This is a genomic window from Pseudaeromonas sp. HNCC25DJ180, from assembly GCF_055413345.1.
Genome location: NZ_JBVAYF010000012.1, coordinates 114,895 through 169,971 on the forward strand (window position 1 = coordinate 114,895; position 55,077 = coordinate 169,971).

Here is a 55,077-nt window from a genome sequence, read left to right on the forward strand (position 1 = left end):
TGCCAAGAAAATGCACATCCTGCAGCTTGGCCAACAGTGCCTCATCATCCAGAGCACCCTTCTGATACTCCACTTCGCTGTAACCTGCAGCCTGGAATATCTCCACGGCACTGGGGTGTACCCCCTCCAGCAGCAGGACCTTGATCTTGGCTTTATCCAAAGAGTAACGGCTCATTCTGACTTCCTTTGATTAACTTATTGAGGGCAAACAACCCGCAATCACTCCCAAAACTGTTGTAAAGTTACAAACAATTAACATAGATCACCGGCCAACCATTGAGTTCCATGACTGGGGTCACTTGTCTGCACCAATACCCTGCAGAATGGGCCATATCACGCTGCAACCATCATAGCCGCCAGATACCTAGTAAAATAAACAGATTATTTAGCTAAAGGTAAGCAGTTTTTTCGATAAGGCGCGCTATTTTCTACCTACGTGCTATGCCAACCCTTGAGTTGGCATCCATGTTTTTGGTGAAAAATTTCATCAAAACACCCTCAGCAAACCACGCAATCGGTAAGCTGCTGTTGCGTGGCCAATCCCTCTGGCAGGGAGCGGTCAGTAAACAGCGTGTCGACCTCGGCTAGCTGCGCCAGATGCACCATGCCACTGGGCATGAACTGCCAATGTTCAATGAGTACAAAGACTCGTCGAGCCAGCTCTAGCATGCTACGACTGATTTGGCGTTCCTGCAGATCCGCAAGCAATAACCCACCCTGTTCATCCATTCCCGACACACCCAAGATGGCAAAATCCATACGAAATTGCCGGATATGCGCGTGGCTGGTCTCCCCCAGGATGGCGCCATCACGATTGCGGATTTCCCCACTCGCTATGCTCACCATGAAGTCATCTCGGGCCGTCAGCAGGCTCGCCACATTCAGGTTATTGGTGACAATGCGCAGATCGCGGTGATCCAACAGGGCCCGAGCTACAGCTTCCGGTGCTGCGCCTATGCCGATAAAGAGCGAGGCACCATCCGGGATCCGGCTCGCCACCACTTTGGCAATACGCTGCTTCTCTTCCCAATGGGAGTCGCGCCCACCGCTATAGGCTTGGCTCATCCCGGCACTGGGCAGCGAAGCCCCACCGTGATGGCGTTGGATCTTGTTCTGCTCTGCCAGCTCGTTCAGGTCACGACGTATCGTCTGAGGACTGATATCAAAGTGCGCCACTAGCTCCTCGGTCGAGGCAAAACCACACTGGCTGAGTAGCTCAATGATTTCCTGATGCCGTTGGGCTTGTTTCATCACACACTCCTGAACTACGCGCTTTGGGATTTGAACGCTTGGTCGATGGCGTTTTGGCCAAGCCGAACCTGACTAATCCGGTAATTCTCCGCTTATCTATGTCGCGAGAAAAGCCCACGTCTGCAATTGGGTCACGATCAAAAACGTCTTTCCCTCCCCCATGGAAGATAGCTACCATATTACTAGGAACAATCAGTAGACGACTGGTCTAGTTGTAATATAGAGTTATCGCCATGAAGAGTGAATTTAGCGACACCCGGCTTCACCTGCTGGAAACCGGCACCCGACTTATTTTGGGTAGAGGCTTTTCCGCCGTTGGGTTGGCCGAAATATTACAAACCGCTGGCGTGCCCAAGGGCTCGTTTTACCACTATTTTCGTTCAAAAGAGCAGTTTGGTATTGAGCTGGTAGAGCACTATTTTGCTCTCTATCTGGCTCGACTAGAGACACTATTCACCGATGAGAGCGTGAGTTACACCAACCGCATCATGGGGTATTGGAGCCAGTGGCATCAGCTTTATCGTGATGGTTGTTGTGAAGAGCAGTGCCTAGTGGTCAAACTCAGTGCCGAAGTTGCTGATTTGTCCGAACCTCTGCGCCAAGCACTGTTAAGTGGAACAGAGCGCATTACCAAGGCGTTGACTTGCATACTGGATCAGGCCCAAAGAGCCAAACAGTTACAGCTAGCCATTTCCGCAGAGGCGATGGCTCAGGAGCTCTATCAACTCTGGTTGGGGGCTAGCCTGCTGACCAAGCTCAGGCGTGATGATACCGCCTTGCAGGCCGCGTTAAAGAGCACTCAGCGCTTACTCGGTATTGGGCTTTAACTGAAAAATTGCGTTAGTAATAAGCGATGCCTTGCGTCGCTCTTTTTGCAACAAGAGCGTAGAGGACCAGTCTATTGAGTGACTCTTGCGAGGGGTTCTCGTGTTGCCATTTGTATACTCACATCTAGCCGAGTGGTGTGTGGCTGACGGGGAAAAACGGTGTCAGCGGGTGGTCGCAATCTAAGCAGACAAATAGCGAGGGCCGCACAGTGCGGCCCTCGGACGTTCAACCCGTTAGCTTAACCGCGACGGGCGGTAACCGCATCGGCCAACTGGCGCAATAGCTGTTCAGTGTCACCCCAGCCAATACAAGCATCGGTGATGCTCTGACCATAGTTCAGCTCACAAGCCCGGCCTTCAACCAGATCCTGACGCCCTTCAACCAGATGGCTCTCGACCATGACGCCAAATACTGTCTTGCTACCACCAGCAACCTGGTTGCAAACATCGGTACACACTTCCATCTGCTTCTGGTACTGCTTGGAGCTGTTGGCATGACTAAAGTCCACCATCACCTTGGCAGACAGGCCGGCCTTTTGCAGCTCCTGGGCGACCGCAGCCACATGGGCGGCACTGTAGTTAGGCTCTTTACCACCACGCAGTATGATATGGCAATCCGGGTTACCACCCGTCTGTACTATGGCCGAGTGACCAAACTTGGTAACGGAGAGGAAACAGTGAGGCGCACTAGCCGCATTGATGGCATCAATGGCCACCTTGGTGGTGCCGTCCGTGCCGTTTTTGAAACCGACTGGGCAAGAGAGGCCGGATGCCAGCTCACGGTGTACCTGGGATTCGGTGGTACGAGCGCCGATAGCCCCCCAACTCATCAAATCCGCCACATACTGGGGAGAGATCATATCCAGGAACTCACTGGCAGTCGGCATACCCAGCTCGTTTAAGTCCAGCAGCAACTTGCGACCAATACGCAGACCATCGTTGATGCGGAAGCTGCCATCCATGAAGGGATCATTGATAAGCCCCTTCCAACCCACTGTGGTACGCGGCTTCTCGAAGTACACGCGCATGACGATTTCCAGGCGATCTTTGAGTTCATCACGCAAGGCCAGCAATTTCTGACCATATTCAATCCCGGCCTTGGGATCATGGATGGAGCAGGGGCCAATGACCACCAGTAGGCGATCATCGGTCTCGGTCAGGATGCGATGAATGGCATCACGGGCTTCAAATACGGTTGCCGATGCCGTTTCGGTTGCCGGATACTTCTCCAGTATCGCGACCGGCGGCAACAGTTCCTTGATCTCTTTGATACGAACGTCATCGGTTTGATAGTGCATTTTATATTCCCATATATTGAATGCCGCGTAGAGCCAGACTTAAGGCGGACGTATGTATTAGGTGTGAGAGAAAGCTGGGGAACCGCATGATCGTAGCAAAACACGATGGTAAAACGGAAAAACCCGGGCACAGCCAACACCCACAAGCCCGACACCTCCAGTTCGAGGCCCTGCTCCCTGGCGACAGTATGAACAGACCCGACAATCTAGAAGTTTTGCCAAGCCCCTGTCAACGTCATTAGCCGCCATAAGCCGCTTCCTGAGCAGCAAAAAGCAAGAAATGTCGCGGCAAACGAGGGCTTGACGTAGAATAGCGCCATGAGTGCTGGCCGCTTACCCCTACATCTGGCTAGCCATTTTCTTTTTTGTAGTTGTTCCCAGGCCTAAGGCCGTATATCTGGAGCGTTATCTTGCGTTTTGACGAGCTGTCACTGAATAAGCGCCTGTTGCAGGCCATTGAACATCTGGGCTTTACCCATATGACTGAAATCCAGCAACGAGCCATTCCCCAGATCCTGGCCAGCTACGATCTGGCCGCCTCCTCCAAAACCGGCTCAGGGAAGACACTCGCCTTTTTGCTACCCATGGTACAACGCCTGTTGACCAGTAAAGTTCTGGGCAAGCGCGGCCCTCGCGCCCTGATCCTCGCCCCCACGCGCGAATTGGCCAAGCAAGTATATGGCCAACTGCGTCTGCTACTGGCAGGCACCAACCTCAAGGGCGCGTTGATCCTGGGTGGCGAAAACTTCAACGATCAGGCCAAACAGCTGCAACGGCTACCCCAGGTACTTATCGGCACCCCAGGCCGCATCGCCAACCACTTGGCCGAGCGCACCCTGTTCCTGGATGGCTTAGAAATACTGATACTCGATGAGGCCGATCGGATGCTGGATTTGGGCTTTGCCAATGAGCTCAAACAGATCCACGAAATTGCCAGCCATAGATTGCGCCAGACGCTGATGTTCTCCGCCACCCTGGCCCACACCGAATTTGAAGAGCTAGCCACAGTGCTGCTGGATGCACCACGGCGTATCACGGTCGGCCAGGAGTTGGCCCCCCATGAAGATATCGAGCAGCGCTTCCTCCTGTGTGACCACCTGGATCACAAACAGGCGCTGCTGGAACATCTGCTGAGCCACGAGTCCTATCAGCAAGCCATCATCTTTACCGCAACTCGGGCCGATACCGAACGCTTGGCTCAACGCTTCAATGAGAAGGGGATGAATGCGGCCGCCCTGTCGGGTGATTTAAAGCAAAATGCACGTAACACCATCATGGATGGCTTCAGCCGAGGTCACTTCAAGCTATTATTTACCACCGACATCGCCTCACGCGGGTTGGATCTGGTCAATGTCTCCCTGGTCATTAACTTCGACATGCCCAAGGCCCCCGAGGAGTTTATCCACCGGATTGGCCGTACCGGCCGGGCTGGCGCCAAGGGGCTCGCCATTTCGTTGGTCAGTGCCAAAGATTGGGCTAGCTATCAGGCGGTCAAGAACCTACTCAGCCTGGAGATCCCCTTTAGCGAAGTCGAAGGGTTGACCGGGAAATTCAAGGGTGTGATGGGCAGGAAGCGTAGTACCAACCCAGCCGTGCATCCGCTGCTGGTGGCCAAAGAGCCGAAGGTGTCAGGCAAACCGGCCCCCCACAAGGCACGCCCGGCCAACAACAAAGATCGCCCTCATAAGCAGCAACCGCGACAAGATATGAATCGCGATGGCTTTGCTCCCCTGCGTAAACGCAAGGTTACCACGGACGAATAATCACGATGCACATCGCCCATCGATGCAAAGCGGCTCAGGCCGCTTTTTCTTTTGCACCATTCACCGAGGAGGAAAATCACATCTTTATCAATAAGCAACGCAGCAAAGAGTAGAGTCTCAATTACACTTAAAGAGCCCACCCTTGGTTGGAGACGCTCGTGCTGAGTTACTTGCAGGTAAAAGGCCGTACCTTCGTCATGGGCGATCTACACGGCTGCTATGAATGCATGCAGCAGACGCTGCAAGCGCTGGCGTTCACGCCAGAGCAAGGCGATGTGGTGCTAGCCTTGGGGGATTTGACCGATAGAGGGCCGGATAGCCTCTCCTGCCTGCGTCTGCTACATCAGCCCTGGTTTCACACCATTCGGGGTAACCATGAGCAACTGATGCTGACGGCCCTATTAGGTCAGAGTGCGCAAGCTCGTAAACTGTGGTTTATGAATGGTGGCTCCTGGTATGAAACCCTGGATGCGACGACGCAAGAGGAAGTCATGACCTTGTGCCATGACAAGATAGCCACCCTCCCCTATGCCATGGAGATCACCACCCGCGCCCAGCACAGAGTCGGTCTGGTCCATGCTGATCCGGTGTTCAGTCACTGGCAACTGCTGGTCAATACCCTGCGTGCCCCAGCCCCGGATCCCGAACTGCTGGAAAAACTCCTCTGGCGCCGTGAACGGTTGCACCATCTGCGGCAAGCCCACGCCATCCACACCCCCGAGCATCCTGCCCCCCCCAAGGATGATCATATAGCCGGCATCGATCTGATCTGCTTAGGGCACACCCCGATACCGGGTGAGGCACCCTGGGCCTCCGGCAACTTACTGTGGCTGGACAACGGCTGTTTCTGCTTCAACGAGCTGCCATTGGTGATACTCGATATTGACGAATGGCTTGAGCAGCACCCGCCACAGCATCACTCACACCACCTTTGAGCTGGCTCAGGTGAAAACACATAAACAAAAGGCCAGTCGATGGACTGGCCTTTTCATCACACGAGTATGGCTTACTTATCGGGTGACCAATACTGTTGATTGGTCCGGATCATCCCCTGAATTTTCTTCACATAGCGATCGCCCTGTGTCGAATAGCGGCGGAAGCCTTTAGCCAACGCCACGGCATCCAAGGGTTTCACCTCGGCACGCATGTCTGCACGCATCTTCCGCACCTGGTTATAGGCGGGATGAGTGTTGACATTACGCATGTAGGCCTGAATAGCCAAGGTCGGTGACTCAAATGCTTTCACCTCCCCTGAGCCTTTGCGTCGATATGGGCTGACACCGCAACCCTTTTCGAAGCAATAGTGGCCGAAAAAATTGTTCAACTGCCGCGCCATCTTGGAGGTTCCCCAACCTGACTCGGTAGCCGCCTGACTAAATACCAACTCTGAGGGCAGGATATCCACCCGTACCAGAAGTTGGTCAATCCCACTAGAGTCAGCCACCATACCCTGGATACGGTATTGGCGACCCAACTCCTCGAGCCAATCAAGCTGTTCAGCCGAAAGCTCAATGCCCTGGGACAGCTGCCGTTGCAGCTTTTCCAGCTTATTACGCTGGGTCAGGATATTCGCAGCCACTATCTCGTAGGACGGACGTAGATAGTCAACGAATGCCTGTTTACGCTCATTGACATCCTTGATGGCTTTAAAATCGGGAGCCTCAGCCGCTATATCTACCGCTGCCATACTCTGTGCAACGGCGGCTATTTCAGCCTGAGATCCCGGGTTGCCAACTACTGCGGCGGGTACCGCAGCGCTGAGCAATAACAACGTCCATAGTCTGGTCAACTTCATGCAACAAAGCTCCCCTTGTCGTGAGTTGCAGCCTCCGTCTGCTGAATATTGACTGACAGACGAACACCGCACACTTCGCGGTAGATAAGACCATTCATAATCAAATAGAACGGCATCATCCAGATGAGCCCCAAGCCGAGTGGCAACATGGCCAGGACAAATAAGGCAACCAGCACAGCGTAGATCAACACTAGCTGTGGCCAGCCCTTAATAAAGAGACGAAAGGAGGTCAGCATGGCTCGCGCCGGCGACAACCCTCGCTCCAACACCAATGGTATGGTGTACAACATGGTCATGCTGAAACAGGCGATGGGAATCATCAGCCAGGTTTCAGACACGCCCATATGCATGACCAGACTCTCAATCAACCCTTTGATACCGTTGATGAGCAGGCTGGTCTGGGCCAATACAACAAAATGGCCCCAATAATCGAAAATCATGCTGGGTTTGACTCGCCCCCCCAAGGCCCGACGCAGACCCAACATATCCAGGCTACTGCTGATGGGCGAGAGCAAAGCCGCTATCACCAAGGTGACTAGCATATCCTGAGCGAAAGCGTGGCCATCAAGCAAACCGCTGAACGCCACCAAACGAAAACTGAGCAAGGTGAGACCAATCACCGCCAGAATGGCAAAAAAAAGCGCCAATCGGCTACTCAACGTCAACCGCCAAGCCTCTTTGAACAAGCGCGGCAAGTCGAGTTGATACCCCTCGCGCAGTGAGCGATCCAAGTCTCCGCCTAGGGTGATCCGCTCCTTTAATTCATCACGCATCGATACTATTTGCACCAGCAAAGCGGTGATTATAACAAAAAATCGCCAAATCACACATTTTTAGCCAACCAGGAGTCATTAGCAGATGACAATCTACTGCCGACGCCGACTTAAATAGGCAGGCACTCATAGCGCTGATTAAAAGAAATAGCCTTAATTTTCAACTTATTGCACTGGTAAGCTGCACTTTAAAGGGTCAGACACCGCGTGCCATTCACACTGGGCTGGAACCCGACTGTTTATGCAGGCTCTGTCACACCATTGACATACTCAGGTGGCATCATCTGCCACTATCTGAAGTGATCGGGTGCATGAGTATTGTCTGGTTGTAACTCGACAGCAGTTAATAAGAGCATAGTTCAGCAACGAGCCTATCTTAACTCCTCATGCTGGCTCTTGGCCTGCGTACTATTTCAACTGATGCTGCTCTGGCATGCAGCCCATGAGCACACTCTCCTCGCTCCCGACGACTGTGCCCAATGCCAGCAAGTACACCAATATCAGACCACCCTACTGAGTCATGTTGCCCCCCCTCCTATTCAGCGTCAGCCCATCCGGCTTACCCGAGTCCTGCCCCCCCTGATCGGTTTTGCCCTCTTTGTAGGCATTCACGCGATTCGGGCACCACCCAACTCGGCTCTTTTTCCACAGTAGTTCTCATCTGACTATTTTCGCCTTAACATTGAGAATCCATAGAATGAAACTTTTTCCCCTACTGATGGCCAGCACCCTGTGTTCGGTTAGCGGCTACGCCGCTCTGGCCAGTGCGCAAGAATCGAGCCAGCATCCACATGAGCATGCCGCCCATGTCCACGGCCATGCCAAACTGGAGCTAACCCTAGACGAGCAGACATTGCTCATCCAACTCCATGCTCCAGCGGCCGACCTGTTAGGTTTTGAACATGCCCCCATCACAGATGCCGAGAAAACACAGTACCAAAGAGTGCAAGTACTGCTGGGCCAAAGCTCTACCCTCTTCACCCTGAGCGATGAGGCAGGTTGCCAAAGTAGTTCAGTCACCCTCAAGGGCATGGATAACGATCACCCGTCCATACCTGCAGGGGAACACGCCGAGCATATGGATATAGATGCCAGCTATCTATTTCATTGCCAACAACCCCAAACACTACATCGAGTTCAATTGGCACTGTTTCATCATTTCCCTAGCCTGCAAGAGGTGGCCTATCAAACCATTTCCTCCGCGGGCCAAAGTGCAGGAGAGCTAACACCAGAGCAGCCGCAACTGCAGTTGGAGGAGAAACCGTGAGCGCGGCCATTTATCTGCACCAGTTGCGCTTTGCCTGGCCGGGTCACAGCAACATCCTCAACATTCCTCAGTTACAGATCCAACCCGGTGAACGGGTATTTATTCAAGGGGCCAGCGGCAGTGGCAAGTCAACCCTGCTGGGCATACTGGCTGGCATTCAGCTAGCCTCCGCTGGCAGCGTCACGGTACTGGGCCAGGATCTGGCCCAGCTTTCCGCCAGCCGCCGGGATCGCTTTCGCGCCGACCATATGGGCTATATTTTTCAGCAGTTCAATCTGCTGCCCTTCTTGTCAGTGCTCGAGAACGTCACCGCTGCCCTGACCTTTTCTCCCCATAAGCGCAGCCGGCTCAAAGCGGCCCCTCAAATCGAGGCTGCTCGTCTACTGGCAGAGTTGCAACTACCAACCCACATCTTGGCCAAACCGGTCCACCAGCTCAGCATAGGGCAACAGCAGCGCGTAGCCGCCGCCAGGGCGCTAATTGGCTCACCAGCACTCGTGATTGCCGATGAGCCCACCTCGGCATTGGACAGCGATAATAGGGAGGCCTTCATCCGCCTATTGTTTACCGAATGTGAGCGTGTCGGTAGCACCCTGTTGTTCGTCAGCCATGACAGAGGGCTCCAGCCACTCTTTCCTCGCTGCATAGACCTTCCCACGCTTAATCATCAGGAGGCGACCTTATGTTAGTCCTCGCCCTGAAGAGTCTGTGGTCCCGTCGCCTGACGGCGGGACTGACCCTGCTAGCCATCGCCATCAGTGTCTGCCTGCTGCTGGGGGTCGCCACGGTAAAAAATCAAGCCAAGGAGAGCTTTGCCCGTACTATCTCGGGCACGGATCTGATCGTAGGGGCTCGCTCTGGCTCCTTGAATCTCTTGCTCTACTCCATCTTTCACCTAGGCGATGCGACCAATAACATCGGCTGGGAGAGCTACTCGGCACTCAAGAAAAAACCGGGGGTAGCCTGGACTATCCCTTTGGCGTTGGGAGACTCCCACCACGGCTACCGCGTGGTAGGTACGTCAGCCGCCCTCTTTGAGCACTACCAATATGGCGATCATCACCCCCTAGCATTCACTCAAGGCCGCCCTTTCCAGCAGCCTTTTGATGCGGTACTCGGTGCTGAGGTAGCCCAAAAACTGGGTTATCAGCTCCATGCCCCGGTGGTGATAGCACATGGCTCAGGCAAGCGCTCCTTTACCAAACACGACAACCTACCATTCCAGGTGTCGGGGATTTTAGCCGCCACCGGTACACCTATTGATCGCAGCGTGCTCATTCCCTTGGCCGGGATAGAGGCTATCCATCTGGGATGGGATACAGGGCGCCAAGACAAACAGGTAACCGCCACCGAGGCCCTGACTCGGGATCTGACACCAAAGAGCATCACAGCCGCCCTGGTGGGGCTAAAGAGCAAGATCCTCACTTTCGCCCTGCAGCGTGAAATCAATACCTATCCGGATGAACCCCTGCAGGCGATTTTGCCTGGCGTCGCCTTGCGGGAACTCTGGAGCCTGATGTCGATGGCGGAACAGGCTCTGAGCCTAGTCTCCGGCTTCGTGGTCCTGGCCGGTTTGGTCGGGATGTTGACCACCCTGCTGGCCGGGCTCAACGAACGCCGCCGTGAACTGGCTATTTTGCGGTCGCTGGGCGCCGGGCCACGGCAACTATTCCTGCTGCTGGCACTGGAGGCTCTGCTGCTGGTCACACTGGGAATAGTAGCCGGTCTCACTCTGCTCTATATGAGCCTGCTCTTGGTTGCACCCTGGTTACAGAGCCAATATGGCCTGACCCTACAGTTACGTGGGCTAGGCGCCGAAGAGTTCATCTTGTTGGCCTCGGTCTGGATCGCCGGTCTGCTATTGGGCTTGCTGCCTGCCTGGCGCGCCTTCCGCTATTCCCTACACGACGGCATGACGCCAAGGAGTTAATCGACATGGGTTACTGGTTTTACTTATTCTTGGTGCTCATCTGCCAGCCCCTCCTGGCTGCCCCCCAATATCGCACTTTACAGTGGGAAGATCTGATCCCGCCGGCAGCACACCAGCACGCAGCCACACCAAGCAGTGCGCAAGCTGATCATAATGGCGGAGCCGCCCCACAGGCTACCGGAGCCATAGTGCCAGAGCTAAACGAGCAAACCGTGCGGATCCCGGGCTATGTGGTACCCGTCGAGGGTGATGAGAAGAGTGTGAAGAGCTTCTTACTGGTTCCGTTCTTTGGTGCCTGCATTCATGTACCGCCACCACCCACCAACCAGATCGTCTTCGTGACGCTGGAGCAACCTGCCCCCATGGATGATCTATGGGATGCCGTCTGGGTCTATGGCACCTTGAAAACCACAGCAACCCAACATGAGCTTGCCGCGGCCGGTTACACCATGGCCGGAGTCCAAATTAAAGCCTATGACTAGCCAACACGATTAACGCGCCCTCACAAGAAGAGCAGACATGAGTAAACACCGACACAGAGTGTCGGTGTTTACTCTTTTAGCAGAAAGGAGTTTTCAACAAACAAACCGGGTCCTGACGATGGCCCGCCAGGATCACGCAGGTGTGGCAAACGCCTGTAGGCTACTACGCCACTCGGTTGAGTTCAGCATGGCGTCAACCCAGGCCGGAACCGTGCGGGAAGCCAGGCCATACTCCGCCAGGGCAAAGTGGCTCTGCTGCGCAGAGGGCTCCAAGTTCAGCTCTAGCGTGAGCGCCCCATAGTGTTTGGCTTCCGCCACAAAGCCCGCCGCAGGGTAGACATTGCCTGAGGTGCCAATCGCCACAAAGAGATCGGCCTGAGCCAGCGCGGCATAGATAGCCTCCATCTCCAGTGGCATCTCGCCAAACCAGACAATATGGGGTCGCAACATCTGCCCAGGCTGACAGCAGGGACATCTATCCGCCGCGGTAACTGGCTCATACCATTTATAAACTCGGCCTGAGCGCACACAGCGCACCTTGAGCAGTTCACCATGCATGTGTAACACCTGAGAACTACCGGCTCGTTCATGGAGATCATCCACGTTTTGGGTTACCAACAGAATGCGCTCGCCCCATGCCTGTTGTAATTTAGCTAACGCCTGATGTGCCAGATTAGGTGCCACACTTTGCAGTGCCGCACGTCGCTCATTGTAAAAAGTCTGAACCAAGGAGGGATCCCGGATAAACCCTTCCGGCGTCGCCACATCCTCAATCCTGTGTTGCTCCCACAGACCATCGGCGGCGCGAAACGTCGCGATACCCGATTCTGCAGAAATCCCAGCCCCTGTCAAAATGACTACGCGAGGTTGATGAAGCATGCCAGGCTCCTGGATTAAGAGGGAAGAGAAAGAGTTGCAGCGAGTGCTCACCCTTAAAAGCAACAAGCCAGGCTAGGCCTGGCTTGTTAAGAGTACAACTTCACTCGTCATCATCATCGATGGCGTCAATCTCACTGGGACTGGCGTGTTCGACTCGAGCCTTCAACTTCTGGCCAGGACGAAAAGTCACCACACGGCGGGCGCTGATGGGAATATCCTCCCCCGTCTTCGGATTACGTCCCGGTCGCTCACTCTTGGTGCGCAACTCAAAGTTACCGAAGCCCGAGATCTTGACCTGCTCGCCATCTTGTAGAGCCTGGCGGATCTCCTCGAAAAACGCCTCCACCATATCCTTGGCGTCGCGTTTGCTAAGGCCCAGTTGGGTGAAGAGGTATTCTGCGATATCGGCTTTGGTAAGCGCCATAGATCAATCCCTCAAGGATGCATTGAACTCAGTGCGGAGGCCTTCCACCACCTTAGCGATGGTGTCAGCGATCTCCTTATCCTCCAAGGTTCGCTGGGTATCTTGCAGCACGAGACTGATCGCCAGACTCTTCTTGCCTTCAGGAACACCCTGCCCCTGGTATATGTCAAACAAGTTTATGCCAACTATCTGATTTCCGCCAATTTTTTTGGCAGTTTGCAGAATATCAGCCGCTGCGACCTGTTGATCTATGACTAAGGCCAAATCGCGGCGGTTAGCCGGGAAACGGGAAATCTCCCCTGCCCGTGGAATTCGGGCCTGCAACAGGCCATCAAGTGCCAGCTCGAACAGTACCACCTTGCTCTTGAGACCCAGTTTCTTCTCCAGATTCGGGTGTATCACCCCAATCCAACCCACAGGAAGCCCATCACGCAGGATCTGTGCAGACTGACCTGGATGCAGCGCTGAGTGAGAGCCACGAACAAAGCTGAAACGATGCGCTTCGCCCGTCAACTCCAGCAGGGCTTCTACATCGCCCTTCAGATCAAAGAAATCGGCACCGCGCGACGGAATACTCCAGTGTTCATCAGCCAGATTGCCACTGATCACGCCCGCCAGCAATGGCTCCTGACGAATACCGTTTTCTGCATCTGCATCTTTGATGAAGCGCAAGCCGTTCTCAAACAGACGCACCCGACCTTGCTGGCGATTCTGGTTATAGACCACGGCACTGATAAGGCCCGGCCAGAGGGAGACGCGCATGGCCGACATATCAGCCGAAATGGGGAATGGCAGTATGATGGGATCACACTCAGGGAAGAGCAAGGACATGGCCTTGGGCTCAACGAAGCTGTAAGTGATCGCCTCTTGGAAGCCTCGATCGACCAGCAGATGACGCGCCCGCTTAAGCGGCAGATCCGCCTCTTTCTGCTCGTTCATGACCAAATGGGCCATGGGTGGCAGATTAGGGATGTTGTTGTAGCCGTAGATACGCGCCACTTCTTCAATCAGATCTTCTTCAATGGCGATATCGAAACGCCAGCTAGGCGCCTTGGCTTGCCAACCATCGGCCGTCACGGTAACAGCCAATCCGAGGCGAGTCAGGATCTCGGTGACCACTGCATCGTCAAAGCTAATGCCGACCACGCGGGTCAGTTTTTCCCGACGCAGGGTAATCATCTCGGCCTTGGGCAGATATGCCTCGGCAACCACAGCCACTACAGGGCCTGCTTCACCACCGCAGATCGCCAGCAGCAGAGACGTTGCCCGCTCCATGGCCAGCGCCTGCAATTGCGCATCTACGCCCCGCTCGAAGCGGTGTGCAGAATCCGTGGAGAGACCGTAGCTGCGAGCACGCCCCTTGATTGCCAACGGGCTGAAGAAGGCACACTCCAGCAGAATATCTTGTGTCTCAGCACTCACACCAGAATCACGGCCACCGAAGACCCCAGCCAGCGCCAGCGGCCCTTGCTCGTCGGCGATCACTAGGGTGTCTGGCCGCAGAGTTACTTCGGACTCATCCAGCAGAGTTAGCTTCTCATCCTGCTTGGCCATCCGCACCTGCAAGCCACCCTTGAGCTTGGCGAGATCAAAGGCGTGCATAGGCTGTCCCAGCTCCAGCAGCACAAAATTGGTCACATCGACAATGGGATCAATGGAGCGCATGCCACAGCGGCGCAGCTTTTCCTGCATCCACAACGGAGTAGCCGCTTTGACATTCAGCCCTTTGAGCACGCGGCCCAGATAGCGCGGGCAGGCTTCACTGGCCTCAACGCAGATGGGGAAGCTGGCATCGCTGGTTACCGCCACCGCGCTCCATGCAGGCGCTGCGACATCACAACGATTCAACACGCCGATCTCGCGAGCCAGACCGGCAATACTCAGACAGTCGGCGCGATTAGGGGTCAGATCTACTTCAATGGAGACGTCATTCAACTGCAGGTAGTCGCGCAGATCCACACCGATTGGTGCATCCAAAGGCAGCTCTATGATGCCATCGGCCTCAACCGGGATGCCCAACTCACTGTAAGAGCAGAGCATGCCATGAGAAGGCTGACCGCGCAGCTTGGCTTTCTTGATCTCAAAATCGCCCGGCAGCACGGCTCCCACCTTGGCGACGGCCACGCGCAGCCCCAGACGGCAATTGGGCGCGCCACAGACGATATCGACCAGCTCGGCTTCACCCACATTGACTTTGGTTACGCGCAGCTTGTCCGCATCGGGGTGTGGTGCACACTCGACCACCTCCCCCACGACCACGTTGGAGAATTGACCAGCGACGGGCTCGATACCGTCTACTTCCAGACCAGCCATGGTAATTTGTTCAGCCAGCTCATTGGCACTCAAAGAGGCCTGGATCCACTCATCTACCCAGGATTTACTGAATTTCATCGTTTGCCCCTATCCTTACTTGAACTGCTTGAGGAAGCGCAGGTCGTTCTCGAAGAACGAACGCAGATCGTTAACGCCATAGCGCAGCATGGTCAGTCGCTCTACACCCATGCCAAAAGCAAAGCCTGAATACTTTTCTGGGTCTATGCCTACAGAGCGCAAAACCGAAGGATGCACCATGCCGCAGCCCAGCACTTCCAACCAACGACCATTCTTGCCCATCACATCCACTTCAGCACTCGGCTCGGTGAAGGGAAAGTAGGAGGGACGGAAGCGGATGGTCAAATCCTCTTCAAAGAAGTTACGCAAGAAGTCGTGCAGTATGCCTTTGAGCTCGGTGAAACTGGCTTTCTCATCGACCAGCAACCCTTCCACCTGGTGAAACATGGGGGTGTGGGTCATGTCGTAGTCATTACGATAGACTCGACCCGGAGCTATGATGCGGATAGGCGGCTGCTGTTGCTCCATGGTACGGATCTGGACACCCGAGGTGTGGGTACGCAACATCAAGCTCGGATTGAAGAAGAAGGTGTCGTGATCCGTACGCGCCGGGTGGTGATCGGGAATATTCAAGGCATCGAAGTTGTGAAAATCATCTTCGATTTCCGGGCCTGTGGCCACGGCAAAACCCAACTCACCAAATAGACGCTCAATACGCTCTATGGTGCGAGTCACAGGGTGCAAACCACCATTTTCCAGACGACGGCCCGGCAATGAAATGTCCAGGGTCTCGGCGGCCAATTTCTGGTTAAGTTCGGCAATCTGGAAGGCATCACGCTTGGCATTCAAGGCGTTTTGCACCTGCTCTTTAGCCTGGTTGATCAGTGCACCAGCCGCCGGACGCTCCTCATTAGAGAGACGTCCCAGGGTCTTCATCTGTTCGGTAAAGAAACCCTTTTTGCCCAGATACTGAACTCGCAGCTCATCCAGTGCGGCTGCGTCCGTGACACACTCAATTTCGGCCTGTGCCTTGGCAATTACTTCATCTAACTGTTGCATGTCTTCCTCAATTTCCCACACCCCGAGGTGGGGCGGTATCCAATTTAGCAGGGAAAGGGCGCGATGTTAGCCAAAAGCGCATACGCTGGCTACCCTCTCCCACCCAGACGCTTATTCAGGGAGCGGCTCCGACAACAGAGTCGGTTTATGAATGGCAAAGCCTTGCAGATAGTCTACCCCCATAGCCGTTAACCTTTCACTAATCACCTCATTTTCAACAAATTCGGCGACGGTTTTCACGCCTACGGCCCGCGCCAGTTCGGCCATGGAGTTAACTATGGCCCGATCGGTTTCACTCGTATCTAGATGACGCACAAATTGGCCATCTATCTTCAGCAGATCGATGGGTAACTCCTTGAGATGGCCATAGGAGGAGAAGCCACTGCCAAAGTCATCCAGCGCAAAAGAGCAGCCCAGCTCCTTGAACGCCTCGATAAACGCCTTGGTGGACTCAATATTCGCAATCGCCTGTGACTCGGTGATTTCAAAACAGAGCCGCTGGTAAGGAAAGTTAGCCGCTTCCAACAGATGGCGGATCTTGCGGTGCATCTTGGGTGTACCAACCGACTCACCCGACAGGTTGACCGAGACCATATCCAGACGTGCTAGTTCGTCCGGATTAGCCGCATACCAACTAAGCAGATTTTCCAGCACCCAGAGATCAATCGCCGGCATCAGACCGAAGCGCTCGGCGGCACCGATGAATTGGGCCGGCTGGATCAGCTCACCCTCTTCGGCACGCAACCGCAGTAGGATCTCATACTTGAGTCCCTGGCTCTGACCTTGGGTTGGCACGATTAACTGCCTGGCCAGAACAAAACGGCGCTCCTCCAGAGCCTGGTGGATACGGGCCACCCAAGCCACTTCTTCTTGATAGAGGCGCATCTCGGGGCTGAGATCCGAGTAAACATGGATGCGGTTGCGACCTTGACGCTTAGCCGTAGAGCAGGCCGCATCGGCCAGAGCCATTAAGGCGGAGGCATCATTGCAACCAGGCTGAATGGGTACCACCCCCAGACTGGCCGTCACCGAGTAGATCTTGCCATTCCAGACAAACTTCAGCTCCTGGATCGCCTTGCGCCAGCGCTCTACATACTGGATCACTTCATCTATGTAGCTATTTTCCATGATGACGGCGAACTCATCGCCACTGAGACGCGTAAGCAGGAAGTTATCCCGTTTCAGGTTGGCCACATGGTTGGCGATCTGCCGCAGGAACTCATCTCCCGCCAGATGGCCACCACCTTCGTTGATCACCTTGAAGTGATCAATGTCGATGAAACAGAGATAATCGGTGCCAGGATTTAACTTGCGCCGTTTGAACAACTCTTCTAGGGAGTGGATGAGATAGCGGCGGTTATAGAGCCCGGTCGCTTCATCGTGGTTAGCCAGATACTCCAACTTGGCCTGATACTGTTTACTCTCGGTGATATCGACCAGTATCCCCTCCAGCAACATGGCGCGATTTTTCCCCTCGCGCCGGGAGATGCGCAGTGAGATCCGCGCCCAGAAAGTGGTGCCATCCCGATGACGCATCTCCACATCGCTACGAACCCCCTCTTTGGCTGAGGAGAAGAGTTGCGCCAATAGTTCATCACGCTCGGCAGGGTTTACATACAACAAGTGGGTAGTCCGGCCCACAGTCAAGGCCATGGACTGCACATCGTCATAGCCGAACATGCGGCAATAAGCTGGGTTGGCTGCCAACAGTTGCCCCTCTAGCGTCGAGGTAAAGAGTCCCTCATTGGCACTGTGGTAAAGTTCAAAGTAACGCTTCAATCCCTCAGACGCCTGGCGCTTGGCCCGCATCCGCCCCTTTTTCTCCTGGTAGGTTCGATAGGCCAAGGAGAAGCAGAGCAATAGCGCCGCCATGGAAGAGAAGAGTGAGAGCAGATAATCGCTCAACCATTCGCTGGTGAGCCAGGCAAAGCGATTGGCAAAGAAACTCAAGCACCCCAGCATGAAGCCAAGCCAGGAGTAACAATAGAGGCGTTGTAACCAACCGCCACGGTGCGTGAAGAGCCCCACATAGCAAAAGGCGAGCAGCGTGACCACTAGATAGCTGGCGAACGTCAGGTAAATTGCCGAAGGCAGCGGCATTAACCAGAGCACCAAGCTACAGCCAACGACCACAAACAAACTGATACGAGTGACGATACGCAGCCAGTTGGGTAGCCAGATACGGAACATATCCATGGAGGACATGATGAGGCAAGCCAGCAAAATGCCACTGGTACTGAGCAGAAAACGGACGCTATTGAGCCAGGCTGGAACAAACTCATAGAGGCCCGCATAGCCCTTGAGGATCCAGGTCGTGATGATCAGGCTCAGGCAGAAGAAAGCATAATAGATGAAACGGCGCTCACGGATGAAACCATACATCAGCAATGCATACATACCTGCAAGCAAGAAGGCCCCACTCATGAGCCCCATTTGCATCTTTCCCATCGCCTGTTGATTGGCGAAAAGACGGATGTCCTGCACATCCACCGGGAACATCAGATAAGAATCTGATTGGGCACGAAAGTAGAGCTCCAGCTCTTCATCTGTATCTATGGGCAAAGGCAGTACAAAGCTCTTGGCTGGATAGGGTTTGGCTCCCATGCTGCGCTGCAAACCGGTATTCCAGACGCGCTGGATCCGCCCCTGTTTCAGAATAAAGATATCCAGCTCATCCAGTAGTGAATGGCGCACATCCAACATCACCAACTGCATTTCGCCCGAGGTATTACGCAAACTAACGCGGAACCAATAGGGATGAGAATCGAGACCGAAAGCGGGATAGTCCGTTTTTGCGGTTTGCCAACCCGCTAACGACGACACCTCCCAGGGCCATAATAGCTCGGGTGAGGCTTGGAGGAATTCGACCTGCGAGCTGAGATCGAGGTGCGTGTGCCGATCCTTGATCTCCACCACATGGCTAGCCCATGCGCAATGGAGCGACAGCAGGTAAAGGAGGATGACTGAAAGAAATCTCACGGTAGCCGAATAGTTAGTTATATTCAAATGTACTTAAATAACAGAGCTGCTAATGATAAACAATAAAAAAGGGAGGCTAATGCCTCCCCTTTTCAGCGTTACCGCTTAGGCCAGCGCAGCCTTGGCTTTTTCAACCAATGCAGTGAAGGTACTCTTATCGTGAACGGCGATATCAGCCAGGATCTTGCGATCGATCTCGATAGAAGCCTTCTTCAGACCGTTGATGAAACGGCTGTAAGACAGACCGTTTTGACGTGAAGCGGCGTTGATACGCGCGATCCACAGCTGACGGAACTGACGCTTCTTCTGGCGACGGTCACGGTAAGCATATTGACCAGCCTTGGTTACTGCCTGGACCGCTACGCGATAGACGCGTGAACGAGCACCGTAATAACCTTTAGCCGCTTTCATTACCTTCTTGTGACGAGCGCGAGCGGTCACACCACGTTTAACTCTTGGCATTTGTCACTCCCTCCCTTATGCGTACGGCAACATGTTAACAACACGCAAGGTATCACTCTTGTGAACCATGCTCATCGCGCGCAAGTGACGCTTACGCTTAGTGCTCTTCTTGGTCAGGATGTGACGAAGGTTCGCTTGTTTACGCTTAAAACCGTTGGCGGTTTTTTTGAAGCGCTTCCAAGCGCCCTTGTTGTTTTTTAGCTTTGGCATAAAAACTCCGCATTGTATTTGCCAATTATGCAATTTGGCGAACAAAAACCCATCAGACCTAAGTCAGATGGGCCTGTGTTACTTGATGAGCCAAATTACTTCTTTTTCGGCGCCAGCATCATGACAGCTTGGCGTCCTTCCACTTTCGGGAAAGACTCCACTACGGCCAACTCTTCCAGATCGCTTTTTACACGTTCCAGAACTTTAAGACCGAGTTCTTGATGCGCCATTTCACGACCGCGGAAACGCAGTGTTACTTTGGCCTTGTCGCCTTCTTCTAGAAAACGAATCAGGTTGCGCAGTTTTACCTGATAGTCGCCTTCATCAGTTCCAGGCCGGAATTTAATTTCCTTGATCTGAACCTGTTTTTGCTTCTTCTTCTGCTCTTTTTGAGACTTGCTCTTCTCGTAGAGGAATTTACCGAAATCCATGATCCGGCAGACCGGTGGCTCAGCATTCGGACTAATCTCGACCAGATCAACACCCGCTTTCAACGCACGATCCAAAGCCTCTTCAATCGGAACGACACCAATAGGTTCGCCATCCAAATCAACGAGACGCACTTCTTTGCAACGGATCTCACCATTCATGCGGGTGCGGGGCGGTTGCTTGCCCGTTTTTTTAGCGCCGTTTATAGCCTATTCCTCCACTCTCTTTTGACCACGAGACGCAATCTCTTGTTGCAAGGCGGCGATTAACGCCTCTACCTTGAACTTTCCAAGATCGATCCCCTTACGAGTACGCACTGCAATCTCGCCTGCTTCGACCTCTTTGTCGCCACAGACAAGCATAAATGGTACCCGCTTCAAGGTATGCTCGCGGATTTTAAAGCCAATCTTCTCATTTCTCAAGTCCGCTTTCGCTCGGATACCGGCTTGAGAGAGCAGTTTGACCACCTGTTTGGCGTAATCAGCCTGGTTATCGGTGATATTCATCACCACAGCCTGTACCGGAGAAAGCCATGTTGGGAAGAAACCTGCAAACTCTTCGGTGAGAATACCGATGAACCGTTCCAACGAGCCCAAAATGGCGCGATGGATCATGACAGGGACATGGCGGTCATTGTCTTCGCCCACATAAGTGGCGCCAAGACGACCCGGTAAGGCAAAATCTAGCTGGATGGTACCACATTGCCAGGCCCGGTCGAGACAATCATGCAAGGTAAATTCAATTTTCGGACCGTAGAAGGCCCCTTCGCCCGGTTGCAGCTGATATTCCAGACCATTGGCTTGCAAGGCAGCCTCAAGTCCGTGCTCGGCTTTGTCCCACATTTCATCACTGCCGATACGCTTCTCTGGACGAGTCGAGAGCTTGACTGCGATGTTCTGAAAACCAAAGGTGCTGTAAGTGTCATACACCATCTTGATACAGCCACTCACCTCAGACTGGATCTGATCTTCGGCACAGAAGATATGGGCGTCATCCTGGGTAAAACCACGCACCCGCATCAGACCATGCAGTGAACCTGAGGGTTCGTTGCGATGGCAGCTACCAAATTCGGCCATGCGCAGGGGAAGATCACGGTAGGATTTCAATCCTTGATTGAAGATCTGCACATGCCCCGGACAGTTCATGGGCTTGATGGCATATTCCCGATTTTCCGAGCTGGTGGTAAACATGGCATCGGCATACTTGTCCCAGTGGCCGGAGCGCTCCCACAAAACTCTATCCATCATGAAGGGACCCTTCACTTCCTGATAGTCGTACTCGGTCAACTTCTCGCGGATGAAGGTCTCCAGCTCACGGAATATGGTCCAGCCATCGTGATGCCAGAACACCATGCCCGGAGCCTCTTCTTGCATGTGATAGAGGTCAAGCTGCTTGCCAATCTTGCGATGGTCTCGCTTGGCAGCCTCTTCCAGGCGTTGCAGATAGGCTCCCAGTTGCTTCTTGTCGGTCCAGGCCGTGCCATAGATCCGCTGCAACATCTTGTTCTTGGAATCCCCACGCCAGTAGGCACCCGCCACCTTCTGCAATTTGAAGTGGTGACAGAAGCGCATGTTAGGCACATGAGGGCCCCGGCACATGTCGATGTACTCTTCATGATGGTAGAGGCCTGGCATGTCATCACGGGCAATATTCTCATCCAGAATGGCCACCTTGTAGCTCTCGCCCCGGCTTTCAAACACATCCCGAGCTTCTTGCCAGGTTACCTTCTTCTTGATGACGCTGTAGTCCTTCTGGGCCAGCTCCAACATGCGGGCTTCGAGAGTCTGCAGGTCCTCTTCAGAAAGCGGACGATCCAGTTCCACATCGTAATAGAAGCCGTTGTCGATGACCGGACCTATGGCCATGCGGGTTTCCGGCCACAGCTGCTTGATGGCATGACCCAGCAGGTGAGCACAGGAGTGGCGCAGGATCTCCAATCCCTCAGGATCCTTGGCGGTGATGATAGCAACCGTCGCATCATGAGCGATGGGATCACAGGCATCGACCAGCTCGCCATCGACACGACCCGCGATACAGGCCTTGGCCAGGCCTGGGCCTATATCCAGGGCAACATCCAGCACGGACACTGGCTGAGCAAACTGGCGTTGACTCCCATCAGGAAGAGTAATAACTGGCATGATTCATTCCTTTCACAGTGGTGACACCTACCAAGTGCCACTTGTTAGTACATTGAATTCTTTATGAGGAGAATTGACGAGTAATGTCCGCTACGTTTGGACATGTGGCTGGTAAGTCTAAAGAAAAGGCTACTCCTTGGCAATTATACGGCGACGCGCTTGGCCATTTGTCTGCAAATTCAGGCCAATAGCCCCATAGCATCTATACTTGGGTGAGACGTACTATCGAGTGGGTCAGCAAGGAGGAAACATGTGGCAATCCATAGCTGAGCAAGTATCCCGCACCTTGGACACCCCCTTCATCATTCATGAGCGGATGGCCCTCAGTAAGGAGCCCGATGCCCGCCGTATGGTGATCAGTGACGGGCAGTTGCAACTCTTTGTCAAGCTGGCCCCTCGAGCCCAGCTAGAGCAGCAGGAGGCTGAATTCCACAGCCTCCAGGCACTACGCCAGTATGAGGTGTTATCCCTGCCCCGCCCCCTGTGTTGTGGCACAGCCGGAGAGCACGCCTTTCTCGCCCTGGAGTACCACCCTCTTCATGAGGGTGATAGCGCTGAGTGGACCGAGCTGGGCGCCAGTCTTGCACGCCTGCACCGCTGTGATGAACAGGCCATGTATGGTTGGGATGAAGACAACTTTCTAACCACGACTCCGCAGCCTAACCGCTGGCACAAACAGTGGGCCCCTTTTTTTGCCGAGCAGAGGATAGGTTGGCTGCTGCAATTGCTCGGCGAAAAAGAACGATTTCAGTGTGATATCGACGGCATAGTCGAAATAGTCACCCGCCGCCTTGCCCATCACCACCCCAAACCCTCGCCACTGCATGGTGAACTATGGTTAGGGAATGTGGGGTTTACGCGTAACGGCGGTATGGTTTTTGACCCGGCTAGTTATTATGGTGACCGGGAGACTGATCTAGCCATGACTGAGCTATTCGGGCGATTTCCCGAGGCGTTTTATCAAGGCTATGACACGGTTTGGCCGAGGGATGCCGGCTATGAGTCACGAAAGGAGTTGTACAATCTGTACCATAGGTTAAATCACTTCGCTCAGTTTGGTGAGAGTCACCGGCACCAGGCGGAAACAGCACTACAACAGTTGCTCGCCTGCTAAAGAAATTATGTCAGCCAGCTCCCAGTTTGCTGACGAAGCGAAGGTAGAATCGAAGGTGAACAGCCGATGTACCGGCCCAAGGCCTGGAGGTTACCATGCGCGATTTCATCACCAAGACCATTGTCTGCCCCCACTGCGGTTATCACACCCCTGTTGATCTGGATGCCAGCCAAGGAGATCAGGAGTATTACGAAGATTGCATGGCTTGCTGCAACCCAATACATCTACGTCTACACCGAGATGAAGAGCGGGATAGGATCCAACTGTTTGTCGACGCCGATGATGAGCAAATCTTCTAGCCGCACAGGAAAGCGCAGCAGATTGCCAGGGCGCACTGTGGCCCACATCAGATAAAATGGGGTATAGTGCACCCCATTTTTATTGAGGTGGTATATGAAATATCTAGCCTGTTGTGAGAAAGTCCGCGAAGCCTATAGCCAGATTGGTGGTGGCGATCTGGGATATGTGGCCAAGGCGATTACCGCGGCCATTCAGGCCTTAGACGAAATCGCGGCCGAAGAATCGCTCCCCATGGATGTGCGCAATAAAGCCGCCTATGCTGCAGCTAATCTGCTGATGAGCGACTATAACGACAACGACGCCTGAACCCGCTAAGCGCCATACTGATCTGCTTATCTTTTTCAATGGTTATCTACTTACCTACAGCGGTGCGATACCACACCGCTGCGCTTCTGGCTTTCATACGAGGTATCCGTGCAACGTTTTCTGACTGAGAGTCGCCATCTAGCGCGACTGGCCACCCCCATTCTTGTTGCACAGGTGGCCCAAACGGCCATGACCCTAGTCGATACCATAATGGCCGGGCAAGTGAGCGCCACTGACTTGGCCGCCGTAGCCGTAGCGAGTAGCTTCTGGCTACCGATTATCCTGTTTGTGCAGGGGCTCGTTATGGCGATGACCCCCATTATTGCCCAGCTCAATGGCGCCCGGAAGCAACACGACATACCGGCCGCCGTGTTTCAAGGCTGCTGGCTTGGCGCCATCGCCATACTCCCCACCATGATGGTGCTCTACTACAGCCCCCTGCTGCTGGTATGGATGGAGGTAGAGCCCGAGCTGGCACTCAAAACTACCGGCTTTTTGCACGCCATCATGTGGGGCATTCCGGCTTACACCTTTTACCAGCTACTGCGTAACTACACTGAGGGGCTTTCCCATACTCTGCCAACCATGTTCATCGGCTTTATCGGTCTGATGCTGAATATTCCGCTCAACTACATCTTCATCAACGGTAAATTGGGTATGCCGGCGCTGGGCAGTGTGGGCTGTGGTGTCGCGTCAGCCTTGGTGTTTTGGGCCATGTTCATCTGCATGCTGATCTATGTACGTTACTCGCACTATTACCGACAATGCCGCCTATTTCAACACTGGGTCACCCCTGACTGGAGCAAGATAGGTCGCATCTTCAAACTGGGTATCCCTATCTCTCTGGCGCTATTTTGTGAGGTGACCCTGTTTACCCTGGTAGCCCTGCTGCTGGCCCCCTTAGGCGCCCAAATTGTCGCCAGTCATCAGATTGCGCTGAACTTCTCTTCGCTTATCTTCATGCTACCGCTCTCCTTGGGCTTTGCCGTGACCATCCGCGTCGGCCACTCGATTGGCGAGCAGGAGCCAGCACAAGCGAGGATCGCCACCCTAACGGGCCTGGGTGTCGGCCTGATGCTGGCCCTAGGCACCGCCCTATTTACTGTCCTCGCCCGCTCCTGGATTGCCGACCAATACTCTAACGATGCCAGTGTCATCGCCCTGGCCGCCTATCTCATGCTGTTTGCGGCTGTCTATCAACTATCGGATACGGTGCAAGTCGTCGCCTCGGGTGCCCTGCGTGGCTACAAGGATACGAAAGCGATCTTCTTCATCACCATGGTAGCCTATTGGGGCCTTGGACTGCCCACCGGCATTATTCTCGGCCTAACCGACTGGATTTGCCCCAAAATGGGGCCAGAAGGGTTCTGGATCGGCTTTATCGTGGGCCTAAGTAGTGCAGCCCTGCTTTTGGGTGTTCGTTTGAGTATTATTTTCCGCCGTTTTGCCGGGAAATAGGCTATTTGGCAAGCAAATTAGCCTTGTTGATACCTATTTGCTTGCCCTGCACATGCATATTCATCCAGCCTGACGGCCAAAACACCATTGCAGAGCAAAACACCGCACAAACATCAAACTCCGTACTCAATCCCCCACAAAATAGGAGTTAACTAGTTTTATGGTTCAAAGACTGCGCCTAACCTTAATCTTTATAACTCATATTTAAGAGACCATTTTTGCCTATCCCTGCTAGGCACCTGCATAAGCAGTCATAGCCCCCAATTGGTGCAAACCTGTTTAAAATCAAACACTTGCAACAATAACCACCTAAAGCTAAAGTGATTACAGGCACATGACCGGGCTAGGCCCCAGGTAGGATTCTATGCATAAGGGTAAGGCATCGGCGCTAGCCCTCTCGCGCCAAGCACTGGATATCATCAGCAAGGAACGACTCTCCCCTAACGAGGTAGAGTGGCTCAATGATCAAACCATCAGTGGCTTTCGCAACCATATCAATCCTGGCTTTCTCGAATACCGCAAATCAGTCACGGCTGGTGGCCAGTTTGCGGCTATCGAATGGCGAGCCAGCGGCCCTAACACCCTGGTAGATACCTCAGGGCGTGAATATATCGACTGCCTCGGTGGCTTCGGTATCTTCAACGTGGGTCACCGCCACCCCAAGGTGGTAGCCGCGGTCGAACAGCAACTCAGCAAGCAACCACTGCATAGTCAGGAGCTACTGGATCCTCTGCGTGCCCTGTTGGCCAAGATGCTGGCCACTATTGCCCCCGGCAATTTGCAGTACTGCTTCTTTGGCAACAGTGGTACCGAATCGGTGGAAGCAGCCATCAAGCTAGCCAAGGCTTATCAATCCCCTCATGGCAAGACCGCTTTTGTCGCCACTAACGGCGGCTTCCATGGCAAGAGCCTGGGCGCCCTCTCCGCCACCTCAAAAGCGGTATTCCGCAAGCCTTTTGCCCCTCTGGTACCTGGCTTCCGGCATGTCCCTTTCGGTGATCTCGAGGCCATGCGCGATACCCTGTATGCCTGTCAGAATGCTGGTGATGGCGTGGCTGCCGTGATAGTCGAACCCATTCAGGGGGAAGGTGGAGTGATCATACCGCCGGCTGACTACCTGCCTGGCCTACGCAAACTCTGTGATGAAGTAGGTGCGCTGCTCATCCTCGATGAAGTGCAAACCGGCATGGGCCGCACCGGCAAGATGTTTGCCTGTGAGCACAGCGGGGTCGTACCCGATATCCTCTGTCTAGCTAAGGCATTAGGTGGTGGCGTCATGCCTATCTCCGCCACCCTGGCCAGCGAAAAGGTCTTCTCTGTGCTGTTTGACAATCCCTTCTTGCACACAACCACCTTTGGCGGTAACCCCATGGCCTGCGCCGCCGGGATCGCGACCATCAACGTGTTGCTGGAAGAGGCCCTGCCCGAGCAAGCCGCTCGTGTCGGAGCCTATTTTCTGGAGGGATTACATGAGCTGGCCGAAGATTTCCCTGACCTGATAGTCACGGTTCGCGGCCAAGGCATGCTGCAAGCCATTGAGTTTAAACAGAACCAGCTGGGCTATAACTTTGCCAAGGCGATGTTTGATGCCGGGGTACTGGTCGCAGGCACGCTCATCAATGCCAAGACAGTGCGTATCGAACCGCCCTTAACCTTCAATGAACCGCTGGTCGATAAGGTGCTGCTGATAGCCGGGCGCGTATTGCAGCAGATGCGTGATAAGCAGAATAATCCCAGCACCACACCCCAGACAGTCTCGGCCTAAGCCTGCCGAGCAAAAAAAACAAAAGCCCGGCGAGCAGACCCTCGCCGGGCTTTTGTTTTGCATGAGTGTTCCTTGGTGTCAGTGTACGGCTCCGCCCTGATTGGCCACATCCCCCTGGTTAAGGAATCCTGCCTGCTCACACTCACCATATAGCTGCTTGATACTGGTCACCGCACTGGTAACAAACAACTCCAACTGTTCGAAGGTCAACCCCGCCTTGATATGCACAGAGTCACAGATCATCAGCCGCGGCAAATTATCATCCACCACATCCACAAAGATCTTCAGGGTCGGATAGCTCATATTCAAGCGGCCCAGATCGGCGACCAGCGGTAACAACCCCACGGGACGGATTTCCAGCTCGGTGGTAAACATCACGCCGTCATTTTCCACAAACAGACGACTCTCCAACACCCCATCCAACGACTGGATATCCACCAGATGAATACCATGGCACTGATCGCACAGATAATGGGGAATGCGAGCCTGGCTCAACCAACGGATTACCACTTCAAAACTGGGGACGATCATCATGTTTTCTATTCAATAGCCAAAGAGCCCGCAGTCTAAACTAAAAGCCCGGCCGACAAAAGCCAAGGCTACCAGAGACGATTGCTAGCCAGCTGCGGCTCCAACCCCATCCGCTCATAGCGCAAATACGCACCCTGACGATTGCCGTTTAGATAATGGAATAGACGATCGCCATTCACCTCCAACTGCAGGGTAGCTGGCAGATGGCGAACCACAAACTCGGCTTCTTGCCCCAGGCAATCGGGCTGACCATTATGCTTGATCTGCCGCAGCGCCAAGGTATAGAGGCTTCCCTGCTGAGCTATGCTCGCCTGAGCCTGTAGCGCAAACAGCTCACCTAACTGAGAGTAAGTTCGCTCGGAAACCACCCCCGATGGCGATATATCCAACTCCGCACGCCGACAATTAACCGGGATCTCGACCGAGCCCCCCACGAGCCGCCACTGACCATACAGCTCAGCTTTCGAACTCGACTCGGCAGCCAGCGTCATACTCATCCATGCCCCCAAGCCAATCCCCACCAGTAACCGCCATCCCATAACTCCAGCCCCCTTAACCATACTGGCTCCCACGCAATCATTCAGATGAGTATTTTTATTGGAGTCGTGACAGGTGAGTTTGGTTCCTCACTTAACCTCTTTTTTCCTCAAGATCAGGCAAATTGACCATAAATGACGTCAAAAGCTGAGTGCTATCCCCACCCTTTCATCAGCATATAGGACTAAGATGAATACAAACTCAGACCGAGCAGAAGGAGCGGCTATGCCCACAGGATCACAGATAGAGCCCGGCCATTGCCGCCAATTGGGAGCCACGCTGGATAGTCGCGGTGTCAACTTCGCCATCTGGGGACGCTATGCCAAAACCATGGAGCTGTTGCTCTTTGCCCATGAGAGCGACACAGAACCACGCTGCCTCCTCCTAACCGCCCCTCGTCACCGCTCCGGTTACTACTGGCATATACACGTAGCTGGGGTAGAGGCAGGGCAGATCTATGGCTGGCGGGTAAAAACGCCTCTTCTTACGCTCCCGGCCAACTGTTTTTCCCCTAACAAGGTGCTGCTGGATCCCTATGGCCGCCGTATTCTGCTGCCCAAACAGTATCGACGGGAAGCGGCCATGGAGTCAGAGGCCTGCTTTGCCGAGTGCGCCAAGAGCGTGGTAGTCGATCTGGATGGGTATGACTGGGAGGGGGATCGTTTCCCCCGCCATCCCCTGCCGGGCTCGGTGATCTACGAAATGCATGTGGCTGGCTTTACCCGCTCGCCGAGTTCGGGTCTGGCGCCGAAAAAACGCGGCACTTACGCCGGAGTCATCGACAAGATCCCCTATTTGCTGGAGCTCGGCGTCACAGCCGTCGAACTATTACCTATTTTCCAATTTGATCCGCAAGACGCCCGCCCCGGACTCAGCAACTATTGGGGCTATAGCCCCATGGGCTTCTTCGCACCCCATGCCGAATACAGCAGTGACGACTCCTTGCTCGGGGTGCTGGATGAGTTTCGCGATATGGTCAAGGCGCTGCATAGAGCCAATATCGAGGTGATACTGGATGTGGTCTATAACCATACTGCTGAAGGGGGTGATAACGGCCCCAGCTTCTGCTTTCGCGGCCTGGACAATGAAGCCTTCTACATCCTGGATGAGAGTCAGCAGCGCAACACCAACTATTCCGGTTGCGGCAATACCCTGAATGCCTCCCACCCCATGACCAAGAAGCTCATCACAGATAGTCTGCGCTTCTGGCGTGAAGAGATGCATGTGGATGGTTTTCGGTTCGATCTGGCCTCCATTCTCTCTCGGGACAAGTCCGGCACTCCCCTGACCGACCCGCCCACCCTGCTGGCCATTGACAGTGATTACAGCCTGGCCGATACCAAGCTGTTTGCCGAAGCCTGGGATGCCGGTGGCCTCTATCAGGTAGGCTCATTAGCTGGCTTACGTTGGCGGGAGTGGAACGGCCAGTTCCGCGATGATATTCGCCGCTTCATTCGCGGCGATAATGGCATGGTGCCGCGACTGGCCAGTCGCCTCATCGGCAGCCCGGATATCTACCACCCCCATTACAATGATCCGCAAAAGAGCGTCAACTTCGTCACCTGCCACGATGGCTTCACCCTGTGGGATCTGCTGAGCTTCAATCACAAGCATAATCTGGCTAACGGCGAAGATAACCAGGATGGCAGCAATGACAACTACAGCTGGGATCATGGTGTGGAGGGCGAGACTTGCGACCCCGAGATCCTGGGCTTGCGCATGCGACAGGCGAAGAACCTGGCGCTGCTAACCCTGCTCTCGGTCGGCACACCCATGTTATTGATGGGAGATGAGCGACTGCGCAGCCAGCAAGGCAATAATAATGCCTACTGCCAGGATAACCCCCTCAGTTGGCTGGATTGGTCGAGGAGCTCGCGTGGGGAAGAGATGCAGCGCTTCATGAGTGAACTCATCCGCTATCGCACTGCCCGACCTCGCCCGGCCCAAGGCATAGTCAGCCTGGCTGAAACCCTGGAGAGCGCGGGCATTGTCTGGCACGGGGTACAACCACATGCTCCCGATTGGAGCGATCACTCGCATTCGTTGGGGATGACGGGCTATGCCGCCGCCAGCCGCACCGATTTTTATGCCTTCTTCAACAGCTATTGGGAACCACAGAGTCTGACCCTGCCAACCCCGCCACACAATCCCAAGGGGCAGTGGCTGCGGGTGATTGACACCGGACTGGCCCCGCCGCTGGATATCACACCGTTGGGCTTGCCACTCCCGCCGGTGCAGAGCCCCTACCTGCTGGCTCCCCGCGCTACGCTGATCCTGTTTTGCCACCGAAACAACAATGGAGCCCAGCACGAGGAGCCTGCAGGTTCCGCGCTGATCGAGCCCGAGTAACTGCTCCGGGCTACGTCAGACAGGCTACGTCACAGAGGCTCAGCTTGCTTCGCTGGCCGCCAGCGCCGCCGCCAGCAGAGCCATGATGGCGGCCGCCTCATTACAGCGCCGCAAGGAGGCAAATAGCTCCTGAGCTTGCGGATAGGGCTGTCTGAGGTAACTGAACCACTGCTTGATGCGGTTGGGAAAGTACTGCCCCTTGTCACCCCGCACCTCCAGCTCGCAATAGCGCAATAGTAATTGCAGCACCTGAAGCCAGGGCATGATGGGTTCATCATGCCGAATAACCCGCCCCAGATTGGGCACATTCAGCGCCCCCCGCCCCACCATCAGATCCTGACATCCGGTCACCTGCTGACAGCGCCGGGCATCGGCGTGATTCCAGATCTCGCCATTGGCGATCACCGGAATGGGCAGACGCTCGCGGATCTGCGCTATCCACTCCCACTTGATCGCCTCACTACGGTAGCCATCCTCCTTGGTTCGCCCATGCACCGCCAACTCGTTAGCGCCAGCCTGATAGGCCGCATCGGCTATCGCCAGACAGTGGGAAGGGTCATCCCAGCCTAAACGTATCTTGGCGGTCACGGGCTGCGCTGTCGGCACAGCCTGACGAACCGCCTGAATGATGCGATAGAGCAGCTCCGGCTCCTTGAGCAGCACGGCTCCCCCTTTGGATTGATTGACCAATTTAGCCGGACAGCCAAAGTTAAGATCCACCCCCGGCGAGCCCAGCTCTATGGCCCGCACCGCATTCTCGGCCAACCACTCCGGCGATTGCCCCAACAGCTGCACCCGCACCGGCGTGCCCGAGGGGGTCTTGCCACCATGGTGCAACTCGGGGGCTAATTTGTAGAAGGTGCGCTTGGGCAGGAGCATGTCGATCACCCGCACAAACTCGGTAATGCAGAGATCGTAGGGGTTGAGTTCAGTGAGCAGGGTCCGCATCAAGGGATCCAACACCCCCTCCATTGGCGCCAGGATGAGTCGCCCTGGCGTGACGCCGGTTGATGTAGATGATGAGAGTGAATAATCCAAGAGAGATTTCCTTTAACAATCGACCCCGGGTACTGTGCTACTTAGGCAACCCGGCAAAACCATCCACTGACGGCAAGGGCGCCGATTCTACAACAAGCAAAGGCTGACGCACCTATGCAATAAATAATTCAAGCAACGCCCGCCACGTTTTCTCAACCAATAGAAACGAACAAGCCGCGCAATGCGCGGCTTGTATTGGGATGCTGTTCTGGTCAGAGCTTAACGCTCGTAACGGAAGTAATACTCGCGAGTAGCAGGGGCGTAGTGTTCTTCGTTGTGGCCAGAGAGCAGGTTAGTCAGACTCTTGTAGATGTTTTTCATATCTCACCTCGTGGCTTTTGTGACCTTGGTCACTTCCGATGCTAGCCATTTTGTGATGGTGATCAACAAATATTTTCCTTGAAAACGTTGCATTTCAAATGATTGCGCTTTCATGGTCACTAGTCTGACGAGCCACACCAGATGTAACCGATTGCATCCCCAACCGCAGGGTCACAGAACCCGACTAACGAATAACGGCATTGCTTTCGCCCCTACTATAAAGCCGCTAGCATGTGAAACCTCATCTCAACTATTGAGCAGAAGATGGCCCCACTCAACACCATTATCAGCTGGTCCTCCGGTAAGGACTCCGCCCTCACCCTGCTACGGCTACAAGCTGACCCTCGCTACCGAGTGGTTGGCCTCTACACCACCTATGTCGGCGATGGCGTGCCATTTCAGCACACACCTCTGCCTGTGGTGCAAGCCCAGGCCGAGCAACTGGGGCTCCCCCTCATCACCATAGCGCTGCCCGAGATCTTCCCGCCCAACCCCATCTATCAGCGCTGCGTGGTACAGGGGTTAAAAGAGTCGAAACTTGCCATTGATGCCGTGGCCTTTGGTGACATGTTCTGCAACGGTATTGCCGACTATCGCCGCAGCTATATAGAGCCAGCTGGCTGGCAGTGCCTCTTTCCGCTGCTGGGCATAGATAGCCGCGCCCTTGCTCAAGAGATAGTGATGCGCGGCATTCAGACTCGGATTGCAACAGTCGACACCCAGCAACTCGATGGCCGTTTCTGTGGTCACTATTACTCCAGCGAGCTGATTGCCGAGTTGCCTGAAACGGTTGATCCCTGCGGTGAGAACGGCGAATTTCACACTCTGGTTACCGATATGCCCGGCTTTGCCAGCCCCCTCTCTCTACGGTTAGATGGCATAGACAGTAGCGGCCGCTTTCACTTCCAGCGCTACCAATTAGTCCAACCCTCCCACCTGGAGTAAAAACGCATCAACCCGGCAAGAGCCGGGTTGATTGAAGGCAGAACCTAGGTTGACTTAACAGAGATTACTTCTGCTTTCCCTGCTTGGACTTGGCGTGCCCCTTACCGGGGTTGTTCTCTCCATGCACACTGCTGTTCTCTTTATTTTTGCCTGCACTGTCACTACACCCCTCGCTCCTGATGGTCACATCACCAATCTTCAGCGAACTGCAATCCGTGTTGTGCTTCTTCTTCCAGTTTTCAACTTCATTATTGTCACTGGTGTTGATACGAATACCATTGGAATCAATAGTCATGGCAGCCATGGTTGGCATGGCTAACACTAGCAAACAAACACCCAATACCGCTTTCTTCATTATCTATCCCTCATAGCAGGAGCCGTACCTCACCCAAGCCTAGCATACGGCTGGCCTGCATCAGTACCTTCAGCACCACCCTATTGCACCCGGAATCAAAACGTCAATCACCTCTTCCTATATAGGCGCGAATAGATTCTATCTTGCCATCCAGATTAAAGGTGACCACATCGACCACATACAGCACATCAGTTTCATTAACTATAATACGCAACTCGCCCGCCACCCCATTGGCTGTTTCATAGGTATGTAACACCTCGACATCGACACGGCTGGCCGCGTTGAAATTCTTTTGGGTCTCAGCCAGGGCAGCCTCTTTACCCACAACGGAGATGGTCCAATCTCTCAAGGTCACATTATCCGCGAACATATCCGCGATCTTCACAAGGTTTTTATCAGAGTAGTGTTTTAAATAAGTTATAAACTGTTCTTTAAATGACATAACCTCTCCACTATTTTGCTGTTTCCGTTAAGTGCTGGAACTCGTTCGACACTACTGCGACCTTACGCCTGAATCGCCGCTACGATCTGCCCTGCGCCATATCGACCATATCGACCATATCGACCATATCGACCATATCGACCAGCATGAATCCGATTGCCAAAGCCGGTCAAGCACTGACCGCCAGTGGCAGGCGACCCCCGCCGTCACCATCACCCGGCAAAGCAGCGATAGTCACCGCTTCTCGGTGGCTGACCTTGATGCTTACACCGGCGTCATAGCCTACTGGCATGATCATAAGAAAGGCCGAGAAAAAGGCCGTGACATAGGTACAAACAGCGTCTTCTCTTCCCAGTTCACCTGCTCCCACTTAGCTAACAAGACCTCTGATTTACGAGCGCCGGTCAGGTAGAGCATGGCGATAAAGCTGCCAGCGGTTGGATTGCTATCAGCTAATGCCTCTTCAATGACCCGTTTCATCTCCTCCACCGATAAGAACCGAGTCCGCTCGTTGTTCTCCTTGAGCAGCTTTATCTTCGCGGCTTCATTGCTTTCGAGTATTCCCCAACGCACCGCATAACCGCCCATGGTCTTGAGCAGAGCCAGCACTCGATTGGTGGTACTGGGAGCATAGGGGGTTTGCTTCGGATTAGACGGATTAACCATCTCCGATTGCAGTTGCAGCACATCCATGGCCTTGAGTTGGGAATAACGCAGAGTGCCCAAGCGTGGTTCAACATAGTGCTTAAAACGCTGAATGTCGTTCGGGATTGAGCGCTTGCCGATGGTTTTCAAATGCGGCAAATAGCTCTGCCAGAAGAACTCAGTAAGGGTGGGCTCGGACTTGTAACTATCACGTTCGGCTACCGGGTCTATCCCTTCGGCTAGCATCGCCTTGTGCTTTCGAGCGATGGCTCTGGCCTGACTGACATCGATATCTCCGAAGCGCCCCAGGGCAATGCTGCGCTTCTTGCCTTGCAGGGTATAACGCAGCAAGAAGCGCTTACTGCCCTGACTTTTACCTGACAGAAGCTTCAGGCCGATAACTTCGGTATCCGAGAACTCCAGTTCAGTTGCGGCTGCATCCCGGCGTTGGGCTGGTAAAGATTTGATGGATGAGTTGGTGAAGCGGAATTTGGTGGGCAATGTTGCTGACATAGAAACCTCCAATGAGTGGTTGAATCATTGGATTAATATCTGTTTCAAATAGGCGTGAATGCGGTTTTAAGGGGTAATGGCAGGGGAAGCACAGACCGGTAGCCAGTCGCTCAAGACCAGAGGGAAACCCCGGACCTGACAGGAGTCCGGTCTGGTGACGAGTTGTTGGCTATGTTGGAAATGTGCTGGAGTTGTTCGCAGCGAGTAGCAGGAAGTAGTAATCCGCTTCTACAGGATATCGACAAGAAAGGAAAACGGCAGAGAGAAAACAGCGGGGTAAACAACGAAGTACAAACGCATTAAAGCGTTGCATTCACTTGATAGTTAAGGAGTTTTTGAGATTCTTGAATGGTGCCCGGTGCCGGAATCGAACCGGCACGCCGTTGCCAGCGAGGGATTTTAAATCCCTTGTGTCTACCGATTTCACCAACCGGGCATCAGGATCTGTAAATAGTGAGAAATTGGAGGCGCGTTCCGGAGTCGAACCGGACTAGGCGGATTTGCAATCCGCTACATAACCGCTTTGTTAACGCGCCATTGAAAACTTGGAGCGGGAAACGAGACTCGAACTCGCGACCCCGACCTTGGCAAGGTCGTGCTCTACCAACTGAGCTATTCCCGCTTCATAAGCATCTACTGCGAGATGCGGTTTGCATTCTAACGAGCTGGCACAGGGAGTCAAACAAAGTTATTGATTTTTTGACTATTTGCTGCTTTTTTCAGCGCACCAAACCGATATTTCTCACGTCGACTGAGTCAGATCGCCCCACGCCGCCTTAAGGTATTGCAACATAGAGGAAAACGTCAGGATCACCGCTATGTACAGCAACACATAAGAAGCCCAGACTATCCAGATATTCTGCTCCCAGATAAGTCCAGTCAGGGCCATCATCTGAATGGTGGTCTTCCACTTGCCCATCCACCCTACCGCTACGCTGGATCGCTTGCCCAGCTCAGCCATCCACTCCCGCAATGCGGAGATGAGAATTTCACGGCCTATCATAGTCAAGGCCGGGATGGTGATGATGACGGTATCATAATGTTCCACAATCAACACTAGGGCCGAGGAGACCATGATCTTGTCGGCCACAGGATCCAAAAAAGCACCAAAAGGGGTACTTTGATTGAGACGACGGGCCAGATAGCCATCGAACCAGTCGGTGGCAGCCGCCAGAACGAACACCCCAGCAGCCCACAGATTTGACCAAGCAAATGGCAAATAGAAGAGCACCACAAAGACTGGGATCAGAAAGATCCGGAACAGAGTCAATATATTAGGAATATTTAACATCACGCTACGCCGCCGCAAAAATGCCAAGCCATGTTGCCCGAATCGCGCTAATGATGCAACGCATCATGGATCTTACTAGCCAGCTCTGCGCTAATTCCCGGCACTTTAGCCAACTCATCGACACTGGCTTTCACTACCTCTTGCATGCCCCCTAGGTATTTGAGCAATGACTGACGCCTTTTAGCACCAACGCCAGGGATCGATTCCAAGGCACTGGACACCCGAGTCTTGGCGCGTTTAGCTCTATGCCCTGTAATGGCGAAACGGTGGGATTCATCGCGAATATGCTGGATAAGGTGCAAGGCCGGTAAATCATTAGCCAGATGCAACTCTTCATGGCTCTCACCCAGGATCAGGGTTTCCAAACCCGGCTTGCGGCTCTCCCCCTTGGCGATGCCAATGAGCAGCGGCCGTTTGCCGCTGAGTTTATCCAGGTGCCCGGCCACTATCTCTTCGGCTCGAGCCAGCTGCCCCTTGCCACCATCAATAAACACGATATCCGGGACCTTATCCGCCGCCTGTTGCTTGGCAAAACGGCGATCCAGTGCCTGGGCCATGGCGGCGTAATCATCACCACCGGTGATCCCTTCAATATTAAAACGGCGATATTCGCTGGAGAGCGGCCCTTCACGATTAAACACCACGCAGGAGGCGACGGTGGCCTCCCCCATGGTGTGGGAAATATCGAAGCACTCCATGCGCGTTATTGGTTCATTCAACTCCAACAACTCTTCGAGTTGCTCGAAGCGCTGGTGCTGAGTCGACTTATGGCTGAGTCGACTGGTCAGTGCCACCAGCGCATTGGTGGAGGCCAGTTTGATATAACGGGTACGCTCACTGCGAGTCCGACTGCTCACGCGCACGGCATAGCCCGCCGTCTGGCTCAGCATCTCAGCCAGCGGAGTTTCATCCTCCAGCTCGGTATCTAGCAGCACTTCGGCCGGGATCTGGCGCCCAGAAATCCCGGATAGATAAAACTGCAGTAAAAAGGAGTGAACTATCTCTTCACGCTCGGCATCGGCTGGCATCTTGGGAAAATAGTTGCGACTACCCAACACCTTGCCCTGACGGATAAACAACACATGGATGCTGGCAATACCCGAGTCGATGGCCACACCAACTATATCCAGGTCATCCAACACGTTGCCACTAACCGATTGCTGCTCCTGTACCCGCCGCAGGGCCAGCAGCTGATCCCGAAAACGGGCAGCCTGCTCAAAGGCCAGGCACTGACTCGCCTGCTCCATCTTGCTGACCACATCATTGATGAGCTGTTGATCTTTACCCTGCAGAAACAGGCGAGCCAGCTCCACTTGTGCCGCATATTCCTCATCCGAGATCAGCCCTGCCACGCAGGGGCCAGCACAACGCTTGAGCTGATAGAGCAAGCAAGGACGGCTGCGATTGGCATAGACTGAGTCTTCACACTGGCGCACCGGAAAGAGTTTCTGCATCAAGTGCAAGCTCTCCCGCACAGCCCCCCCGCTAGGATAGGGGCCGAAATACTCACCGGCCAACTTACGCGCGCCTCGATGCAACGCAATGCGCGGGTGTTTATGGTGGGTCAGTAAGATATAGGGGTAGGATTTGTCATCACGCAGCAGCACGTTGTAGCGCGGCTGATGCTGCTTGATAAAGTTATGTTCAAGGATCAGCGCTTCGGTCTCGGTGTGCGTTACCGTAACCTGAATATCACAGATGTGCCGCACCAGGGCTCGAGTCTTTTCACTGCCCGGATCCCGACGAAAATAGGAGGCCAAGCGCTTTACCAGATCTTTGGCTTTGCCCACATAGATGATGGTTCCATCCTTGTCATGCATACGGTAGACGCCAGGCTGATGAGGCACTGTCTTGAGGAAGGTTTTGCCATCAAACAGGGAGGGAGTATCTGTCATGGGATCCATCTCTTGCGACACAGACTAAAAAGGCGGCTACTGCCGCCAATTATTACCACTTAAAAATGTGGAAAGCTAAGTCCATCGTTTAGAGGGATTGCGCATCCAACATGCCATAACGAATGGCCATACGGGTTAGCTCTACATCACCGCTGATCTGCAACTTTTCAAACAGTCGATAGCGATAGCTGTTAACTGTCTTGGGACTAAGACTAAGCTGCTCAGCGATATCATTGACCTTACTGCCGCGGGTGATCATCAGCATGATTTGCAACTCCCGCTCCGAGAGCGCCGCAAACGGATTTTCAACGTCATGGGAGCTGAATTGGCTCAACGCCATCTGTTGGGCAATTGCAGGAGAAATATATCGCTGTCCTGACTGCACGGCGCGAATGGCATGGATCATCTCATCCGGTGCCGAGCACTTGGTGAGATAACCGGCCGCCCCGGCCTGCATGACCTTGGTGGGAAACGGATTCTCACTGTGCACGGTGAGAACTATGATGCGGGTATCTGGTCTGACCCGCAGAATTTTTTTTGTGGCTTCCAAGCCTCCAATCCCGGGCATATTCATGTCCATCAAGATCACATCGGCTTGATTTTCACGGCACCATTGCACGGCATTTTCACCGTCATGAGCCTCGCCAACGACCTTAATTCCACGAACATCCTCGAGTATGCGACGGATCCCTGTGCGTACCAGTTCATGATCATCAACTAGAAATACGCTAATCAATCCGAGTCTCTCCGCTATCTACTACCTTTCGCAACCATGATTGGCCGACCATTGATAAACGGCATCATAACCAAAGTGGCTGAGCCTGCCTACCACAGGGCTTGAAAAGTTTGTGAGTCGGCTTATAAAAACGAAAACCCCGTCTTTCGACGGGGCCTGTATTTCGTTACTCGGCAGCTTGTTCCTGCAGTTTTCGATAGACGAGCTTGGCATCAGCTCTGGCCTGAGCCAGTAACGACTCATAGGTCTGAGTCGATTTAGCCTGAGTCAGTTGCGACTCCAACATCGGCTTCATCTTCGAATCCTTGTCAGACTGCCCTACCTTGCTCAGTACCATGACCACTTGATCACCATCAGGCAGCGCAGTCAGCTCGACAGAGCGCTTACCGTCAACCGGTTTCGCCATGCGGAACAGGGCTTGCAGCAGGCTAGCATCCAGCTCAGTGCTGTTACGCGTCAATGCCTTGTGCTCGACTTGCTTGCCTTCAACAGCCTTCAGAGCCGCATCAATAGATTCGCCCTTCTGTGCTTGAACCAACATTTTTTCGGCTTCGGCCCGAGCGGCAGCTTGCGCCTTCTGCAGCTTAACGGCTGCCAGCACATCGCCCTTCACTTCGGCCAGAGGACGCACAGCAGCAGGCTTGTAATCCACCACATGCAGCACAACCGCCACATCATCACTCAGGTTGATCACCTCAGAGTTGTTGTTCTGCTCGCGCAGATCGGCAGAGAAGGCCTGTTGCTTGAACTTGGCATCGTTGAACGGATAGTTGTTGGCCGCCGCAGAGATGAAATCAGAGGATTCAACCTTCATGCCCAGCTTTTCTGCCACCAGGTCCAAAGAGTCCGGATTTTCAAAGCTCAGGTCCGCCAGCTTCTGCTGTTGATCCAAGAAGGTGTCACGGGCCTTATCCTGCTTCAGCTTGTTGGCCACATCCGCCTTGACTGTTTCAAACGGACGGGTGGTTTGCGGCTCCACACCCAACAACTTGATGATGTGGTAACCAAATTTGCTCTTGACGACAGTCGATAGCTCACCAGGTTTACCCAGGGTAAAGGCCACCTTCTCAAACGCCGGGTCCATCACCCCCTTCTCGAACCAATCTAACTCGCCCCCCTTCCGGGCAGAGAGTGTGTCGGCAGAGTCGGCTTGTGCCAGCTTGGCAAAATCGTCACCGGCCTTCAGCTTAGTCAGCAGATCCTGCGCCTTCTTCTCGGCAACCTTGTCATCTTTATCGGTCACTAAGATATGAGCCACATGGCGGCGCTCGGCTGTCTGATAGAGATCCTGGTGCTGATCATAGTAATCACGCACATCTTGGTCCGTCAGCGTAACCTCACTCGCCAACGCCTTGCTGTCTATCAGCAGGTAGTTGACCTTGACCATCTCCGGGCTCATAAAGCGCTTTTCATTGGCCTTATAATAGGTATCCAATTCGCTATCAGAGGGGACAATACTCTTTTCAAAGTATGCCGCAGGAACCGTGTAGAGCGTGGCATCACGAGTCTGCTGAAACAGCGCATCGGCACGATCCACTTCACTCGGCAGGGCAAAATCGGAACCGACGACGCCACCCACCCAGTTCTGACGGATCAGATCCTGGCGAATGGAGTCGCTGAAACCTTGCGGTGTATAACCGGCACGGCTCAACAGGTTCAAATAACGCTCATTACTAAACTTGCCATCCTGTTGGAACTCAGACATATCACGGATAGCATCCTTGATCTGCTCATCGCCAACACGAACTTGCGCACTGTGAGCCTGTTGATCCAGCACCAGCTGGTCGACCAGTTTCTCCAGCACATTCTTACGTAGCTGCTGCACATAGGCAGGATTGCTGGCCAGTTGGGCAAAGCTCTCGCCAAACTGGGATTCCATGCGAGCACGTTCGTTGCGGTATGCAGTTTCCAGCGCCTGATTCGTAATGGGTTCACCATTCACTTCAGCTGGGTTGGTATCGACAGGGCTGTTCAGATAGCTACCAACCCCAGCCAAGGCAAAAGAGAGAATTATCAGCCAAAAAATGATCTTGGCGACTCTCCCTTGAGCCCCTTCACGCAATTTATCCATCAGCATGAATCATTTGCTCCCGATGCAGTGGACATGAATATAAAAAAGCGCATCGATTTGGATGCGCCCTGATAAGAATATTTGAGGATTCAATCGTTCTGAATTCACAATTCCCCAGGGGGGATAAACGGGCTCGGCTTAGTTGACTGAGTCTTTCAGTGCTTTACCTGCCTTGAAAGCCGGGATCTTGGCCGCCGCAATCTCGATAGTTTCACCCGTCTGCGGGTTACGACCAGAGCGGGATGCGCGCTCACGCAGGGTAAAGGTGCCAAAACCAACCAGAGAAACCTGATCGCCTGCTTGTAATGCCTCACCCACTGCCTCGATGAAAGAGTCCAGCGCACGACCAGCGGCCGCCTTGGACAGATCAGCGCCTTCGGAAATTTTGTCTACTAATTGTGATTTATTCACGGTTTTGCTTCCCCTATTTTTAGCCATGGCCATGGCTGATTTTTCCTTGGCCATGACGAGTCCACGCTTTATAACAATCCTCCAGATGGGTTGCAAGTGAAGGCAGACGGTAACCCGTTGTAATTCACGCTTTATCCCCACGCGGAAACTGATTGGTCGGTGAGACACCGACCCACTCTTACTTCACAAAGGCAAAATCCACGCCAGCCCACACAGGCTACGGTTTGACGACCTCAAAGCCCTCTACCGGATCCTGCAGTGCCAGCTTAAGCACATCGTCTATCCAGCGTACAGGGAAGATTTCCAGATCTTGCTTGACGTTATCCGGGATCTCCTCCAAATCTTTGGCATTTTCCTTCGGAATTATCACTCGCTTGATCCCGCCACGGTGGGCCGCCAGCAGCTTCTCTTTCAAGCCACCAATCGGCAGTACCTCTCCGCGCAGCGTGATCTCGCCAGTCATGGCCACATCAGAACGGACTGGATTGCCAGTCAGGCTGGAAACCAGAGCGGTACACATGGCAATACCCGCGCTAGGACCATCCTTGGGCGTCGCGCCTTCCGGCACATGGACATGGATATCCCGCTTCTCATAGAAGTCGCCATTAATGCGCAACTGCTCGGCTCGAGCCCGCACCACTGTCATGGCAGCCTGGATAGACTCCTGCATCACATCACCCAGTGAGCCGGTATAGGTCAGCTTACCCTTACCTGGCACATTGGTTGCCTCTATGGTGAGCAAATCGCCCCCCACTTCGGTCCAAGCCAGACCCACAACCTGACCAACCTGGTTGTGATCTTCCGCCTTGCCATAATCGAAGCGCTGAACCCCCAGGTACTCCTTAAGGTTCTCTTGGTTTATCACCACATGCTTGAGATTCTTATCTAGCAAGATGGCTTTGACCGCCTTGCGGCAGAGCTTGGAGATTTCACGCTCCAGATTACGCACCCCTGCTTCCCGGGTGTAATAACGAATGATGCCGACAATGGCCGAATCTTCGATGGTGATCTCATGGGACTTGAGACCATTGCGCTCGATCTGCTTCTGCAGCAGGTGATTCTTGGCGATGTTCAGCTTCTCATCTTCGGTGTAACCCGCCAGGCGTATCACCTCCATCCGATCCAGCAAGGGGCCAGGGATGTTCATGGAATTGGAGGTGGCCACAAACATCACATCAGACAGGTCGTAATCGACCTCCAGATAGTGATCGTTGAAGCTGTTGTTCTGCTCTGGATCCAGCACTTCTAACAAGGCCGAAGCGGGATCGCCACGCATATCAGAAGACATCTTGTCGATTTCATCGAGTAGGAACAGGGGGTTCTTCACCCCAACCTTAGCCATCTTCTGCAGCAGCTTACCCGGCATGGAGCCGATGTAGGTGCGGCGGTGACCGCGGATCTCGGCCTCATCACGCACCCCACCCAGCGCCATACGCACATACTTGCGCCCGGTCGCCTTGGCGATGGATTGCCCCAAGGAGGTCTTACCCACCCCTGGCGGCCCAACCAGGCAGAGGATCGGGCCCTTGAGCTTGTTCATGCGACTCTGTACCGCCAGATATTCAAGGATACGCTCCTTGACCTTATCTAGACCATAGTGGTCCTCGTTCAGTACGCTCTCTGCCAAGGCCAGGTTCTTCTTAACCTTGGTTCGACTCTTCCAGGGCACAGCTATCATCCAATCGATATAACTGCGCACCACAGTGGCCTCTGCCGACATGGGCGACATCATCTTTAACTTGGTCAGCTCAGCCAAGGTTTTCTCTTTGGCTTCGGCTGTCATGCCAGCTTCATCAATCTTCTTCTGCAGCCCGTCAAACTCATCCTGCGACTCTTCCAGCTCACCCAACTCTTTCTGGATAGCCTTCATCTGTTCATTCAGGTAGTACTCGCGCTGGCTCTTTTCCATCTGCTTCTTGACGCGGGAGCGAATACGCTTCTCCACCTGCAGCAGATCAATTTCCGACTCCATCATCGCCATCAAGAACATCAGACGTTCAGAGATCTCCGGGATCTCCAGCACCTTCTGTTTATCTTCCAGCTTGAGGGGCATGTGAGCCGCCATGGTGTCAGCCAGGCGGGCACCATCATCGATCGCCGCCACGGAAGTCAGCACTTCCGGCGGTATCTTCTTGTTGAGTTTGATATAGCCTTCGAACTGGCTGATGGCGGAACGCACCATCACCTCTTCTTCCTGATCCGGAATAGCCACCGACTCCAGCAGGCGTGCGACACCCACGAAGTAGTTATCCTCTTCGGTCAGTTGCTCAAGCTCGGCTCGTTGCGCCCCCTCGACCAGCACCTTGACGGTGCCATCAGGTAGCTTCAGCAATTGCAGAATATTAGCCACTGTCCCGACCCGATAGAGGTCCTCCAGTGCTGGATCATCTGTGGCCGCCTCTTTCTGGGCTACCAGCAAGATCCGCTTGTCTTGCTCCATGGCTGCTTCCAGGCAGCGGATGGACTTCTCACGACCCACAAACAAGGGGATGACCATATGCGGATAGACCACCACATCACGCAAAGGCAAGACGGGGGTGACGACGCGATCGGAACGCTCAAGATTCATAGTTGTTATCTCTTGGCATAACGCCTTTGGACAAAGCAATTTGTTGAGTATATGGGGGCGTTAATCGCAGATTCAATTGCTTGGATGGCAAAAAAGAAGAAAGGGGCTGATTGCCCCTTTCGTTTGCTTAAATTTAACCCAATTAGTCGCCGGAGGCGGCTTGGCGTTCCGGATTTTGATAGATAAGCAGCGGTTGGCTCTCGCCCTTGATCACGCTCTCATCGATCACCACCTTGGCCACCTCTTGCTGGGAAGGCAGATCGTACATGGTATCCAGCAGCACGCCTTCAACGATGGAACGCAGGCCGCGAGCCCCTGTCTTACGTTCCATGGCCTTGGCCGCAATGGCTTGCAGAGCCTCGTCACGGAACTCCAGATCAACCCCTTCGAGTTTGAACAGCGCCTGGAATTGCTTGGTCAGGGCGTTCTTCGGTGAGGTCAGGATCTGGATAAGTGCCGCCTGATCCAGCTCAGTCAGAGTCGCCAGAACCGGCAGACGGCCAATGAATTCGGGAATCAGGCCATACTTGACCAAATCTTCCGGCTCAACCTTGGCAAATGACTCGGTCAGTGTAACGCCCGTTGACTTAGACTTCACATCAGCCTTAAAGCCAATGCCTGAGCCCTTGGCCGAGCGCTGCTCGATCACCTTGTCCAACCCAGCAAAAGCGCCACCGCAAATGAAGAGGATCTTGGAGGTATCTACCTGCAAGAACTCCTGCTGCGGATGCTTACGGCCCCCTTGTGGCGGTACCGCGGCGATCGTGCCTTCAATGAGCTTCAGCAATGCCTGCTGCACCCCTTCCCCGGAAACATCTCGAGTGATGGAGGGGTTTTCCGATTTGCGTGAAATCTTGTCGATTTCATCGATATAGACGATGCCGCGCTGGGCCTTCTCGATGTCGTAATCGCATTTTTGCAGCAGCTTCTGGATGATGTTTTCCACATCCTCACCCACATAACCAGCTTCGGTCAGGGTGGTGGCATCAGCCATGGTGAAGGGGACATCCAGGAAGCGAGCCAGAGTCTCGGCCAGCAGCGTCTTGCCACTACCAGTAGGACCGATCAGCAAAATATTGGACTTGCCCAGCTCCACGCCATCGGCAGCATAGCCGCTACGCAGACGCTTGTAATGGTTATAGACCGCTACCGCCAACACTTTCTTGGCATGCACCTGACCGATGACATAATCATCCAGGTGTGCACGGATCTCATGGGGAGTCGGCAACGCCCGCTCATCTTTGCGTGGGTTGATCTCACGGATCTCTTCGCGAATGATGTCATTGCACAGGTCAACACATTCGTCGCAAATGTAGACAGACGGACCCGCAATCAGTTTGCGGACTTCGTGCTGACTCTTGCCGCAAAATGAGCAATAGAGCAACTTGCTGTTGTCGCCTTCACCTTTGCGTTTATCTGTCATTCATTAACCTCAAATCTTCAGACAGGAGGCGGCGGCCTCCTGGTGACTACCAGTGTATATCAGGCCGCCGACCATGTCAGTCCCGCTTAGTCAGGACCGCATCAACCAGACCATACTCCACCGCCTGCTCGGCAGACATGAAGTTGTCACGGTCAGTATCGCGTTCGATACGCTCCAAGGGTTGGCCGGTGTGAGCCGCCAAGCGCTCATTGAGCGTCTGTTTGATCTTCAATATTTCCATGGCATGGATCTGAATATCCGATGCCTGGCCTTGGAACCCACCCAATGGTTGATGGATCATCACCCGTGAGTGCGGCAACACGAAACGTTTCTCTTTAGCGCCACCGGCCAGCAGGAATGCCCCCATAGAGCAGGCTTGCCCCATGCAGACAGTGCTGACATCCGGCTTGATGAACTGCATGGTGTCATAGATTGACATACCTGCCGTCACCGAACCACCCGGTGAGTTGATATAAAGATAGATATCCTTTTCCGGATTTTCGGATTCGAGGAACAGCAGCTGCGCTACCACCAGATTGGCCATGTAATCTTCCACTGGACCAGTCAGGAAGATCACCCGCTCTTTGAGCAGACGTGAGTAGATATCATATGAACGCTCACCCTTAGCGGTCTGTTCAACCACTATGGGTACCAGGGCATTCATGGGAGAAGGAGTTGAATCCTGGAAGAAATTATTCATAAGGCGATGTTCCTAAAGTAAAAAGGCCCGAGTGAGTTCACACGGGCCATTATACGCATCAAAAATGTGACGGCGTCAATTCCAATCAGGCACCTGCAGCGGCTTTGTTGATCACCTCGTCAAAGGAGAGAGCCTTCTCGGTGACTTGGGCCTTAGCCATGATCAGCTCAACGGCTTGCTCTTCAACCGCCAGATTGCGGATGTTGTTCAGCAGTTGCTCATTCTTGAAGTAGTAATCCACCACTTCCTGCGGGTCTTCATAGGCAGTAGCCATGGACTCAATAATCGCCTTCACGCGGTTATCTTCAGCCTTGATGTCATTAACACGGATCACTTCACCCAGCAGCAGACCAATGCGGACACGACGCTCGGCTTGTTCTTGGAACAGTTCAGCCGGCAGTTGTGGCATGTTGTTGTTCTGTGCACCGCCGAAACGCTGCATGGCTTGCTGACGCAGGCCGTCGATCTCTTGTTCGATGGCAGCCTTAGGTACAGTGATCTCGTTATTATCGATCAGACCTTGCAGCGCCTGCTCCTTGATGGAGTTCTTCAGCGCTTGGCTCAGTTCGCGCTCCATGTTCTTACGCACTTCGGCACGCAGGGAGTCAACAGACCCATCTTCCACGCCAAAGCGTTGAACAAACTCGGCAGTCAGTTCAGGCAGAACTTGCTGCTCGACCTTGCTGAGCGTGATGGCAAACTTGGCAGCCTTACCCTTGAGGTTTTCGGCATGGTAATCTTCTGGGAAGGTCACATCGATATCAAATGACTCACCCGCTTTCTTACCAAACAGACCATCTTCGAAGCCCGGGATCATGCGACCAGCACCCAGCACCAAGGTGAAACCTTCAGCCTTGCCACCTTCGAATTCAACACCGTCGATAGAGCCGGTGAAATCCATAGTAGCACGCAGCTCAGCGGCCGCAGGAGCATCCACTTCAGCCCAGGTAGCGTGTTGCTTACGCAGGGTTTCCAGCATCTTGTCCAGATCAGCATCTTGCACGGCGGCAGTTGGCTTCTCGATCTTGATGGCATCCAGATTCTTCACTTCGATTTCTGGATAGACTTCGAAAGTCGCAGTGAATACAAAATCTTGACCTGCGGCCAGCTCGTTCGGCTGGACGGTCGGGGCACCGGCTGGGCTCAGCTTCTGACCAACCACGGCTTCGATGAAGTGACGCTGGATCAGGGAATCAGCCACATCGGCCACTACAGAAGCACCATACATCTTCTTGATGACGCTCATCGGGGCCTTGCCAGGACGGAAACCATCAACGCGACGAGTCTTGGCCAGTTGAGCCAGGCGACCGTTGATCTCTTTCTCTACTTTGTCAGCCGGTACAGTAATGGTAAGGCGGCGTTCCAGACCTTGGGTCGTCTCGACAGAAACTTGCATTCTTTTACCTCGTTCAACTCAGCATGCGGGGGCAATGATCCCGCTCCTCAGACGTAGCCTGGCAAATAGCACCCGGCCCATCTTTGTTTGAAGACAATACTGTCTTCCCTAGAAACATAAAATGACGCGGCATTATAGCCATGCCATTTCAGCTAGTCGAGCCATGAGCCTGCGACTTGACCAGCCTGTTTCGCATTTTTCATACAATTTCCACCCACCAAGGCGTTAATTGCTCTGAAAATCGCCAGAACTCCGCCACTCGCTCAACAAGCAATCCTGCTTGCGGTTTGCTAAGATCGCCCCGCCTCTGAGCCGGAGCCCCCGGCCACAGCCAATACTCAAAACGGGTCTTTGTCATGTCAAATAGCCTTCATCCCCTCTCTTTGCCAAACTGCAGCCTTCAACCCCATCAACCCAACCCTGCTCTAGGCGTTATAGAAGGTTTTTTTGGCAAGAGCTGGTCTTGGACCGCACGCCACGCTTACGCAACCTGGCTACCACGGCATGGCTATGGCTTCTATATATATGCCCCCAAAGATGACGCCTATCTTAGACGTCAGTGGCAACACCCCTGGCCTGAAGACGAGCTGACGCAACTGCGCCAACTCGCCCTCTCCTGTCGGCAACAAGGGCTGGCATTTGGCATAGGCCTCACACCGCTGGGCGCACACCATGACTATCCGAGTAAACGAGCGGCCCTGCTGGCCAAAGTGGCATTGATTGAAACAGAGCTACAGCCAGATATTCTTGCCGTGCTGTTTGATGATATGCCCAGCGATACCCCGGCTCTGGCTCGCCTGCAACTGACCATAGCCCATGACATTGCCGCCCATACTCAGGCCTCGCGCCTCATCTTCTGCCCGAGCTTTTACAGCACAGACCCCATACTAGAAAAAGTATTCGGTGCCATGCCTGCAGGCTATTGGCATGAGCTGGGCTCAGGGCTGGACCCTCATTTTGATCTCTTCTGGACCGGCCCCAAGGTTTGTTCCAGCGTTTATCCGCCAGAGCACTTAGCCTGGGTGGCGGAAACCCTCAAGCGCAAACCCTTTTTATGGGATAACTACCCGGTCAACGATGGTAAGAAAGCCTGCAACTTTCTTTATCTGCGCGGCTTCGAACATAGACCGGCAGAGCTGGCCGAACTCGTGGCTGGACATGCCGTCAACCCGATGAAACAGGCGGCCCTCTCCCGCCTGCCGCTGGCCACCCTGCCGCTTAGTTATCAACTCGGTTCCACCTATCAGGCCGACCAGGTCTGGCAACAGACAACCAGGCTCCAGTTGGGTGATGAATTGACCATTATGCTAGCCGAGGATTTGTCATTACTGACCGACGTGGGTCTGGAGCAATTGAGCGAACCACAAAAAGCCGGTTTGGTCACACGTTACCAACCCTTTGCCCACCATGAAGAGATTGATGAACTCCTGCGTTGGCTGGCTGGGGAATACCTCTTTGACCCTGCTTGTCTGACCGACTAATAACTGGATCCTATGTCACTACCATTTTTGCAGGATCGGCGCCTTCAACTTCGAGGTGTCTTTGATCGCTCCACCCTGTTAGCCCTGCTGACCATACTACTTTGGTCCTCCCTGGCCGCCCTGACCTCGCGGATCACCAGCATCACCCCCCTGGAGCTGGTTGGACTGGTGCTGTTTTTCTGTGGCCTGGGGGCTGTGCCCCTGTGGCGCCAGTGGCGCGCCCCCGTGATCACCTGGGCCGTCACCATCAGCGCCTTTCTTGGTTACCACCTGCTGCTGTTTACGGCCTTCCGCCATGCCCCTGTGCTGGAAGCTAACCTGATAAACTATCTCTGGCCCCTGATGATCATCCTGTTTACCCCCCTACTGCTGCCAGGACATCCACTCACCATGTGCCACCTACTGGCGGGAGGATTAGGGCTTGTCGGTACCCTGCTGGTGATGCTTGATGGTCGTTTTGCCATGCAATGGCTTTATCTGCCTGGCTACCTGCTAGCCTTGCTGGCGGCCATCAGTTGGGGTTTTTACTCTGTCTTATCACGCCGCCTCCCGCCAGCCCCCGCCCCTGTGATCGGTGCCTGCTGCCTGATAGCCGGCCTTTTGGCCCTGCTTATCTCGTATGTAAGTAAGGGGCCCCTGCCCTATGCCAAGATGCCAAGTCAGGATTGGTGGCTGATCGCCGCGCTGGCTTTTGGCCCCATGGGCGCCGCCTTTATCACTTGGTATCTGGCTCTGCGTAGCGGCGACCCCCGCCGCATTGGCGCTCTGTGCTACCTAACCCCGTTACTCAGCACCCTGCTGCTGGTATGGCTCAATGGCGCAGAGCTGGGGATCCGCCATCTGCTGGCCACAGCCCTGATCTTAGGTGGAGCCCTGCTGGGGCTACGAAAAGAAAAAACCAGCCGAGCAACGGATAACAAACACCGATAACAGAATCAAGAAGCTAAACTGGGCACGAAACGGGACACCCCCTTCTAGCTTCACCACAGCGTGAGTACTAGGGTGGCATTCATATGAAACACGCCATGCTCCCCCCGGCTCAGTAACAACACTCACTCACTTCTTTTGCGCAAGCAAAACAATGAGTCGCTAGGCCAGGGCGAGATGGTGTTGCATAAGCCAGTAATAAACAGCCGAGCCCAATTACAGCCAATAATTGCCTTATCATGCTTCCGTATCTCCTATCAATTCGCGCCGCTCCTTGCTGATGCTCTGCTCATATTTATTGCTTGCTGTGACTACGGGATGGGCTTTGGGTCTGTACGCGGCTGCTTGGCCCGGTAGGCATCCATAATTGGCGCCCAGGCCATCCCCAGCGGTACGGGATATTGCTTAAATAGTGCTTGGTATTTTTGACTAAATGAATCGATCCCATATTGCTCAGCAATCGATACCTTTTTGTCATACCAATCATCCGTCACCTCTTGGGCAATACCCCGGGCAAGCAACAGATCAGGACTCGCGCCAAGTGCCCGTCCCATCAACAAAACCTCGTAGTATCCCCCTGGCGCCAAACCAAAATAGAGCTCATCTCGACGTTCTTGGCGTCCTTCGACCAGATAGCGCTGCTTCATCTGCTGCTCCAGGTTGGCAGGCAAATCCACCTTGATCCGGTAACGCTTGCGATCATAAAACGAGACAACCTCAATCAGTGCCTGATCTGGCACGGGCAGGCCATCTGTCGGCAATCCCCCTCCACCGGCCCAATAATAGTTTTTCTCGATAATATCTTTTCCTAATGCTGCGCCATAAATCCCCGCCCCCCTATCGGCATAGAAGAGCTTGCCGTTACGTGTAAATTCAGCCTTGCTCGCCCAGATGTCGTCAATATTACTGCCAACCCCATAGCGCCAGGGTAGAGGGGCCGCCTCCGCTGGTATGGCATAGGTAAGTAATAAACAGCCGAGCCCTATCACAGCCAATAATTGCCTTATCATGCTTCCTTATCCCCTATCAATTCGCGCCGCTCCTTGCTGACGCTCTGCTCATAGTTACTGGTATTGGCCGGGTTGGCGATCCCCTGACTACTGGCACTATGGTGCAGATAGTCACGGCGCAATGCTCGGTACACCTCATCTGATAACTGGTAAGCAAGGTTTTTAGCCACTCCGGTCTCGGTTGCTGCTGTTGCCCAGCATTGATCCAGTTTTTCCAAACTAACTGCTGGTTTTTTGATAGAAAGAGGCGCAAGTTGCATGGTTTTTTCTTTCGCGGCCCACGCCTTTAGCGGCACCCCTGCTGCACGTCCAGCCTCGACCATCATATGTAGCGGGATCCGGGAGTATTCGCCCTCCACAACCCGCCTCATCACCACCTCCACATAGACCCCCTTCTTGGGCCAAGAATCATCTTTCCCCCTGTAGCGCCGAAAGGAGTAGGAGACCAGGCTAATCGCCCCAAGTGGTGGAATGGCACCTCGAGACAGGCTGGGCGTGATGCGCTCTGCCCAGCCGAGGGCTCGCTTCTCTTCGGCGTAAGCCCTAGCCTGACGATAGGCCCGGCTTGCGTGATCCGGGGTCGAGAGATCCTCTTCACTCATAAATCGCTCCAACTCGATACACTCGATCAAGGCCGGATCACTATTGGGGTTTCCCAGGCTCCAGCGGCTATAGTAGCCGCCACCAATGTCGGAGTGCGCGCCGGGTAGTGCCAGTTCGGTAAAATGGGGCGGAATCGTGCTCCCCACGGCATCACTGGTAATACGCGACAGTGGGAAATGTTTGCGCACCTCATCCTGAGCCGTCAGATGGACCACCCGCTCGGCACTATCGGCATGCAGATGGATGTTAACTCTGGGATTAAACGAGGATTCAACCGTGTCAAACAGGCCAACAAAGGCGATGCGCACATCATCCCGGCTGGCCCAGTCAAACCCGGCTTTCAGACGGATGGCCGGTGTCTTGGTGATGGCCTGCACCAGAGGGTGATCGCTCTTTTGGTCGATCACATTAACAAAGTGACGGGCAGCGGCGGCTCCGCGACTAAAGCCAAAGACATCAAAGAGAATGCGGTGAATGGACTCTAACTTGGGCAATACATTTTTTAGATCATTATCGACTGCTTCAACTATAACTTTCTCGCAGGCTAGCGTTACCTTGCCAATGATTGAGGTATCTTCGCCGCCAAAATCCAGATCCAGCCCCTGGGTGATGGTATCGTCCGAGCGATATTCACGCCCTTTCTCTCCGGAGAGCGGATCACTGGTTTCTATGCCGCTAATGTAGGCACGAGCACTCAAGGTTTGCTCTCCCTTCAGGTATAAGGAACTGAGCTTGCCTATATTAGTCACATCATTGGCGGCGCTGCCCTCTACAGGGCGTTGCCCCATCTGGCAGCCACGCAGCTCCGCTTCCCGCTGGGCCGGGTCGGCGCAGGTTTCGGCCAGCCACTGTTCCACCTTGCCAAGCCCGGCCATGGCATTTTGCGTATTGTTGCCCGTGCCATCAAAGAACACCCCGATGCGCAACACATTGAGTTGATACCCCTTTACCTCAATCATATAGGAGTGGTTGGTAATGAAGCGCACCTTGTCAGCCTTACCCGCTTGATGAGTATCCGGCAAGGGCGAGCCCGGTGGTGTTAGACAGAGATCTCCTGTCGTTACCTTGATATGCTCTCGCTTGACACCCTGATAGCCCAATAAGTTGGTGGTATAAGCGGGCAACTCGCTCGGCTCTGCCTCTTTGCGAGCCTCGCGGGCTTGAGCAGCCTTAAGCCAGGGTTGAGTCTCTAGCTGCACAGTCACAGGTCCTACGGCAAATCCTCGCACCAAAGTAGGCCCGTCGTGCAGGATGACACTCTGGGAATGGCCGGTTTCATCGGTCAGGGTGGCTTTTTGCCCGGTAAAGGGACGGTTATGCTCATCCCGCACATCAATTTCAATCCAGCATTCATAACGCTCACAGGGAATGCAATATGGATCCGCTGCCATCAGGGAACTCCTATCAACTCGTTATTCTTGTCTAACCAACTAGCCACCTGTGCCAGTTCATTGAGTGTCAGCAGCATGGGAGTGCGGATGGCAGCCATCGGCATGTCTGCTTGTCGTGTCAGCCCCCCAGCAACGACACCATCGCGCACTGCTCCATCGAGCCCATCCAGATTGGCTTGCTGTAAAATAGGTGGGATAGCTGCAGCGGGGTCTAAATGGCGCTCCATCATGGCAGGCATGGTTTGCCAGAGACGCCGACGCAAGATATAAGCGTGACGGCTCTCATCATAAAGAGCCGCCAGATGATGGGGGTAAATGCGAAACCAGGGCGCCTGCCGAGGGGTAAACTCCGCATCATGAGAGCGAAACCAGGTCTCTCCATTGGCCCAAAGACCCGCGCAAGGGCCTAGCACCTCATCAAGCTCAGACTGGCTCATGGTTCCCAGCATGTTCGGAAACACCCGCTGATCGGCAAAGCGCAGCCACATCACTTCACCTTCATACGCCACCTCAATCAGGCTTTGCCAGTGGTTTCGCACTCGTTTAACCGGCGCCTCACTGATGATATAGAAGCCACAGAGCTGCGGATATGTGTCAATAAATGCAGTCGACGGGAATGGCAGTAGCCAGGGGCCTTGAGGTGCCTGTTCAGCAAAAGCAGTCCCCGCAAACAGAGGAAAGGCATCTTCACCCCCTGTTTCATAAAATCGCCCGATCGCCGAAGGAGCCAATGCCGCATCAATGATGGCATACAAGCGACCAGGGCACTCTGCTTGCCATTGAGAGAGGTTCATGATTTGCCTCCCGTCTTCGCAACTGGACATCCTTTAACCAGAGGCGAGCTAAGCTGCATACTCTTTTGGATGGAAGGCGCGGCTAAGGTAGCTGGTGGTGGCGTAACGACCTCAACCCCGCCTGGCAAGCCCGGCATCTTTCCCGCCCACCCTGCGCCATTACCCGGGCTGCCGCCTGAATTCATCTTGATGCCGGGGCCAACTAGCGTGATGCCGCTGGCGTCCAGTTTGATAAAGCTGCCGCCTGCTTTAATCGTCAGCTCGCTGCCAGCCTCCATCACTATCTTCATCCCCGCCTTGTGGTGTACCTCCTGTCCGGCTTCGACCAGCAGCGCTTCGCCCAGCTTCTGGTGCTGGCTGCCATCCACGGTGAGCGAGTAATCGGCCTTGATATGGTCGCGCTTCTCGCCTTCCACCGTCAGATGGTCGTTGCCCAGACTCGCTGGTGCGCCCTCCTGGCCCGGCACCTTGCGCACCCGGGTTACCCGCTCGTTGTCGATATCCGTGTGCAGGTCGTGGCCGATATGCCAGGTAGCGTCGTGCTTAATCACGGCGTTGAGGTCTCTTTGGCCGTGGAGATAGATCTCCTCCTGCCCGGCCTGGTCCTCAAAGCGCAACTCGTTAAAACCTGTGCCCTGATGGGTCTCGGTGCGCAGCACGGTGCGGCTCTTGTGGCGCGGCAGCTCGTAGGGCGGGCGGTTGGTGGCGTGAAAGGTGCGTCCGGTGACAATCGGCTGGTCCGGGTCGCCTTCGAGAAAGCTCACTATCACCTCATGACCCACCCGGGGTATGGTGAGCAGGCCATACTGGCCACCGGCCCAGCCCTGAGCCACCCGCACCCAGCAGGAGCTCTGGTCGTTGCTGGCGCCGTAACGGTCCCAGGGAAATTGCAGCTTCACCCGCCCATGTTCGTCGCAGTAAATCTCCTCGCCCTTGGGGCCGACGACGATGGCGATTTGCGGGCCATCGACCCTCGGCTTGCCGGGCGGAGTGGGGCGCCAGCTCTGCTGGCCGGGAATGGCGGTGAAGTGGTGGTAGTAAACCGTGGCGCCGCTGCCCCCCTCCTCCTCCAGGGCCTGGGGCTGTTTGCCGGTATGAGTGAGCGCAACCAGTTGCCACTCCCGGTTGCAAGCCGGGTTGGGGTGGTCGCTCAGGGTAAAGCGCAGCCCGGGTTGCAGCTGGGCGCAGTTGCCCTGGCCGCTCGCCTCGCAGGCATCGGCACGTAACGACTCCAGACGGTAGCGGCTGAAGGCCTGGCCGCTGGCATCCTGTTTGAAGCGGCCCGGGTAGTCGAAGTGCTGGTACTCGGCATGTTGCGGCAGCTCCCGCGCCTCCTGCTGATGAGAGAGGCGGTAGGCCGGGGTCTTGAAGCTGTAGTCTTTGAGTTCGACCTGGGCCGGACGCACCCGTTGGGTCAGGTGAAATGCCCGCACATAGGCGCCCTGCTCCAGGCCGTGGTTGGC

At 54.3% G+C, this 55,077-nt stretch carries 49 protein-coding genes and 3 tRNA genes (1 of these 52 only partly in view); 16 read left to right on the forward strand and 36 right to left on the reverse strand.

Annotated features, from left to right (window positions below):
* Positions 1 to 175, reverse strand: partial view of a phosphoglycerate dehydrogenase gene (gene serA, locus ACZYTD_RS12450; RefSeq protein ID WP_463892451.1) — the 5' end (the start) only. Its footprint begins 1,055 nt before the window's first position; only the first 175 of its 1,230 coding nucleotides appear in the window; its start codon is at positions 173 to 175; the stop codon falls past the left edge of the window.
* 323 nt (positions 176 to 498) lie between these two features.
* Positions 499 to 1,251 carry a DeoR family transcriptional regulator gene (locus tag ACZYTD_RS12455; protein ID WP_463892453.1) on the reverse strand — a complete coding sequence of 251 codons (753 nt, stop codon included), beginning with the start codon at positions 1,249 to 1,251 and terminating at the stop codon, positions 499 to 501.
* Positions 1,252 to 1,484: 233 nt separating this feature from the next.
* Between ACZYTD_RS12455 and ACZYTD_RS12460 the strand changes: the two genes are divergently transcribed.
* Positions 1,485 to 2,078 (forward strand): TetR/AcrR family transcriptional regulator, encoded by a 594-nt coding sequence (locus ACZYTD_RS12460; protein ID WP_463892454.1) that lies wholly within the window; start codon positions 1,485 to 1,487, stop codon positions 2,076 to 2,078.
* 239 nt (positions 2,079 to 2,317) lie between these two features.
* Here ACZYTD_RS12460 and aroG read toward each other — a convergent pair whose 3' ends face one another.
* Positions 2,318 to 3,376, reverse strand: coding sequence for a 3-deoxy-7-phosphoheptulonate synthase AroG (gene aroG, locus ACZYTD_RS12465; RefSeq protein WP_463892455.1), 1,059 nt, complete (start codon positions 3,374 to 3,376; stop codon positions 2,318 to 2,320).
* Between the two features lie 410 nt (positions 3,377 to 3,786).
* Here aroG and ACZYTD_RS12470 point away from each other — a divergent pair, with 410 nt between their 5' ends.
* Together ACZYTD_RS12470 and ACZYTD_RS12475 are read left to right on the forward strand one after the other, a co-directional pair.
* Complete coding sequence (locus ACZYTD_RS12470) at positions 3,787 to 5,139, forward strand: DEAD/DEAH box helicase (RefSeq protein ID WP_463892456.1); 1,353 nt, start codon at positions 3,787 to 3,789, stop codon at positions 5,137 to 5,139.
* Positions 5,140 to 5,297: 158 nt separating this feature from the next.
* The gene (locus ACZYTD_RS12475; RefSeq protein ID WP_463892458.1) at positions 5,298 to 6,074 is read left to right on the forward strand and encodes a metallophosphoesterase; all 777 of its coding nucleotides are present in this window, start codon (positions 5,298 to 5,300) and stop codon (positions 6,072 to 6,074) included.
* Positions 6,075 to 6,145: 71 nt separating this feature from the next.
* Here ACZYTD_RS12475 and ACZYTD_RS12480 read toward each other — a convergent pair whose 3' ends face one another.
* Positions 6,146 to 6,934 carry a glucosaminidase domain-containing protein gene (locus ACZYTD_RS12480; RefSeq protein ID WP_463892459.1) on the reverse strand — a complete coding sequence of 263 codons (789 nt, stop codon included), beginning with the start codon at positions 6,932 to 6,934 and terminating at the stop codon, positions 6,146 to 6,148.
* Positions 6,931 to 7,707 carry a hypothetical protein gene (locus tag ACZYTD_RS12485; protein WP_463892461.1) on the reverse strand — a complete coding sequence of 259 codons (777 nt, stop codon included), beginning with the start codon at positions 7,705 to 7,707 and terminating at the stop codon, positions 6,931 to 6,933. The genes ACZYTD_RS12480 and ACZYTD_RS12485 overlap by 4 nt, the downstream gene beginning before the upstream one ends.
* 697 nt (positions 7,708 to 8,404) lie before the next feature.
* On the opposite strand from ACZYTD_RS12485, the gene ACZYTD_RS12490 reads away from it, so the two are divergent.
* From ACZYTD_RS12490 to ACZYTD_RS12505, 4 genes are read left to right on the forward strand one after another with little or no spacing between them, the layout of a single operon-like run.
* Positions 8,405 to 8,974 carry a ZrgA family zinc uptake protein gene (locus ACZYTD_RS12490; protein WP_463892463.1) on the forward strand — a complete coding sequence of 190 codons (570 nt, stop codon included), beginning with the start codon at positions 8,405 to 8,407 and terminating at the stop codon, positions 8,972 to 8,974.
* Positions 8,971 to 9,663, forward strand: a complete 693-nt coding sequence (locus tag ACZYTD_RS12495; protein ID WP_463892465.1) for an ABC transporter ATP-binding protein — start codon at positions 8,971 to 8,973, stop codon at positions 9,661 to 9,663. Before ACZYTD_RS12490 ends, ACZYTD_RS12495 begins: the two co-directional genes overlap by 4 nt.
* Entirely contained in the window at positions 9,657 to 10,904 is a 1,248-nt protein-coding gene (locus ACZYTD_RS12500; RefSeq protein WP_463892466.1) for an ABC transporter permease, read from the forward strand. The genes ACZYTD_RS12495 and ACZYTD_RS12500 overlap by 7 nt, the downstream gene beginning before the upstream one ends.
* Before the next feature lie 5 nt (positions 10,905 to 10,909).
* Complete coding sequence (locus ACZYTD_RS12505) at positions 10,910 to 11,386, forward strand: DUF3299 domain-containing protein (protein ID WP_463892467.1); 477 nt, start codon at positions 10,910 to 10,912, stop codon at positions 11,384 to 11,386.
* A 132-nt stretch (positions 11,387 to 11,518) separates the two neighbouring features.
* Here the strand turns inward: ACZYTD_RS12505 and cobB are convergent, their stop codons facing one another.
* The 9 genes from cobB to thrS form a co-directional block, all read right to left on the reverse strand.
* On the reverse strand, positions 11,519 to 12,265 hold the full coding sequence (gene cobB / locus ACZYTD_RS12510) for a Sir2 family NAD+-dependent deacetylase (protein ID WP_463892468.1): 747 nt from the start codon (positions 12,263 to 12,265) through the stop codon (positions 11,519 to 11,521).
* Between the two features lie 100 nt (positions 12,266 to 12,365).
* A complete protein-coding gene (gene ihfA / locus ACZYTD_RS12515; protein ID WP_463892470.1) occupies positions 12,366 to 12,689 on the reverse strand; it encodes an integration host factor subunit alpha in 324 nt (107 codons plus the stop codon).
* A 3-nt stretch (positions 12,690 to 12,692) separates the two neighbouring features.
* Positions 12,693 to 15,080: a phenylalanine--tRNA ligase subunit beta gene (pheT, locus tag ACZYTD_RS12520; RefSeq protein ID WP_463892471.1), complete on the reverse strand. Its 2,388-nt coding sequence runs from the start codon at positions 15,078 to 15,080 to the stop codon at positions 12,693 to 12,695.
* Positions 15,081 to 15,095: 15 nt separating this feature from the next.
* On the reverse strand, positions 15,096 to 16,079 hold the full coding sequence (pheS, locus tag ACZYTD_RS12525) for a phenylalanine--tRNA ligase subunit alpha (protein WP_463892473.1): 984 nt from the start codon (positions 16,077 to 16,079) through the stop codon (positions 15,096 to 15,098).
* A gap of 111 nt (positions 16,080 to 16,190) precedes the next feature.
* Positions 16,191 to 19,058 carry an EAL domain-containing protein gene (locus ACZYTD_RS12530; protein WP_463892474.1) on the reverse strand — a complete coding sequence of 956 codons (2,868 nt, stop codon included), beginning with the start codon at positions 19,056 to 19,058 and terminating at the stop codon, positions 16,191 to 16,193.
* Positions 19,059 to 19,163: 105 nt separating this feature from the next.
* Positions 19,164 to 19,520 (reverse strand): 50S ribosomal protein L20, encoded by a 357-nt coding sequence (rplT, locus tag ACZYTD_RS12535; protein WP_463892476.1) that lies wholly within the window; start codon positions 19,518 to 19,520, stop codon positions 19,164 to 19,166.
* Positions 19,521 to 19,535: 15 nt separating this feature from the next.
* On the reverse strand, positions 19,536 to 19,730 hold the full coding sequence (gene rpmI / locus ACZYTD_RS12540; RefSeq protein WP_463892478.1) for a 50S ribosomal protein L35: 195 nt from the start codon (positions 19,728 to 19,730) through the stop codon (positions 19,536 to 19,538).
* Positions 19,731 to 19,825: 95 nt separating this feature from the next.
* The gene (infC, locus tag ACZYTD_RS12545) at positions 19,826 to 20,320 is read right to left on the reverse strand and encodes a translation initiation factor IF-3 (RefSeq protein ID WP_463892479.1); all 495 of its coding nucleotides are present in this window, start codon (positions 20,318 to 20,320) and stop codon (positions 19,826 to 19,828) included.
* 48 nt (positions 20,321 to 20,368) lie between these two features.
* Positions 20,369 to 22,297 carry a threonine--tRNA ligase gene (gene thrS / locus ACZYTD_RS12550; protein ID WP_463892481.1) on the reverse strand — a complete coding sequence of 643 codons (1,929 nt, stop codon included), beginning with the start codon at positions 22,295 to 22,297 and terminating at the stop codon, positions 20,369 to 20,371.
* Between the two features lie 250 nt (positions 22,298 to 22,547).
* On the opposite strand from thrS, the gene ACZYTD_RS12555 reads away from it, so the two are divergent.
* The 5 genes from ACZYTD_RS12555 (at position 22,548) to ACZYTD_RS12575 (ending at position 27,240) form a co-directional block, all read left to right on the forward strand.
* A complete protein-coding gene (locus tag ACZYTD_RS12555) occupies positions 22,548 to 23,411 on the forward strand; it encodes a fructosamine kinase family protein (protein ID WP_463892483.1) in 864 nt (287 codons plus the stop codon).
* A 95-nt stretch (positions 23,412 to 23,506) separates the two neighbouring features.
* Complete coding sequence (locus ACZYTD_RS12560) at positions 23,507 to 23,710, forward strand: CPXCG motif-containing cysteine-rich protein (protein ID WP_463892484.1); 204 nt, start codon at positions 23,507 to 23,509, stop codon at positions 23,708 to 23,710.
* Between the two features lie 94 nt (positions 23,711 to 23,804).
* On the forward strand, positions 23,805 to 24,017 hold the full coding sequence (locus ACZYTD_RS12565; protein ID WP_463892485.1) for a YaeP family protein: 213 nt from the start codon (positions 23,805 to 23,807) through the stop codon (positions 24,015 to 24,017).
* A gap of 108 nt (positions 24,018 to 24,125) precedes the next feature.
* Positions 24,126 to 25,475: an MATE family efflux transporter gene (locus tag ACZYTD_RS12570; protein ID WP_463892486.1), complete on the forward strand. Its 1,350-nt coding sequence runs from the start codon at positions 24,126 to 24,128 to the stop codon at positions 25,473 to 25,475.
* Positions 25,476 to 25,839: 364 nt separating this feature from the next.
* The gene (locus ACZYTD_RS12575) at positions 25,840 to 27,240 is read left to right on the forward strand and encodes a putrescine aminotransferase (protein ID WP_463892488.1); all 1,401 of its coding nucleotides are present in this window, start codon (positions 25,840 to 25,842) and stop codon (positions 27,238 to 27,240) included.
* Between the two features lie 78 nt (positions 27,241 to 27,318).
* Here ACZYTD_RS12575 and ACZYTD_RS12580 read toward each other — a convergent pair whose 3' ends face one another.
* Together ACZYTD_RS12580 and ACZYTD_RS12585 are read right to left on the reverse strand one after the other, a co-directional pair.
* A complete protein-coding gene (locus ACZYTD_RS12580) occupies positions 27,319 to 27,774 on the reverse strand; it encodes a type III secretion system chaperone family protein (protein WP_463892490.1) in 456 nt (151 codons plus the stop codon).
* A gap of 65 nt (positions 27,775 to 27,839) precedes the next feature.
* Positions 27,840 to 28,310, reverse strand: a complete 471-nt coding sequence (locus ACZYTD_RS12585) for a hypothetical protein (RefSeq protein WP_463892492.1) — start codon at positions 28,308 to 28,310, stop codon at positions 27,840 to 27,842.
* Positions 28,311 to 28,533: 223 nt separating this feature from the next.
* Here ACZYTD_RS12585 and ACZYTD_RS12590 point away from each other — a divergent pair, with 223 nt between their 5' ends.
* Complete coding sequence (locus ACZYTD_RS12590) at positions 28,534 to 30,657, forward strand: glycogen debranching protein (RefSeq protein ID WP_463892494.1); 2,124 nt, start codon at positions 28,534 to 28,536, stop codon at positions 30,655 to 30,657.
* 39 nt (positions 30,658 to 30,696) lie between these two features.
* Here the strand turns inward: ACZYTD_RS12590 and dusC are convergent, their stop codons facing one another.
* Entirely contained in the window at positions 30,697 to 31,695 is a 999-nt protein-coding gene (gene dusC / locus ACZYTD_RS12595) for a tRNA dihydrouridine(16) synthase DusC (protein ID WP_463892495.1), read from the reverse strand.
* Positions 31,696 to 32,280: 585 nt separating this feature from the next.
* On the opposite strand from dusC, the gene ACZYTD_RS12600 reads away from it, so the two are divergent.
* Positions 32,281 to 32,961 (forward strand): Dph6-related ATP pyrophosphatase, encoded by a 681-nt coding sequence (locus tag ACZYTD_RS12600; RefSeq protein WP_463892497.1) that lies wholly within the window; start codon positions 32,281 to 32,283, stop codon positions 32,959 to 32,961.
* A 64-nt stretch (positions 32,962 to 33,025) separates the two neighbouring features.
* Here the strand turns inward: ACZYTD_RS12600 and ACZYTD_RS12605 are convergent, their stop codons facing one another.
* The 15 genes from ACZYTD_RS12605 to tig all read right to left on the reverse strand — a co-directional run bounded on the left by ACZYTD_RS12605 (position 33,026) and on the right by tig (position 47,408).
* The gene (locus ACZYTD_RS12605; RefSeq protein ID WP_463892498.1) at positions 33,026 to 33,316 is read right to left on the reverse strand and encodes a hypothetical protein; all 291 of its coding nucleotides are present in this window, start codon (positions 33,314 to 33,316) and stop codon (positions 33,026 to 33,028) included.
* Positions 33,317 to 33,419: 103 nt separating this feature from the next.
* Positions 33,420 to 33,758, reverse strand: a complete 339-nt coding sequence (locus ACZYTD_RS12610) for a nuclear transport factor 2 family protein (protein ID WP_463892500.1) — start codon at positions 33,756 to 33,758, stop codon at positions 33,420 to 33,422.
* A gap of 294 nt (positions 33,759 to 34,052) precedes the next feature.
* Positions 34,053 to 34,916 carry a tyrosine-type recombinase/integrase gene (locus tag ACZYTD_RS12615; protein ID WP_463892501.1) on the reverse strand — a complete coding sequence of 288 codons (864 nt, stop codon included), beginning with the start codon at positions 34,914 to 34,916 and terminating at the stop codon, positions 34,053 to 34,055.
* A gap of 349 nt (positions 34,917 to 35,265) precedes the next feature.
* Positions 35,266 to 35,352: transfer RNA gene (locus ACZYTD_RS12620), tRNA-Leu, on the reverse strand.
* 26 nt (positions 35,353 to 35,378) lie between these two features.
* Positions 35,379 to 35,452, reverse strand: a tRNA-Cys gene (locus ACZYTD_RS12625).
* Between the two features lie 10 nt (positions 35,453 to 35,462).
* Positions 35,463 to 35,538 (reverse strand) — tRNA-Gly (locus ACZYTD_RS12630).
* Between the two features lie 120 nt (positions 35,539 to 35,658).
* Positions 35,659 to 36,207: a CDP-diacylglycerol--glycerol-3-phosphate 3-phosphatidyltransferase gene (gene pgsA, locus ACZYTD_RS12635; protein ID WP_463892503.1), complete on the reverse strand. Its 549-nt coding sequence runs from the start codon at positions 36,205 to 36,207 to the stop codon at positions 35,659 to 35,661.
* 47 nt (positions 36,208 to 36,254) lie between these two features.
* The gene (gene uvrC / locus ACZYTD_RS12640; protein ID WP_463892504.1) at positions 36,255 to 38,102 is read right to left on the reverse strand and encodes an excinuclease ABC subunit UvrC; all 1,848 of its coding nucleotides are present in this window, start codon (positions 38,100 to 38,102) and stop codon (positions 36,255 to 36,257) included.
* An 88-nt stretch (positions 38,103 to 38,190) separates the two neighbouring features.
* The gene (gene uvrY, locus ACZYTD_RS12645) at positions 38,191 to 38,838 is read right to left on the reverse strand and encodes a UvrY/SirA/GacA family response regulator transcription factor (RefSeq protein WP_463892506.1); all 648 of its coding nucleotides are present in this window, start codon (positions 38,836 to 38,838) and stop codon (positions 38,191 to 38,193) included.
* Between the two features lie 166 nt (positions 38,839 to 39,004).
* The gene (locus tag ACZYTD_RS12650; RefSeq protein WP_463892508.1) at positions 39,005 to 40,915 is read right to left on the reverse strand and encodes a SurA N-terminal domain-containing protein; all 1,911 of its coding nucleotides are present in this window, start codon (positions 40,913 to 40,915) and stop codon (positions 39,005 to 39,007) included.
* A 132-nt stretch (positions 40,916 to 41,047) separates the two neighbouring features.
* Positions 41,048 to 41,374 (reverse strand): HU family DNA-binding protein, encoded by a 327-nt coding sequence (locus ACZYTD_RS12655; RefSeq protein WP_463892510.1) that lies wholly within the window; start codon positions 41,372 to 41,374, stop codon positions 41,048 to 41,050.
* 163 nt (positions 41,375 to 41,537) lie between these two features.
* Positions 41,538 to 43,889, reverse strand: a complete 2,352-nt coding sequence (lon, locus tag ACZYTD_RS12660) for an endopeptidase La (protein WP_463892512.1) — start codon at positions 43,887 to 43,889, stop codon at positions 41,538 to 41,540.
* 142 nt (positions 43,890 to 44,031) lie between these two features.
* The gene (gene clpX, locus ACZYTD_RS12665) at positions 44,032 to 45,312 is read right to left on the reverse strand and encodes an ATP-dependent protease ATP-binding subunit ClpX (RefSeq protein WP_463892514.1); all 1,281 of its coding nucleotides are present in this window, start codon (positions 45,310 to 45,312) and stop codon (positions 44,032 to 44,034) included.
* Positions 45,313 to 45,388: 76 nt separating this feature from the next.
* Entirely contained in the window at positions 45,389 to 46,012 is a 624-nt protein-coding gene (gene clpP / locus ACZYTD_RS12670) for an ATP-dependent Clp endopeptidase proteolytic subunit ClpP (RefSeq protein ID WP_463892515.1), read from the reverse strand.
* Between the two features lie 85 nt (positions 46,013 to 46,097).
* Positions 46,098 to 47,408, reverse strand: coding sequence for a trigger factor (gene tig / locus ACZYTD_RS12675; protein ID WP_463892517.1), 1,311 nt, complete (start codon positions 47,406 to 47,408; stop codon positions 46,098 to 46,100).
* 356 nt (positions 47,409 to 47,764) lie between these two features.
* Here tig and ACZYTD_RS12680 point away from each other — a divergent pair, with 356 nt between their 5' ends.
* Together ACZYTD_RS12680 and ACZYTD_RS12685 are read left to right on the forward strand one after the other, a co-directional pair.
* The gene (locus ACZYTD_RS12680) at positions 47,765 to 48,889 is read left to right on the forward strand and encodes a beta-N-acetylglucosaminidase domain-containing protein (protein WP_463892518.1); all 1,125 of its coding nucleotides are present in this window, start codon (positions 47,765 to 47,767) and stop codon (positions 48,887 to 48,889) included.
* A gap of 12 nt (positions 48,890 to 48,901) precedes the next feature.
* Positions 48,902 to 49,819, forward strand: a complete 918-nt coding sequence (locus ACZYTD_RS12685; RefSeq protein WP_463892520.1) for a DMT family transporter — start codon at positions 48,902 to 48,904, stop codon at positions 49,817 to 49,819.
* A gap of 308 nt (positions 49,820 to 50,127) precedes the next feature.
* Here the strand turns inward: ACZYTD_RS12685 and ACZYTD_RS12690 are convergent, their stop codons facing one another.
* The 4 genes from ACZYTD_RS12690 to tssI form a co-directional block, all read right to left on the reverse strand.
* Positions 50,128 to 50,823, reverse strand: a complete 696-nt coding sequence (locus ACZYTD_RS12690; protein ID WP_463892527.1) for a DUF2931 family protein — start codon at positions 50,821 to 50,823, stop codon at positions 50,128 to 50,130.
* Positions 50,823 to 52,820, reverse strand: coding sequence for a phospholipase effector Tle1 domain-containing protein (locus ACZYTD_RS12695; protein WP_463892522.1), 1,998 nt, complete (start codon positions 52,818 to 52,820; stop codon positions 50,823 to 50,825). Before ACZYTD_RS12695 ends, ACZYTD_RS12690 begins: the two co-directional genes overlap by 1 nt.
* The gene (locus tag ACZYTD_RS12700; RefSeq protein WP_463892523.1) at positions 52,820 to 53,614 is read right to left on the reverse strand and encodes a DUF4123 domain-containing protein; all 795 of its coding nucleotides are present in this window, start codon (positions 53,612 to 53,614) and stop codon (positions 52,820 to 52,822) included. Before ACZYTD_RS12700 ends, ACZYTD_RS12695 begins: the two co-directional genes overlap by 1 nt.
* On the reverse strand, positions 53,611 to 55,077 hold a 1,467-nt coding region (gene tssI, locus ACZYTD_RS12705), incomplete at its 5' end, for a type VI secretion system tip protein TssI/VgrG (RefSeq protein ID WP_463892525.1). The genes ACZYTD_RS12700 and tssI, both read right to left, overlap by 4 nt.

What these genes read in the sequence shown, in the direction of transcription:
- ACZYTD_RS12455 (WP_463892453.1), bottom strand. Translation starts at nt 1,251, where the DNA reads ATGAAACAAGCCCAACGGCATCAGGAAATCATTGAGCTACTCAGCCAG.
- ACZYTD_RS12460 (WP_463892454.1), top strand. Translation starts at nt 1,485, where the DNA reads ATGAAGAGTGAATTTAGCGACACCCGGCTTCACCTGCTGGAAACCGGC.
- aroG (WP_463892455.1), bottom strand. Translation starts at nt 3,376, where the DNA reads ATGCACTATCAAACCGATGACGTTCGTATCAAAGAGATCAAGGAACTG.
- ACZYTD_RS12480 (WP_463892459.1), bottom strand. Translation starts at nt 6,934, where the DNA reads ATGAAGTTGACCAGACTATGGACGTTGTTATTGCTCAGCGCTGCGGTA.
- ACZYTD_RS12485 (WP_463892461.1), bottom strand. Translation starts at nt 7,707, where the DNA reads ATGCGTGATGAATTAAAGGAGCGGATCACCCTAGGCGGAGACTTGGAT.
- ACZYTD_RS12490 (WP_463892463.1), top strand. Translation starts at nt 8,405, where the DNA reads ATGAAACTTTTTCCCCTACTGATGGCCAGCACCCTGTGTTCGGTTAGC.
- ACZYTD_RS12500 (WP_463892466.1), top strand. Translation starts at nt 9,657, where the DNA reads ATGTTAGTCCTCGCCCTGAAGAGTCTGTGGTCCCGTCGCCTGACGGCG.
- ACZYTD_RS12505 (WP_463892467.1), top strand. Translation starts at nt 10,910, where the DNA reads ATGGGTTACTGGTTTTACTTATTCTTGGTGCTCATCTGCCAGCCCCTC.
- cobB (WP_463892468.1), bottom strand. Translation starts at nt 12,265, where the DNA reads ATGCTTCATCAACCTCGCGTAGTCATTTTGACAGGGGCTGGGATTTCT.
- ihfA (WP_463892470.1), bottom strand. Translation starts at nt 12,689, where the DNA reads ATGGCGCTTACCAAAGCCGATATCGCAGAATACCTCTTCACCCAACTG.
- pheT (WP_463892471.1), bottom strand. Translation starts at nt 15,080, where the DNA reads ATGAAATTCAGTAAATCCTGGGTAGATGAGTGGATCCAGGCCTCTTTG.
- pheS (WP_463892473.1), bottom strand. Translation starts at nt 16,079, where the DNA reads ATGCAACAGTTAGATGAAGTAATTGCCAAGGCACAGGCCGAAATTGAG.
- rplT (WP_463892476.1), bottom strand. Translation starts at nt 19,520, where the DNA reads ATGCCAAGAGTTAAACGTGGTGTGACCGCTCGCGCTCGTCACAAGAAG.
- rpmI (WP_463892478.1), bottom strand. Translation starts at nt 19,730, where the DNA reads ATGCCAAAGCTAAAAAACAACAAGGGCGCTTGGAAGCGCTTCAAAAAA.
- infC (WP_463892479.1), bottom strand. Translation starts at nt 20,320, where the DNA reads ATGAATGGTGAGATCCGTTGCAAAGAAGTGCGTCTCGTTGATTTGGAT.
- thrS (WP_463892481.1), bottom strand. Translation starts at nt 22,297, where the DNA reads ATGCCAGTTATTACTCTTCCTGATGGGAGTCAACGCCAGTTTGCTCAG.
- ACZYTD_RS12555 (WP_463892483.1), top strand. Translation starts at nt 22,548, where the DNA reads ATGTGGCAATCCATAGCTGAGCAAGTATCCCGCACCTTGGACACCCCC.
- ACZYTD_RS12560 (WP_463892484.1), top strand. Translation starts at nt 23,507, where the DNA reads ATGCGCGATTTCATCACCAAGACCATTGTCTGCCCCCACTGCGGTTAT.
- ACZYTD_RS12565 (WP_463892485.1), top strand. Translation starts at nt 23,805, where the DNA reads ATGAAATATCTAGCCTGTTGTGAGAAAGTCCGCGAAGCCTATAGCCAG.
- ACZYTD_RS12575 (WP_463892488.1), top strand. Translation starts at nt 25,840, where the DNA reads ATGCATAAGGGTAAGGCATCGGCGCTAGCCCTCTCGCGCCAAGCACTG.
- ACZYTD_RS12580 (WP_463892490.1), bottom strand. Translation starts at nt 27,774, where the DNA reads ATGATGATCGTCCCCAGTTTTGAAGTGGTAATCCGTTGGTTGAGCCAG.
- ACZYTD_RS12585 (WP_463892492.1), bottom strand. Translation starts at nt 28,310, where the DNA reads ATGGGATGGCGGTTACTGGTGGGGATTGGCTTGGGGGCATGGATGAGT.
- ACZYTD_RS12590 (WP_463892494.1), top strand. Translation starts at nt 28,534, where the DNA reads ATGCCCACAGGATCACAGATAGAGCCCGGCCATTGCCGCCAATTGGGA.
- ACZYTD_RS12600 (WP_463892497.1), top strand. Translation starts at nt 32,281, where the DNA reads ATGGCCCCACTCAACACCATTATCAGCTGGTCCTCCGGTAAGGACTCC.
- ACZYTD_RS12605 (WP_463892498.1), bottom strand. Translation starts at nt 33,316, where the DNA reads ATGAAGAAAGCGGTATTGGGTGTTTGTTTGCTAGTGTTAGCCATGCCA.
- ACZYTD_RS12610 (WP_463892500.1), bottom strand. Translation starts at nt 33,758, where the DNA reads ATGTCATTTAAAGAACAGTTTATAACTTATTTAAAACACTACTCTGAT.
- ACZYTD_RS12615 (WP_463892501.1), bottom strand. Translation starts at nt 34,916, where the DNA reads ATGTCAGCAACATTGCCCACCAAATTCCGCTTCACCAACTCATCCATC.
- pgsA (WP_463892503.1), bottom strand. Translation starts at nt 36,207, where the DNA reads ATGTTAAATATTCCTAATATATTGACTCTGTTCCGGATCTTTCTGATC.
- uvrC (WP_463892504.1), bottom strand. Translation starts at nt 38,102, where the DNA reads ATGACAGATACTCCCTCCCTGTTTGATGGCAAAACCTTCCTCAAGACA.
- ACZYTD_RS12650 (WP_463892508.1), bottom strand. Translation starts at nt 40,915, where the DNA reads ATGCTGATGGATAAATTGCGTGAAGGGGCTCAAGGGAGAGTCGCCAAG.
- ACZYTD_RS12655 (WP_463892510.1), bottom strand. Translation starts at nt 41,374, where the DNA reads ATGGCCAAGGAAAAATCAGCCATGGCCATGGCTAAAAATAGGGGAAGC.
- lon (WP_463892512.1), bottom strand. Translation starts at nt 43,889, where the DNA reads ATGAATCTTGAGCGTTCCGATCGCGTCGTCACCCCCGTCTTGCCTTTG.
- clpX (WP_463892514.1), bottom strand. Translation starts at nt 45,312, where the DNA reads ATGACAGATAAACGCAAAGGTGAAGGCGACAACAGCAAGTTGCTCTAT.
- clpP (WP_463892515.1), bottom strand. Translation starts at nt 46,012, where the DNA reads ATGAATAATTTCTTCCAGGATTCAACTCCTTCTCCCATGAATGCCCTG.
- tig (WP_463892517.1), bottom strand. Translation starts at nt 47,408, where the DNA reads ATGCAAGTTTCTGTCGAGACGACCCAAGGTCTGGAACGCCGCCTTACC.
- ACZYTD_RS12680 (WP_463892518.1), top strand. Translation starts at nt 47,765, where the DNA reads ATGTCAAATAGCCTTCATCCCCTCTCTTTGCCAAACTGCAGCCTTCAA.
- ACZYTD_RS12685 (WP_463892520.1), top strand. Translation starts at nt 48,902, where the DNA reads ATGTCACTACCATTTTTGCAGGATCGGCGCCTTCAACTTCGAGGTGTC.
- ACZYTD_RS12695 (WP_463892522.1), bottom strand. Translation starts at nt 52,820, where the DNA reads ATGGCAGCGGATCCATATTGCATTCCCTGTGAGCGTTATGAATGCTGG.
- ACZYTD_RS12700 (WP_463892523.1), bottom strand. Translation starts at nt 53,614, where the DNA reads ATGAACCTCTCTCAATGGCAAGCAGAGTGCCCTGGTCGCTTGTATGCC.